The following is a 57399-nucleotide window of genomic DNA, read 5'->3' on the forward strand; positions in this document are numbered from 1 at the left end:
TGACTTGGTAATGACTCTATTAGGGCTTTGTCATACCAGCGACCACACCATTCTGGAGGGAGAACTCTTCCGTCGATGGTGATTAACATAGTTTGAATACCACGCTCTATGATTTCCATCGCTAGTTTTTCGCTGCTCTCCCCTAATAGAGGAAAGACGCATTCCCAGCCAACAGGTTCAATATAGCTGCGTCGGTAATCGGCAATGCCATTACAAAACATATCACCAAATGCGACAGCTTCTATATTCAGACCACTACTTTGTAATGCATTAACGATGGTCGATTGATAAATGTCGTTACTTGGAAAGACTTCAGGTAGCTCGATAGTAATGAGCGGAAGCGCAAGTAAGTCTGCTTGCATTTGTACGACTTCAAGCGGAGTTGCTTGGAAAGGGACTTCTTTCCCTACGTAAGTCGTGTACAAACCGACAACTTGATAATTTGGATTCTCGTTAAGGCGCTCAAGCGTTAATGTCGAATCTTTACCGCTGGACCAACTGATCACCACTCGCTTGGGTTTCTTCATTCGATTTTCCACCACAAAATATTAAAAACCGCCCGAAGGCGGTTTGTGCTCATTCACGATTAGAATTCGTAGCCAACGTTGAGATAGTACGCTCGCTCCGCAGCAGGGTAACCTTTTGCCATCTCATACTCTTCATCAAGTAGATTATCGATACGAGCGCTAATAGAGGTCGACTCATTCGGATAGTAAGTCACCGCCGTATCAACCAACGAGTAAGAAGAAAGCGTGATATCTTGTGAAGGCCAAGTGCTGTAATCCACATCTGGACGCTTACCGACGTACTGATAGCTAACCGACCAATCCACTTTATCGAAGCTCACTAAAGTATTCCACTTATACATTTCTTTAGCGCGGCGCTGCAACTGATGCCCTTTATCGTCTTCTGCATCTTTATAATCTGCACTCAACTGGTGCTGCACAATCCCTGTGTCAAACTCAGCAACAAGCTCCACACCTTGGATATGTGTTTCACCATCGACATTCAAATATTTGTATGTGGTTGGATGGTAATCGATAAGATTCGTGATTTTATAGTCATAACCCGTTACGGACCAAAAAACGCCTTGGACATCACCGCTGAATGCTAGCTCCCAAGCATCTGACTCTTCCGGCTTAAGATCTTTCTCACCGTATGTTGGATCATACTGTTGATATAGGTTTGGAGCCTTAAACGCAGTACCAAAAGAAGCTTTAACCCCAAACTCTGGCACAAACTGGTAACCAGCCGCTAAGCTGTAAGTGAACTCACTACCGTATTCTTCGTTATCATCAAGGCGAGCACTGCCCTCAAGCATTGCTTTATCAATACTGGTGGTTGCCATACCGAACAGAGCGCCATTGGTACGATCAAACGTTTTATTCGCACTCTTGTCTTTATAAGACTCATTACGCCAGTCAATACCACCAGCAAACGTCGTATTGTTGTTTAGCAAGTAACTGTTGGTCCACTGGACATTTTGCTGCTCAAGTTCATCTTCAGTACCTGAGTGTTTGCCTTTTGCTTGCTCATAGTTCCAAGACTTCTGTTTCTGTGCTGTTACTTGTAGTTCTGACATCACATTATCAGACTGATACTTACCGCCCAGAGTGACAGAAAGATCGTCTTTTTCTGCTTCGTAGTAACCGCGACTGCCGTAGCTGCTGTCATATTGATAAACATTTTCGTAAGCACGCAGGTTACCAAATGCAGACCACTGGTCATTGAAGTTATGCACGTAACCTAGCAGACCATTCTTTGTATCAAAGCCATGGCGATCACCGTCATTAACTCCCGGAACAGGACGAACGTTATAACCATCATCACTTTCACTACCAAGCGCGATATTTAGCTGGCCGCTCTCTGTGACTTTAATACCAGATGCCACACTCAATTCCTGGTAATCTAAGCTGCCTAAACCCGCACTTAACTTCGTTCCTTCTTCGTCAGCACGCGCAATGGTGATGATATTGATCACGCCACCAATCGCTTCCGAGCCATAAAGTGACGCACGCGCACCACGCACGTACTCAATACGTTGAACGTAAGTAAGTGGGATTTGGTTAAAGTCCACAGCGCCCTTCGCTGCTCGTGCAAAACGTACGCCATCAACCAGTACTAAAACTTGGTCGGAACTGGTTCCACGAACAAATAAAGACGCTAGCTGACCACGACCACCATTTTGTGAAACTTGAATCCCGGTAAGGCGACGCAATACATCTGGTAGGGTTTTCGCTTGAATGCGATCGATGTCTTGTCGAGTAACTACTTCGACATCTGCCAACGTACGGCTTTCGGCTTGCTCAAAACGGTTTGCCGTAACAACGATGGTTTCGTCAGTGGAGGTTTCTTGGGCCTGTAGATAAGAGACAGGTGAAAGCAGCGATGCCAAAGTGATCGCCAGTGCGGATTTTCTCATTGTATTGTCCTAAATCGCGTAATTCCTTCCGAGCCCTGTCATCATGACAGTCCAGTGCTGTGGCTCAGTTGTTGGCAGGTATTCGGACTCAAGAGCACGGGTGTACCGCCTACTTGCTCGACTTCCCACATAAACTAATGCAGTGTCTGATGAGCGTTCGTTCTCTTTTACCGCTGCGCGTCAGTTCTGGATTCACACCAGATTCCCATTTCAGCCATCTAGATTGCTAGATAGCACCAACTTGAGGCAAATATTATTCAGCTATTGATTATTTGTCCAGCCAATATTGCCCTTAGAAGTTGTAACGTTTTGATTGATTTTGCTTTCTACTCTGCCTGTACGCACTATCTTTAAATCAATTCCAGTACAAAACTGGACATCCTATTGAGATTGAATAAAATCTGCGCTCTTAAATTGAATGCACCATAAAAGGTAAGATCATGGCTACTCTTGATGTAAACCCACAACGCTACCAAGAACAACTGGCTGAAAAAGTCGAACGTCTCACGGATATGTTCGCGCCATACAACATGCCAGAACTGGAAGTGTTTGAATCACCAGAGCAGCACTACCGCATGCGTGCTGAGTTCCGTGTTTGGCATGAAGGCGAAGATCTTTACTACATCATGTTCAACCAAGAAACTCGTGAGAAGTACCGTGTTGACCAATTCCCTGCAGCAAGCCGTCTGATCAACGACCTGATGCCGCTATTGGTTGAAGCGATGAAAGACAACGACTCACTACGTCGTAAACTGTTCCAAGTGGATTTCCTATCGACGCTAAGTGGTGAGATTCTGGTCTCACTCCTTTACCATCGCCAACTTGATGAAGAGTGGATTGAAAACGCGAAAGCCCTTAAACAGCGTTTAAATGATGAAGGCTTTAACCTAAACATCATTGGTCGCGCTCGTAAGATGAAGATTGTCCTAGACCGAGACTACGTTATCGAGAAGCTCGATGTAAATGGTCAAAGCTACATCTACCAACAAGTAGAGAACAGCTTCACTCAGCCGAACGGCAAAGTCGCAGAGAAGATGCTGGAATGGGCGGTCGACTGTACCCAAGAAAGCACTGGCGACCTACTAGAGCTTTACTGTGGTAACGGTAACTTCTCGCTGGCGTTGGCACAGAATTTCGACCGCGTACTGGCAACTGAGCTAGCGAAGCCATCTGTGGTATCTGCACAGTACAACATCGCCGCCAATAAGATTGATAACGTACAAATCTTACGTCTATCGGCAGAGGAATTTACTCAAGCGATCGAAGGTAAGCGTGAATTCCGTCGTCTACAAGATGCAGGTGTGGATCTGAAGAGCTACAACTGCAACACGATTTTTGTCGATCCACCACGTGCTGGGATGGATGTCGATACTTGTAAAATGGTGCAAGGTTACGAGCGCATCATGTACATCTCTTGTAACCCTGAGACTCTAAAAGAGAACTTGGACATTCTATGCGAAACACACAACGTGACGCGTTTTGCTCTGTTTGACCAATTCCCTTATACCCACCACATGGAAGCGGGCGTGCTGCTAGAGCGCATTAAATAAGGAATAAGATAGATTATATAATTACCAGATCTCAATCTGGGTACGGCACGAGGTACGGATTCGTTCAAAACGTATCTCTTATATCATTACTTAACTATCAGCCTTAAGCCGCAGATTCCATTTGTATTTGCAGCGACTACATTCGACATTTCAATGTATAAAGTAAGGCATTGTAATTGATAATAGTTTACGCCCCCCAAAGTTTTAATTTGATATCGGCACTTGAAGTCCAAACCTAGTCGCTGATGTCACTTTCTCATATAATCTGGTACAAATTTTATCACATCAAGTATCCGTGAAAGCTTAGTACACGAAACTACAAGCAATAGACAAGGTAGCTTAATAAATGGAACTAAAAGAAGGTTATATCCTCGATTACATCAGTGGTATCCCTGTAAAAGCAACACCAGAAGAAATTGAAGCTGTTCAAGTTTTCTCTGAGGTATTAGTTAAAGATTACGGCTACCCAAAAGAACTTATACAAACTAGACCTCAATACCGTGTAAAAGTAAGACCCTCCGACACGAAGAAAGAATATCCTATTGATATAGCAGTATTTTCTGACGCCAACCACAATGAAGACAGTATCGAGATCATCATTGAATGTAAGAAAAAAAATAGAAAAGATGGTCGAAGCCAATTGGAGGACTATCTCCGCTTTTCCAAAGCAAGAATAGGCGTCTGGTTCAATGGTGAAGAGAGAGAGTTCATATACAAAACAGAAAGAAACGGAAGAATTGACTTTTCCCCTTTACCCAACATCCCTAGATATGGAGAAAGAGTTGAAGACATAGGTAAGTTTAAGCGTGTAGACCTTAGACCTGCTACTAACTTAAAATCTGTATTTAAATCTATTCGAAACTACCTTGCAGCCAACGCAGTTGGGATAACACGCGACGAAGTTTTCGCGCAACAACTTATCAATTTAATCTTTTGTAAAATTTATGATGAACGATTTACCAGAAAGGACCAAACTGTCACATTTAGAGCCGGAACCGACGAGTCTCCAGAATTAGTTCAAAAGCGCGTTGAGACCCTATTCGAGAAAGTCAAATCTCAATATGATGATGTTATTGAAGTAGCAGATTCTATTATTTTAGATGCAAAATCATTAGCGTATGTAGTCGGTGAGCTTCAGCTTTATTCTCTCCAAGATAGTTCAAGAGATGCAGTCGGTGATGCGTTTGAAGTCTTTATTGGGCCATCTTTAAAAGGTGGGCAGGGTCAGTTTTTTACTCCTAGAAATGTCGTAAAAATGATTATAGATATGGTTGACCCGACTCAGGATATGAAGATTATTGATCCAGCCTGCGGTAGTGGTGGATTCCTTGTCGAAGGGTTACGACATGTTTGGCACAAAATTGAACAGTCAGGAAAAGAACTAGGTTGGCCTGAAAATGAGATCGAAGCTGAGAAGCAGAAAGTAGCCATTAAAAACTTTAGAGGAATCGACAAGGATTACTTTTTGAGCAAGGTAGCTAAAGCTTATATGGCAATCTTGGGAGATGGAAGAGGTGGTGTTTATTGCGAAAACAGCCTAGAAAAACCTGAAAACTGGTCAAATTCTACTAACGACGGAGTACATTTTGGATCGTTTGATCTAGTCATAACAAACCCCCCGTTCGGTAAAAAACTGGCCATCGATTCAGAAGACTTATTGAAGATTTATGATTTGGGACACAAGTGGAAATACGATAGTGAGTCAGACGAGTTTACAAAAGGCTCGGTTCAAGATAAGCAGCCCCCTCAAATTCTGTTTATTGAAAGATGTCTTGACTTACTCTCTGAAGGAGGAACTTTAGGTATCGTTCTTCTAGAAAGCATTTTTGGCATGCCTAAATACCGCTATGTAGTTGACTATATTGAGAAAAAAACCAATATCAAAGCAATTGTCACCATGCCGGAAGATTTGTTTCAACCTCACACACATGCTAAGTGCTGTGTTCTCATTTGTGAAAAAAAACCAGCTAAACATGAAACGAGCTCAATATTTATGGCTGATGTAAAGTGGTGTGGGCACGATAGTAGAGGAAATCCAACTATTCGCAAAAATGAAGACGGAGAAGATGAGCTACTTGATGATATCCCAAAAGTCGCTGAAGTATACAAACTAGGGGTTGCTAACAAATGATCAGTTATTGGCTACCAACCAAAAGCATAAAAGAGAGAGTCTATATACCAAAATATTATAACCCTCAGATACAAGCCCGTTTGGATTCTTTAAGGCCGACTCATGATATCGTTAAAATATCTAGTTTGATTGATGACGATATCCTTGAAGTAAATACAGGTCATGAAATCGGCAAACTAGCATATGGAACCGGGGACATTCCATTTGTTCGGACCTCAGATATAACAAACTGGGAAACCAAAACGGCTCCAAAGCAAGGGGTTAGTGAAGATATATATCTAGACTATAAAAACAAACAAGATGTACAACTAGGTGATATTCTACTTGTTAGAGATGGAACTTACTTAATTGGTACTAATTGCATAATTACTGAACTAGATGAGAAAATAGTCTATCAATCACATATCCTTAAGATACGTGTAAAGAACAAATCCAAGCTAAACCCTTACTTATTGTTCATTATTATAAATTCGCCTCTTTTCCAAGCACAAATTAGAAGCGTACAATTTACAGCAGATACTATTGACACTATTGGTAATCGTTTTTTTGATTTGCAATTAGCAATACCAAAAGACAAAGTCGTACAAGATTCTGTCATCCAAAAAGCTCAAGAAGCAATGAAAGCAAGGGAAGTGGGAAAAGCTTTCATTAAGCACGCTCCAACACTGATGGAAGAGAGTTTAAGTCAAAACAGCCGCGCGCCTATAGATGCTTTCCTTTCTAGCTCCTGGGAAGACATTCTGACCAATATGCACTCGGACACCGTAACATCAGAGTTTGGGAATTTTGAGACCTTCTGGTTAGATAAATCGAACATAAGAGAGAGTATCTATCTACCAAAATACTATGACCCTGATGTAACTGAGGAAATAAGTCAGCTAGCTAGAACCTGCGACTGCATATCGATAGGAAAGCTCATAGAAGATGGTATATTGGAAGTTAACACTGGAGATGAGATTGGAAAAATGGCTTATGGTACTGGTACCATTCCTTTTTTACGGACTAGTGACTTTTCAAATTGGGAAATAAAGCACGATCCCAAGCAAGGTGTTTCACAAGAAATTTACCAAGCTTATGCTAGAAAACAAGATATGAAAGCAGGAGATATTCTGTTAGTCAGAGACGGTACATACTTAGTCGGTACATCCTGCATTGTAACAAAGAATGATTCCAAAGCTCTCTATTGTGGAGGGTTATACAAAATCAGAGTTAAAGACGAGGCTATGTTTGATCAATGGCTACTGTTAGGGTTATTGAACTCTTACATTGTAAAGCGTCAAATCAGGACAAAGCAATTCACCCGGGACGTGATAGATACGATAGGCAAACGCTTGGAAGAAATTATCATTCCAATTCCTAAGTCAAACGCTGTTCGAACTCAACTAAGCGAAAAGATTAAATCAATAGTAGACGATAGAATTGAAGCAAGAAAAATGATTAGCAGTCTAGCTGAGAACATCTAATCAAACTTACACTCAATCAGACTTGAGCGTATCCGCCCCATGACTCCACGGGGCGATTTGCTAGTGTTTGAAGTTCCATGGCAGAAGCGCATCGATATCAGGCTCAGCTTTCGCCAACTCCTTCATGCACTTGACCATATAGCCGTAGAGGATGAGACCGTTGGCTTTCGCTGTCTCGACGATCCTGTAAAGCATCGCACTCGCTTCAGCCCCATTAGGATTGGTCGAGAAGAGCTTGCGCCAGCTTTGTTATGAGTTCGCTTACCTAGCTGGTTGTTTGCTTTTAATACACGATAAAATGTGGGCTCTGAGGCAATGTAAATCCCTTCATCAGCCAACATTGGAACGATGATATTCGGCGGTAAATCGGCATACTCTGGTGTATTGCTGATATCTAATATCTGCTGCCTTTCGGCTTCTGATAGCTTATTATGAGGCTGGTGCTGCCGAGGGTTCTGACGCATATCACTTGTGACTTCAGCAGAGTTCCGTGTCCAACGCTGAAACGTTCGTATTGATAACCTACGGTATAAAAAATCTCTGCTCCGCTGAATAATCAGTAGTAGTATTTTCTAAAGGCGGCTCTGTAGACAATAGGCCACTTTCAACAAGTTCATTCTCCACTTAGATGCCACGGAAGGACTCACATCTAATTCTTTAGCAATTCTTCGATGAGACTGGTAACAACCAAGTTTGACCTTTCGTTTTCACATCAATTGGAACTGGATTAGCTGGCATAGTTATCTCCTTAAAAATCTATACGACAACTATGCTGACACGGGAGGGAAACGAGCGATCGCAATCACCGAAATACACAATCTAGTAAATTACTAAAAACTGAGGGGTGACGAGATGAGTATAGCTACCTATTTCGCGATTCATTTGAGTTGTGCGCTCTTACCCCCCTTATTTTTTAAAACCTTCTAATAGTAATCTTCTTTTACAGCAGCAATGGTGCTGCGATTAAAAAGGAAATCTACTATGTCTGGATTCAAAAACGGCTATGAGCCAACACAGGATGATCTCGATAATCACTCAGATCAACTGAACCCTAACAATGATGCATATTGGCAATCACGTGGTGAAGATGAAAGGCCTGATGATTGGGAGGATCAATAATGACAGCAAAAAATAGTAACTGGCCAACTAAAAACGGCACCAGTAACCCATCGGGTAAGAACCGTGGTAATAATCCACCTAAAAAGTAAACTTAACAGCGGCCGTAACACAGGCCGCTTTCTCTTTGTCGTAATAACGAGAGTAGTTTTCTGCTGAATAAATCTCTCGTAGAAACGCTTGATCATCTTTACGTTTATATTTATCGATCATCCGGTCGATAGCCTGGCAAATAAACCCGTAGATCAATAAAGGAAACTGATCACCTACATCAAAATGAGAAAAAAACTCATCCATTACGGTAAAGCTAGGTTTAGTTTTTCCTTTTCGCCATTCTTTTAGCCGCTCTACTTTAGCTTCTGATTCTGTTCTACCACTATCAGAACTTTGATATTGTATCGGAATAAGCTGCGCTAATTTGCTATAGGTGCAACCCGTCTTTATCTTTATAAGAGCGAGTAGTTTGCCGAAGTAACACTGTCCTTCAGCTTCCAGCAACTGAGTGAAGAAACTCTCATCTTGTTTGACCACATCATCATAAACTAGCAACGCTAAATTGCGTGCAACCAAGTCAAGCGATGCAAACAAAGATAAATTAAAATCATGTGAGAAAAGAGCAAGCGCTTTAATTTCATCTTGATCGACCTTAACTTCCTCTCCCAGAGATACCTTATCTAGAACCTTCCTCACCATGACTATCTGTTTTGAATCAAGCAAAGTTTTGTCGATAACCGGCTGATAAAAATCAGTCAGATAACAGAGAGCCTCTTTTTGTTCCATACCACGGTATCGCGTAATCCACTCTCTTTGAGGTTCATATTCTGCACACCGTCTTTCGATAAAAGCGACCAAAGGTTGCAAACAGCACTTTTCTTCATCAGAGAACTTAGCTCCAAGTACAAATGTGGTAATAGAAGCTTTCCAGAAAACATGAACATCAGATGTTTTTGTTCCATCGGGAATCAAATCATCGAAATCGATATTGATCCGCTCCGAGAGCGCCTTGAAAATAGGTTCTAGTGCATCTTCCGCTTTTTTCTTGGATATTCCTCGTCTAGCAAGATTATCAAGGCTCCGATCACTAAGTGTCACCTCCTGCTTCATAGCTCTCGCAGCTAATTTTACTTTACTCCGAATTGATGTACTAAATCCAAATAGCTTAGCCACCTCATCAGGAGTTTTCAGAAATGGATTTCCTTGAAGAAGGGGCTGTATGACGATTTTTTCTTTGTTCATAGTTCAAAACTGATAAGTAAAATACCCACTTTCCACAAGCAGCTCTAAAGATTGTGACTTCCTTCGTTCATAGCTACCGGTTCAACTAACCCTCAAGCATGCCAACGGATAACGTTAACTAAAGAATGAAGAGGAACCTCATTGCGTAACCTCATTATTACCAAGAAACTCGTGTAGCTGCTTTAGCTTGAGTAAGAGCTCGTCAAAAGTAATGATTTGCACGTTCTTAGAGTTGCGACGATATATCTCAAAAGACTTTTTTTGTCTTCATCATCAGGGATTGTTCCGATGATCAAAATACAGTGGACAGCATATGACTCAATGTCATAAAGGCGATTGTTATTTTTTATCGCGGCAATGTTCTGTTGTAGCTGATAAGACTGATCCAGTACTTGTGTTACAGAGCCTGTAAGTTCTGTTGATGCGCAGTAAACACTACTCCTATAGGCGGATTTGTTTAATAAGACTGAAGAAGGCTTCTTTATTTCAATCAAAGCTAGGTTATTTGTAATACTATTTTTAATCAGGTAATCAGTAATTTTTTCGCCATCACCACTAAGACGTTTTCCGCCAACACTGGCTTGATCCGATATTTTTATTGCGGGGTAACCAAAAGCAAGGCTCAAGATAAATGGGTTTTGATTAAAGAGTTCCTGCCAAGTATCCTCTTTAGTCTTTTTGGTTAGTAAGTCTTCATATGAACTAATCAAACGCTCAAGCGAGACTAACTCAATATCACTTTTGAGTTTGGCCAAAGTAGCAGGATCTGTTTGTTTAACAGTAACTTTATCTCCAGCAATCAGATTCATGGCAACTTGCTTATCGGTGTTCGTGATTTTAATCCGAAGCATTTTACTAATAGCATCATTATCGGTTGGCAATGGTCTTTGATTATTTCCCAATTGACATGCAATATAGTTGTAAGAAGTTACTTCCTTCGTAATACGAGCAACTTTCCTTGCTCTTTCTGTAATACGGTTGCAGGAACGGCGCATTTCGTCAAAATCATTATAGTTTAGATGAAAGTAACCATAATCTGTATCGCCTGTTTTTTCATCACCAATAGCAATGCATTGGTGTTCCGTTTGTTCTTCGACCGCTGATATTATTGCTCTGTATTCTTTTTTTAGTCCCAACCCATAACGAATGTCTTTAATAAATCCAGAAGGTAAATGTAGCAAGCACTCATATACATCCTTTTTAGTATAAGGTGCAGAGTCAAGAGCGACCTCAATACTAATCTCATCTATGCCCTTGTATTTGTTTTTTAAGTAATCTGGATGAGTTGGTAAGGTAACTATTGGAAAAATAGAAATGAAATGGTCTTGACCACAAAATAGTGCAATCTTTCTTTTATGCTGGCTAGGCTCTTCCATCCCTATTCCTGCATCTTCAAGCTCCCCTCTACTAGGAACATAAAAAACTTCCGTACAGTTAGGGTATACTTCTTCAATCTCAATATTCAGATCTTCAGGGCTGAAGTCTTCAGGCAGTAGCCTAGCCATCCTATCTCCCTATAGTGCGACTTTTAATGCTGGAGCTATGTAGTTTACTCTGATATCTGCTTCTGACGACATATACCAGATGTTCCCTCAATACTCTAGTTCAACTAAAGCTTGTTCTGCTATCAACCAAGGTAAACGCCTACCATTGGCTTGCATCTGCCTATAGGCGTCTCGCGCTTGTTCGGTGTTGATTTGCTGATGAACCACCAGCTGGCTCACCAGCCAAATAGTACCTTTAACAATGGCTGCCTCTTTTTCTGCCGCGACTCTGAGTGCCATATCTCCGGTCAGTAGCGGACATTGCTCTTGCTTGGCTAACGCAAGGGCGAAACAATCATTTCTGCTAGCTTTGGTATAGGTCCCTGTTAACTGCATGGCATACATCATTGACTCTGAAGATACCTCTTTTAGCGCTAACCCTAAGCCAGGTAAGTGAGCATGTTCCTCTTCGAGCTCTTCATAAAACAGAATATCTGGCGTTGCAAAGTCGTAGGGCAGTTGAAACATTGCTTCCAACAAACCACCTTCTTCCATGTCAATAAGAATATTGGCATCGCTAATTAGAAGTTGCTGCACCTTCACCCTCCTGAGCTACTTGCTCGTTAATGGGCATTTCCAATTTACGCTCTTTATGAAAGCTGGACAGTGACATTCCTAGAAGTTCAGCTGCTTTAGATTCACCAATATACTCTTCACCCAAAGCGCGATAAACCAACTGTTTATACAAGTAAGTGGTTTCTTGCGGGTAGGCTTTGCCTGGCTCTAAAGTTCGCCAGCCATTTTTACTGAACAGCATAAACAAATTCTTCTGAGTCGCTGGCGTAATGATGCCGCATTGACCAGCTCGAAACAGTGCCGCCAGCATGCTAATACCATATTCGTGCTTTAGCATGAGCAATTCACGCGGTTCAATATGACGGCGTTTTTCACCCAGGTGATCGATAAGCGTTTGAGCAGGTAAAAGGAATGCACCCGCAAAGGTATTGCAGGCTTTCTCTTCATCAATACCTTCCGCTAAACGTCCATGCACCACCAAGTGCCCTAACTCATGCGCTAAGGTGAAACGCTGACGATCTCCACTCTGGGCAGTAGAGATAACAACTACGGGAGTGCTACCAATCTTGCCTGCCAAACCATCAAACTTCTTATCCGTTTCTACATCAGTGGTAATGATCATCACCCCTTTAGCTTCTAGGGTATCGATCATATCGTGAATAGGGTTTAGGCCAAGCTCCCATGCGTGACGCATTTGAATAGCTAACTCTTCGGCTTGCTCCAAGCTAGTGATTTGCTCTGGAAGCTCTTCTGGTAGAGCGAACTCAGGAATGGGTTTCACCGAGTCAGGGTAGAACTCTAATAGCTCTTGCCAGCGTTCAGCTTGGTCTAGAACGTCACCATTGATTCGGTCCAGCATTTTCTTTGGTGTACTCGCACGCTTGCGGTACTCAACGCCTTCTAGCTTCACATTAGTTGGGCGAAAGAAATACTCTGTACGGACATCGAGTGCTTTTGCCAGCTTCAACAGGTTTGAAGATGAGGGCATTGTCGTGCCATGTTCGTACTTTTTAATGGCGTTAGCGGACAGGCCAACTTGATTGGCTAATGCACTCATTGATAGCCCGGCAGCCTTGCGGGCTCGTTCTAGGCGTTCTGCAAACATGGTATCCTCTCAAGCAACGGCTTGGTTTATAAAAATCAAAAATCTGTAGATAATATAAACCTTATCCGCGTCATTTTCTATCTAATTTACAGTTGAGAGTTCTCCACTTTGCTCATCATCCAATCTTCAACATCACTTTCCAGCCAAGCCTTACGCTTACCTGATACAGTGAAATTTTTTGGAAACTCTCCAACTTTCATTAGCTCATAAATAGTGCTTTTGCATAGTGTTGTCTTAGTTGTCACTTGTTCTAAGTTAAGGAAATTCAACATTTTAAAACCTTGTTATGTAGTTCAACTCATAACAAAGGCCACTGCGTAATTTTTTACTTTTCCTACTCGCCTACTCTGAGGCTACAGCTAATAGTTCGTGTACAGAGCAGCACACAAAGATGAATCACTTGCTGGCAATACCAGCAAGTGATTCATTGTCTTTACAACAGACGTTTTGTTGCCAGGAGAGCGTATCTATAAGCTGCATCTTTTCCTGCTGAACAGGCAGCGACTTTTCTCACCTCAACACGCTTCTCCGCGCTACTTTCATCCACTAGCCGCCAGAGCTCTGCATTAGCTATCGATTCTTTATTTGCTTTACGCCAATCTCGCTTCTTCCAACCTTCTAGCCACTCATTAAAGCCTTTGACGCAATAATCGCTGCTTGAATAAATAATATCGCCATCTCTCGCATGCTTTAATCCAAAAGCAAGCGCTGACAGATCTAGGTAAGCCTGGTCAGTGACATAGTCAACAGGCTCCCAATCTTCATCATCAATACATCCATCAGCATCGAGTGCTATGTACGCAATACCACCAACAAGGCGACCTCTTTGCTTCTTCACCATGGCCGCTTCTACATAAATTTCTATACTCATTGTCATACTCTCCAGAGACTAAAAAGCCGATACATTCTCTGATTCGGCTTGGTTGTTAATAACTTGCTTTACAGCGATTCCTACATAACAACGGCAAGTAAGTTATTTTTTACCTGTATCTAGACACGTATGCTTTCTACCCTCCAATTCCTAACAAGCCTGATTTAAAACCCTTTCAGATATATTTCATCAGTACGCATACCCAAACAGATAGCTTAAGGAGCCCTTATGCGTACCCCAAAGACTGACCATGACTACCCCTTTGAGACTTCAGAACTCAATGAACTGCTAGAGCGTGCAGCCGAGGCGCTGGCTGTGAAATACAAACGTGAAGGCACGTTCACCAACCCCACCAATGTCAAAGAGTACTTAAAACTCAAATTAGGAGCTCATGACCGAGAAGTGTTTGCTGTGATGTTTCTTGATAATCAACATCAATTGATCAGTTTTGAAGAGCTGTTCTTTGGCACGATTGACGCCGCTTCGATTTATCCCCGTGAAGTATTGAAGACAGCACTAAACCACAACGCTGCCGCGGTGATTTTTGCCCACAACCACCCTTCCGGCATTGCTGAGCCTAGCCAAGCCGACAAACGCATTACACAGCGACTTATCGACGCTCTAAAGCTCGTGGATATCCGTGTCTTAGACCACATCGTTGTTGGTGAAGGTTGTGTTTCATTTGCTGAGAAGGGATTGATATGAGTGAGTTTATTGTTTCCGGACTTAGTGATGAGCTCGTTACTCCAATGCATTGCTTTCTTGATACCCTGCTATTGGACAGCACCATTCCTAATACAGTTGAACGATTGGCGTTAAACATTCGCTCTCAAGAGACTGACCAACGATTTCAGCCCATTGAAATTCAACTAGAACGCACATCCAGTGATTCGCCCTGGCATCTTCGCTTTATCGCAACCTTTGATGTTGTCGTCACAGGCTCGCCACAAAAAGAGTTATCGCTGTATTTCAACTTCGCAGGGTGTTGGTTCTATCACCCTGAAATTAAGCAGTGCAGCTTACAACGGCCAGAAGTACAAACCTTACTCGCCAGCTGGCTTAAAGCAGTCACTCGCTCGCTCATCGCACACTCTGCAATCTCAATCGACATTACCCCCATTCGCTAATCTCCATTTCCCTCAAAGAGGTCACTATGAATCAAGCTGCTAACCTGGCTATGTTCGCATGCAAGCGAGCCAAGCCTTCACACCAACTCAAAGACTTAATCAAACGCTCTATTCATGATGTTAATTACCGAGGACGGCTAACTATCCGATTTAAGGACACCAGTTACCACCCGAAAGATGGAGGGTTTCATCCTATCTCTATCACCGTCGATATTAAAGACAGCCATATTGCCATTAGTGAAATAACGGACCGCGTTTATGTGGGTGACGAAACACCGGAACTGGTTCCCGACCTGACTTTTGATTTTGCTAACAACGTCGCCTTCGCTCGATTTAGCGGCTGGCTGGGCATGCATCTACAAGAAACAACCGAGCTGTATGAAATGTGGGAGTGTAACTTTCTAGCTTATGTATCAATGGACGCTTACAACCAAATTCAGATTAAGTGTGGTTATTAACCAGAGCCAACCCACTTACCACCCAAGAATATTCCCCCTCCGTTACCAAACATTCAACAAAACCACCCGCATAGAGCTACGCCGATGTCTGCTTCCCATATTGTTAAAACGGGAAGCTTCAATCCCTTATTGCACAAGGGGTTCTTGATATCGTCTGCTCTGTGCTTCCCAAAACATCCTTCTACAGACAAAAAAGGAAGCAGATTATGGCTGAGGTACAAGCAATCAAAGACGATGACACCATACGTCTGGTTGGACATTTACTGAGTATTCGTTGTAATCCACAAATGGCCGATGTGTGGCATATCGGATTAAACCTGGCACTTCGGATTTCTGATTTGTTATCGATCCGCTTTGAAGACATTCATGGTGACCGACTCATTATTCGTGAAAGCAAAACCGGCAAGCTGGCAAACATTCAGCTTAATACCAAAGCACAGCAGCACATTGCTAGATTGAGAGAGCAACATCCCGACCACATCTACTTGTTTCAATCCCACCGATGTCAGCAACTGAAAAACAAACCACCGCAGCCAATCACGCGACGCGCCGTGTCCATGGCATTTCAACAAGTAGGCCAAGAGCTGAATATCGCTTTAGGTACTCATTCGATGAGAAAGACACGAGGCTACTTTCTTTACCAATCTACAAAGGATATAGGCCGTGTCATGAAAATGCTTCGTCACACATCTGAGGGCGTCACCCTTCGCTATATCGGCATTACTCAAGATGAAGTCGATAAAGACTTTGTTTCTCTTGAGCTTTAAGCCTAGTCATTTAGTGAGGGGGCGGGACCGCCAATCCCTTATAAACATTAGGCTCAGAGCCTTTTTTAGTTTCGCGATTATTACATTTGAGAGCAAAGAACATGAACCCATATAACACGATAGGAAGCTTTCTAGTTGGCAGCTTATCGAAAAGCTTAATCCAAAATTTATTCTGGAAAACCAATAGCCCAGTCAGAGGTAGCGTTGTGTATTGCGATCTCGCATTTGGTTATGCTGAGCATTCCGGTATCTACGTGGGAAATGGACGTATCATCCATCGTAATGGCAAAGGTCTTATCGAAGCCGTATCAATTCATCAATTCCTAGCAGATTCTACAGCCCTTTCCATTTACGTGAGTTGCAATGCTCAGGGCCATTCCATTGGCAGTGAGTTCACCGCTCAAATAGCAGAAGCCATGCTAGGCGTACAAACAGACTATTCCCTGCTAAATGAAAACTGTCATCAGTTCTGTAGCTACTGCTTAAGTGGTGACATTTTCTCTAACACTTTCACATTAACTCAGCTTAAAGGTGACGCTCATGCGCACATTCAAGCGAGTCAGTGGCGCGTATGGGACTTAAGGTATCGTAACAAAGGATAAGGGGGATTCTCTCCCCTTTTTTTTAACCCCTTAGTCGAGGTTACCTAGTGCTACAGCCAAAGCAACGATGCCCCTCACCATAGCGCTTAGTTCTCTTCTTAGCTAGATAGCTAATACGATAAAACAGCTCCGAATATTGCTCGGCAAAGTATTCACTATTTTTTTCGATATAGTAACTATGGTTAATCGGAAAATGGACCAAACCTAAAGCCTGTTCCTCACTACACCCTAAAGCGCTTCTCCATGCACCAATAATAAGGTTTGCCAAAGAATCCCTTTGTTTGTAGCGACCAATTGTGAAAAAGCGGTCTTTATTGAAAAGCAGAACAAGGTGATAATGCTCATGCATTGATGTGTCCTGCTCTCTAGCCCATGCGTATCTCACTTTGCACTGAGCTGCCCTCTTGCCCATTCTTTTCCTTCGTATTCCTTGAGCTTTAATCTTTTCACTTAATGAATCTTTGAACCGCGACATTAGCTTTGTACGACGAATGTTATAGCTCACAGCTTCATCGCGAGTAAGATCATCAAGAAAGCCATGAGACGGTAGTCGCAAGTCGACTCGTATCGCATAGGTTCTAGGGTACTCTTCGATAGAGTAGTTCATTGTTTCGATTAACTGCTCTAAATAACCTTCTTCATTATCTTTAAGAGTGCCTAGAATAAGTAATCCGTTGTATGTTGATTCTTTCATGAGTAAGTACCTGCTGGATGTGTTCACAGGTATCCCTACTCATATTATTTTTTACCTCATATTCCATCACCTACTTAGGGGTAGGTGTAGTACCTTTGATTAGCCCTATAAAGCGTATATTACTGTATCTGTCATTTCCTATTGACAATTACTTCTCGACTAACCTTTAGCGACAAAGCATTGCCTAACATACTAAACGTAAAACTACTCGGAACTTATCAATAACATCAAAGCGATTTATGAACGATTAATCGTACAAAAAAACGCCTTTAATTACCCAAGCATCTTCATCCGAATCAGGCTGAAAGGCAGCAGAATCACTATCAATCACGCTGAGCTCACCTGAGTATGCATTACCTATATTTGACAGCACATAACAAGAGGTTTCTGTTCTAACGAAATAGATATCAAAGGGGCCCTTTGACTTGCTTTTTGTGATCTGCTCACGAACGATACTTAAGAAAAAATCAGATAAATGATCAATATCCCTGAGCCATATCTTATGGAGATCGTTATTTACCTCCTTCAAGTTCGTCAAAGCAATAATATCCCGACTACGAGCGTGGTAGTCTGTCGTTAATTTATCTCGAATATTTTGTGATACTAGCTCGTCAAAAAAGTGGTTCAGCCTGCCTAAAAGGTTATGTCGAATTATCTCATTCGACAAAAGATTCCATCCTCCTCGGCCTTGTGCTATTCGACTCCTTATCCGCCGATTAGGCTCACACCCAAGCATCTTCTCTGCTTCAAAACCTATTAGCTCAATACTACTACCACCAAACACCGTTGGGTCTATGATGCAAATCGAATGACTCTTTTTGTATAGGTAAGGTGCATTACAACCAGCGACAAACTTCAAAATAAACCTATCAGCTACCAACTCGTTTATGTAACGGCGTAACCTTTGATTCGTCATCCCGGTCACTTTAGAAAGATGAGAAAAACTAATACTTTCAATAACCCCTAACTCATCCGTTAAAGAAACCAATACAACTTTAAGTAGTCGCTTCGCCAACGCTTCAGCACGTTCATCTGTTAGGGCTTCTCCAATACCTAGTATTGCTAGAATTGAAGCCAACTTCTCATTAGGGCACGCCTGAGAGCGATCAAAACCTGCTGGACAAACGACAGCATACGATGACTGCTCATTATTAAAAATTACCTTATCACACATGCATAAGCGTGCTACCGAACCACGAACTGTCGACTCTTTTATTTTTAATTTTTCCGCCAGAGATGCAATTGATAGGAACACATTTCTTTGTTCTCTAGTACACCAAATCCAATGTAAGTATACGACTTTGTCCTGCGGTTTCAGCCCTTTCCATGACTGGAGAATCATACTAATCATGATTGTCACATTTTATTTATAATACCCATTAAGTTTATAATACCATAATTTTTGACAGTATATTATTTACATGTAAAGCTACATGTAGCAAAACAAATTAAAGGAAAAATAGTGAGTAAGGAAATCGATGAGTTTAAGAACTGGGTTAATTTTAAGAACAAGAAAATGACTCAATGGTTAACTGAGTATTTCATCAAAAAAGGGATACCAAAAAGTCTTCCTTCTGTAGACGACATAATTACCAACCCTCTACAACAGAGCATCTTGAAGCAAGCTGAACACTACTTTTCTAGGATTCCAGAGCCAGCTTTAAGGAAAGAGAAACTCTCGAACATGAAGAAATCTTGGGCGCAATACTACAGAAGAAAAACAGGAGCCAAAAAAGTACATACTGTCTATGTTGATGACAAAACTCACACAACTCTCAAGAAAGTTAAAAAGAAATATCGATTAGATAATTTAGGTCAAGCTGTAGGATCAATTATCGATGGAACGGCACTTAAAAGAGAGATTCGAAGGCTAGAAAGAGATAATGACTTACTGAATAAAAAGCTCGAAAGTTACGATTTGCTAAAGACGAAAAGCCGTCAGAAGGAGGGTCAATTAGAAGAAATGCGTAATAAAGTAGACTCACTTGAAGAGAGAAACTTAATGTTGACGAAAGCGATCGAACAGTTAACCAACTCTCTATAATCTAAGTTACATAGGCTCATAAAACTAGAATTCATGCTGTTCCTCGAACCATTAGGAAGAGTCTGTATCTTCGTTACACATTGGACGAAAAATCAAGCCGATCTCGTCGCTGATAAAGGAACAATATTCTCAACTGTCAAAGCCTGAAGCTTATCGCCCCACGCCTGTAAAACGACTAGTTGCTCATCAAGGTAGTCATGGTGATTATAAACTCTAAGCATACCCGGTAGCTGGTGGCCGACTGTCTTTTCTATTGCCACGATATCCAGCCCCATTTCACTACAACGGCTAATAAAGGTACGACGCAAGTCATGGGGTGAAAAACGCTCTAGATCGGCTGGTAAATTACGTTTGATCAATGCCCGTACTGCCGCAGGCTCTTGGGCTTTATCTACAGTGAGTTGAGGCCAAACAAACTTCCATTTACTTGGGACACTTTCACGCTGCTCTTGCAATAACTCAACAAGATAATCACTGAGCGGTACTTTGCGACTATCCGGACTTTTAGTATGTCGCTCTGCTGAGCTGGCTGGTAGAGTCCAAACCTTGTTTTCCAGATCTAACTCACCCCAACGCATTTCTAGAACAGCACTGATACGTTGACCACATCCCAGCAAGAAACGTATTAAACGGACGTTAGAAGGGGCTGTACGCCACTCCCCTAAGCTAGTTAACAATATCTTCAACTCAGAAAAGCTAAGGTTTCGCTTTGTTACTTTAGAGCCCCCTCCAACATCCTTTGCTTTTAGTTGTGGTGCCGGATGAGAATCAAGCATATTAAGAGCTAAGGCATGGTTAATCACTTGATTGATGACTTTATGGCAAGCACCGATAGCACCAGCCATACGCTTACCCTCTTTATCAACCTTCGCATCAAAAACCTTATTAAGATCATATATGCTTAAATCCGCCAGCTTAATATTACCGATAATTGGCTTTATATCTCGACTGTAAATGGTTCTCGACTGATCGCCTCGTAATTGCTTAGAAAGACGCTTCTCATCAAAACTCTCAAACGCATCGTTAAAGGTCTTTGCCTCATCTTGGGCGCGTTTTTCTTTATCCAGTTCAACCTTTGGGTTCTTGTTGTTCTCCAGCCAACTCCGATAGCGGCCAGCTTCTACTCTTGCCTGCTCTAATGTCATACCCTGCTCAGGTTTTGACTTCACATATCGCCCCATAGAGATTTTTTCGTGTTTCTTTCCAATCTGAAAACGAAATGTCCATGTCATTGTACCGGTAGGACGAACACGTATATTCAGCCCTTCAATTTTTTTATCTGGGATTAAATACTCTTTATCTTTTGGCTTCAGAGCTTGTAGTGTGGCATTGCTGTTTATTCGTTTTGTCATTATAAGCAACTCTCTAACTAAATCCTGGGTACGGCGTGGGGTACGGCAATAACGCGGTTTCTATTGTACCCATAAAGACGTCAATGGAAAACAAATAGAGACAAATAACCATAAAACATTGATTTAAATGACATCAAAAGACATTGGCGGACACCTATGGAATTATGTAACCATTTACCCACCACATGGAAGCTGGCGTGCTATTGGAACGTAAAGCTTAGTCCACCAGCTTCAGACAAAAAAAAGCGAGCTCAATGGCTCGCTTTTTTTAATTTGATTGTGCCGTCCTAAATAAGGTTGACACTTTCTACCCCCAAAATTGGAGAGTGTTATGAAATCAACAACTAAAAGAACTCAGCGCGATTACTCCCTCGCTTTTAAACTCACTGTAGTTGATGAGGTTGAAAAAGGAAGCCTCACTTACAAACAAGCCCAAGAGAAGTATGGCATCCAAGGTTGCTCTACGGTTTTGGTTTGGCTTCGTAAGCATGGTCGACTAGATTGGTCTAAAGGGACACCTAACTTTATGTCCAAAGGAGACTCTATGGCCGAGTTCAATTTACCTCCTACACCAGAGCAACGTATTAAAGAGCTTGAGAAGCAGCTCGAAGATGCTCAACTCAAAGCCGACTTCTTTGAAGCTGTCGTGAACGTTATGGAACGTGACTATGGTGTTAGAGTGACAAAAAAGCACAAAGAAGCGTTGTCCAAGAGAAAACCATAGTAGGTTTGAGCGTTACGAAGTTTTGTCAGTTAGTACAAATCTCTCGCCAAGCTTATTATAAGCAATGCCAAACTCAATCTCGTTGTGAACATCATGAGCATGCTGTCATTGGCTTTGTCCGTGAAGTCAGGCTGAAGCAGCCACGCATTGGCACGCGTAAACTGAAGTTCTTAGCAGCAACAAAGGGCATTCAAATAGGTCGCGATAAGCTCTTTGAACTTCTCAGAAAGCATCGACTGTTAGTGAGAGCAAGACGAGCCTATCACCGAACGACTGACAGCCGTCATCGATTTTTCTGTCACCCAAACAAAGTGAAAGATGGGCTGACACCAACGAAGCCAGAACAACTGTGGGTTGCTGATATTACTTACTTGCCAACTCAAAATGGAGAGAGTTATCTCAGCTTGGTTACAGACGCTTATTCAAGGAAGATTGTTGGTTTTTATGTGGATGACAACATGAAAACTCAATCAGTTAAGCGGGCATTTATCTCAGCTCTCAGGCAACGGCAGAGTGAAGAAAAGCTAATACACCACTCAGATAGAGGCTCACAATACTGTTCGAAGGAATATCAAGATATCCATAAGAAACATAGAGTGACTTGCTCAATGACAGACGGGTATGACTGTTATCAGAATGCTTTAGCTGAGCGTGTAAATGGGATACTCAAAATGGAGCTCTTGCTGAAGAAACCGAAAGATCTGAAAGAAGCAAGGACGATGGTAGCAGAGTCCGTAGATATCTATAATCAAATGAGGCCTCATACGGCTTTAAAATACAAAACGCCCGATGAAGTACATCGAGCGTTTTAGTTAAAAAGTGTCAACCCATATCAGGACGGGTCAGATTCGTTTGCTTATTCCGCAGAAGTCTTCTTGCTGACAAAACCTAGCTTCTTACCAATCCATGCGAGTAAGATCATTGAAACCATGATCGCGAAGAAGTTTGAGCCTGCTTCTGGGTATTGCGCTTTAATAAACGCAGAGTGACCAAACGCACCTACGAAGAAACACGCCAAGCCAACTAATGGGATATCTTCTGATACCGGATTATTTAGGTACTCTTGGTAAAGAGCTTGTACAGCCAGTACGAGTGCAATCAATGGGAAGATTGAAAAAGACACTTCACTCATGGTCAACCATGACAACAAAGCATCACCACACATACCTGCAACCAGTGCCAAAATCAGCGTTTTCTTTTCAGATTTATTTCCATTCGACATTATTCTATCCCGCCTTTTAATCGGTTACGTTCACGTTCTTTGCGATACCAATAGGCCCCTTTGGCTATCATTCGCAATTGCATGATCAATCGCTCGGCGAGTTCATCGCGCTCACGTCGATCTAAATCTAAAGCTTCAGCCCCCGAACTGAAAACCAAAGTCACAGACGCTTCTGCTTGAGTATACGCCTCTTCTCTGGTCACGCCGGTGCTCATTAAATACTCGGTTAATTCTGCAGCAAAATGCTGGATTTCTCGAGCAACAGCGGTACGAAATTCAGCAGAAGTGCCGGAGCGCTCACGCAACAACAAACGAAAAACGTTCGGACTACTTTCAATGAATTCCATAAAGGTTTCGACCGAGGTACGAATTACGCTACCTTCTTTCACAATACGTTGACGCGCCTGACGCATCAGTTGGCGTAGTAGCAAACCGCCTTCATCAACCATGGTTAAGCCTAGCTCATCCATATCTTTGAAGTGACGGTAAAAAGAAGTCGGTGCAATCCCTGCCTCTCGGGCGACTTCTCGCAAGCTAAGGCTGGAAAAGCTGCGATCCGCACTTAATTGACTAAATGCCGCATCGATCAATGATCGACGTGTCTTCTCTTTTTGCTGTGCGCGGATTCCCATCGATTTCATTCTTAACTTGCTCTTTTTCTGTAGGGTACAAGAGCCTCAATATAACGCAATTTGCTCCTACGGAGAAAGATATGTTGCTTCGCTCGCTCTGAGCGCCGAGAACGTTACTATTGGCATGCATCTAATTGCAATGTTCTCGATGCAATTTATAGACATACAACATACCAAATCATCCTTTTGGTCGATTCTGCGTGATCACTTCCACTCTCTAACAGGCATGACGTGTACCAATAGAGTAAATGAGTTAAAATCGCGCTAAAGCAATGTTAAGCAAATATAACAAGGAAGGCATCATGGCGCATGTTAATCACTATGACGTGATCGTAATCGGTAGTGGCCCTGGCGGAGAAGGGGCTGCAATGGGATTAACCAAAGCGGGACTGAATGTTGCCATTGTCGAGAAAGAAAGCAGTGTCGGCGGCGGTTGTACTCACTGGGGTACTATTCCATCAAAAGCACTGCGTCATGCCGTTAGCCGCATCATCGAATTTAATAGCAACCCGCTATTTTGTCGAAACAACACCAGCGTTCATGCAACATTTTCTGACATTTTAGGTCATGCTAAATCGGTCATTGATAAGCAAACTCGACTTCGTCAGGGCTTTTATGACCGTAACTCATGCACACTTTTGTTCGGAACCGCGCGATTTATCGATAACTACTCAATTGCAGTGATGCAAAGCGACGGTACAGAAGAAATCTATTCTGCGGATAAGTTTGTCATCGCGACGGGTTCTCGCCCGTATCAGCCTAACGACGTAGATTTCTTGCATGAGCGCATCTACGACAGTGATTCCATTTTGAGCCTGAAACACGACCCTCGCCATATCATCATTTACGGTGCGGGCGTTATCGGTTGTGAGTACGCCTCTATCTTCCGCGGCCTTGGAGTGAAAACCGACCTTATCAATACCCGCGACCGCTTGTTGGAGTTTTTGGATAACGAAGTGTCAGATGCGCTGTCTTACCACTTCTGGAACAGCGGTGTGGTAATTCGTAATGATGAGACCTATGAAAAAATCGAAGGCACAGAAGATGGCGTGATTATTCACCTACAATCTGGCAAGAAGATGAAGGCAGACTGCTTGTTGTATGCGAATGGTCGAACAGGTAACACCGATAAGTTGAATTTGGGTGCAGTGGGTCTGGAAGCGGACTCTCGCGGACAACTAAAAGTAAACCGTAACTACCAAACCGATATCGAACACATTTACGCTGTAGGCGATGTCATCGGTTACCCTAGCCTTGCAAGCGCCGCTTATGACCAAGGGCGATTTGTCGCACAAGCCATTACGAAAGGTCAGGCAGAAAACTACCTGATTGATGATATTCCAACGGGTATCTACACCATCCCAGAGATTAGCTCTGTGGGTAAAACCGAGCAAGAGCTAACAGCTGCGAAAGTACCGTATGAAGTAGGACGCTCTTCGTTCAAGCATCTAGCTCGTGCACAGATCGCAGGGAAAGACATCGGTAGCTTGAAGATATTGTTCCATCGTGAAACCAAAGAAATTTTAGGGATTCACTGTTTTGGCGAACGTGCCGCGGAAATTATCCACATCGGTCAAGCCATTATGGAGCAAAAAGGCTCAGCGAATACCATCGAGTATTTCGTCAATACCACCTTCAACTATCCAACAATGGCCGAAGCGTATCGTGTCGCTGCGTTGAATGGTTTGAACCGCTTGTTCTAATCTATGCTTCTTGATAGCAGACAGAAAAACAGCAGGCTTGGACCTGCTGTTTTTATATCAACATTGTGCTAGGAAGGTATCCTTGTGCCATTGGTAGAGAAAGATAACCCCTAAACCAATACCCCGCATCAACATAAAGCTCGTCATTGCAAACCACAGCGCGTGATTTTCCCACTCGGCGAATAAGTAAAAGACAACGAAGAAACTGCTGGTCGCGACAAACATACTATTGCGCATGTCTTTGCCTTTGGTTGCACCGACAAAAATGCCATCCAATAGAAAGCACCACATCGACGCAAGTGGCATCACCACCAGCCAAGGTAGATACACCGCTGCTTGCTGTTGGACCGTCTCAATTGAAGTGATCATGGCGATCAACTCCGATCCCGCCAAACCAAAGAGCGCGGTCAGTCCTAAGCAAATAACCAAACTCCAAAAGAAAGTGCCGACAAGCGATGCACTCAATTGTTGCCTATCTTTGGCACCAATCGCCTTCCCGACCATGGCCTCCATTGCGTAAGCAAAGCCATCCATGCCATACGAGATAATCATCAGGAAGCTCATCAGAACCGCATTTGCAGCGACAACCTCATCACCAAAGCTCGCGCCTTGGAACGTCATAAAGCTAAAAGCCGCTTGCAGACACAAAGAGCGTAAGAAAATATCACGATTCAATTTCACGAAGCGCCCTAAACCGTGTTGAGTGCTGGTTAGCAACTTTTGAGGTGATGGTAATTGCCTCTCTCGCCAGGTTTTCCAGACACACATGAGACCAAAACCCATGCCAGAGTAGTCAGCAATCACCGATGCCAGCGCAGCGCCTTCTACTTTCCACCCCAAACCAATCACAAACAACAAATCGAGGGCAATATTAGTCACGTTGGTGATGATCACCATCCACATTGGTGCTTTGGAATTTTGCGTTCCGAGCAGCCACCCCAACAACACAAAGTTCATTAGCGCAGCGGGGGCACTCCACACACGGATAGAGAAATATTGCATACCGTAGTGTTTTACCTCTGCGCTGGCGTCACTCCAACCAAAGATCAAATCAGCTATCGGGGTATGGGCAATAAGGAAGACTAACGCAAACAGCAGCGCCATAAGTGAGCCTTGCATAAACACCAAGGCAAGTTGCTTTCGGTCTTCACCGCCATAGGACTGCGCCGCCAACCCAGTAGTCGACATACGCAAAAAACCAAGCAGCCAAAACGTCACGCTGATCATGGTGCTGCCCAACGCAACACCACCCAAATACCAAGCGTGGTCTAGATGACCAATCACCGCAGCATCGACCAAACCGAGCAATGGAACAGTAATATTCGACAGCACCATAGGTATCGCTAAAGCTAAGACTTGGCGATGAACTTTTGGGTTAGATAAAGGAGAGAAGATTGAATTTGTCACAGGCACCTCATCAGTAAGATCGACGAGTGTACCTGAGCGCTTAACGACTAGCCAATTACCACTTGATATGAACGAGTACTGGCGTGAGGCGATGCTTCAACATTGGAATCTTATTAAGCCAACGCTGCCAAGCTTTCCAACGAGAACAGAATCTATCGAATGGCGAGAAAGCTTTCACCCACTGTGCCCATGGTAACCATTGCAATATCTGTGCTGCAGGCGCTTCAAAGCCATGAGCATAACGATCAGAGCCAAGCTTTTGTCCCCACTTGGTTTCCGTTAAATCTCCTGCCAGCACCATACACAGTTCAGCAGAAACAAAATGTCGACCTAAGGTTTGAATAAATTTCGCGACTTGACGCTCTGTGCAATCGAGCAGTGCCATTTCACATAAAATGAGTACCGGTGCTTGCTCTGGAATGGCTAACGTCTCTAGCCACGACATTTCATCCACACTGCCACAGCGATGTTCATAACGTTCATTTTTGTGGAACAAACGCTGACGCCATACCAAATTTTCCGTCACATCCAGCTCTATCCAATGGCAGCGTCCATTATCCAAACGATAAAAGCGGGTATCCAACCCCGCTCCGACATTGATTATCCAAGCATCGGGATACTGCTGTAAGAAGTGACTAACCTGCTGGTCACAAAGCTGAGTCAGCGTCACGTGCAGCAATTGCTTCTGCGCAATATCACCACTCAAACAGTCCGGCGCCATCTTACAGCTCAAACACGCTTTAGCAGCTATCGGATCGTACACCAAGCCATTGTCGACCATGCTTTCACGGCTACGCAATAACAGTGGCTTTAATAAATGGTTAGGAACTTGATGTTTAGACTGAGACATGGGCATTTCCTGCGCCAGAGAGAAAACATAGACATTAATAAAGATGATAATGAATATCAATTACATTATCAAGCTTATAAATTGGTCAAAACAAACAAGGTCAAGATGATGAGCAAGCTTTTGGAGGAAGTAGAAAAAGAGAAAAGACAAAACAGCCCAGATGAACTGGGCTGCTTAAACACACTTACATCCAATCGGTATTGCGAATAATACCAACGGCTAAGCCTTCAATCGTAAGGTGCTGAGACGTTAAGTCCACTTGGATTGGGGCAAACTCTTCATTCTCAGCATGCAGTAATATGGTTGAACCTTTGCGCTCCAAACGCTTCACAGTCACATCATCATCAACACGCGCAACGACAACTTGACCGTCTCTCACATCTTGGGTTTTATGCACCGCGAGCAAATCGCCATCCATAATCCCGATGTCTTTCATACTCTCGCCATTTACACGAAGTAAGAAATCCGCTTGCGGTTTGAACATCGCAGGATCGACTTGGTAGTGCGCCTCTACGTGCTCTTGAGCCAGAATTGGCTCACCCGCTGCGACTTGACCAATCAAAGGCAAACCCTGCTCATCATTGGCTGCGTCTTCAAGCAGGATACGAATCCCACGAGAAGCGCCTGGAATAATTTCAATTGCTTGCTTACGAGCAAGCGCTTTTAGGTGTTCCTCTGCGGCATTCGCAGAGCGGAAGCCAAGCTCACGCGCAATCTCTGCACGAGTTGGTGGCATTCCGGTGTCGTCGATTTTACTTTTAATCAAATCGAAGACTTGTTGTTGGCGTGGCGTTAACGGCTTCATGTCTCACCTGTCTTTTTATACAGTTAACTGTGAGTATATCCAGTAAATGCTCAAATGAAAACCCAATTGGTTGTTTTTTAATTTATTTGTGGGGAGCTTTCAGCTTACCAATTAAGTTCATTCTTTATTCGTTTAAAACACCGACTTTTCAGTTAATCAAGTCAAAGCAATAACTTAGGGGTTCGACTAATTTACAGCCAATAAAATTAAAAGGTTTGACCAGTTTCTGGTATCCTTGCAGCGCTTAAATTTTATCGCCTAGGCTTATTTCTATTGCCGTACTCATCTCTTTTTATAGAGAAGACATGCAACGCGGAAACTGAAATAAGGTTAGGCCTGTTTGAATACCTATTGAGGCTGTGAACTTTATGTCTTCTGGACAATCATTTTCACGTTCATTACTAAAACTACCTTTATCGGTACTGGTAAAGGGCACCACAATCCCGTCGAACCCGATTGAAGATCTGAACATCGACCTAACTAAACCGATTGTATATGCCCTGCCTTTCCGCTCGAACGTGGATTTGCTGACACTGCAAAAACAAGCCATGAGCCTTGGTCTACCCGACCCGCTCAGCCCGCTGGAAATCAATGGCAAAACGCTGAACCGTTTCGTCTTTATCGCTGCGCGTCCAACTGTGATGAACAACGATAATGATGTCCCAACCGATTCTGTCTCTCTGTTCACTGACTTACTGGAACTGCACAAGCTGGATAGTGAGTTGGATGTTCAAATGATCCCTGCAACCGTGCTTTGGGGTCGTAAGCCAGGTAAAGAAGAGAACCAAAAGCCTTACCTTCAACCGATGAATGGTCCGCAAAAAGCCAAAGCGGTAATGGCGGCGGGACGCGACTGCTTAGTTCGCTTTAGTCCCGTGGTATCTCTGCGTTATATGGCAGACTCTCACGGAACCGACAGCGCAATTGCGCACAAACTGGCTCGCGTGGCGCGTATCCACTTCTCACGCCAGAAACTGGCTGCTTCAGGCCCAAACCTGCCACAACGACAAGTGTTGTTTGCTCGTTTACTAAAATCTCCAGCTATTGAACTGGCGATTGCTGACGAAGCCAAGAGCAAAAACATCTCGATTGATAAGGCGCGTAAAGAAGCCCACGACATCATGGATGAAATCGCCGCCGACTTCTCCTACAGTCTGGTGAAAAACGGCGACCGCATCCTGAGTTGGTTATGGACAAAACTATACCAAGGTTTGCACATCAATAACGCCTCGACTGTGCGTCGTTTAGCGCAAGACGGCCACGAAATTGTGTACGTTCCTTGTCACCGTAGTCATATGGACTACCTGCTGTTGTCTTATGTTTTATACCATGAAGGCATGGTGCCTCCGCACATTGCGGCAGGCATTAACTTGAACTTCTTCCCGGCCGGTCCCCTTTTCCGTCGTGGTGGGGCGTTCTTTATTCGTCGTAGTTTTAAAGGCAACAAACTGTACTCAACCATTTTCCGTGAGTATCTAGCTGAGCTGTTTGCCAAAGGCTATTCAGTTGAGTACTTCAGTGAGGGTGGTCGTTCACGTACAGGTCGCTTACTGCAAGCGAAAACGGGTATGCTGGCTATGACCATCCAAGCAATGCTACGTGGTCTAAACCGCCCAGTAACACTAGTGCCGGTCTACATCGGTTACGAGCACGTAATGGAAGTGGGCACTTACGCGAAAGAGCTGCGTGGCAAACGCAAAGAGAAAGAAAACGCAGGGCTTGTACTGCGTACTCTGCGTAAACTGCGTAACTTTGGTTTGGGCTATGTGAACTTCGGTGAGCCAATTCAGCTCAACCAATACTTGAACGAGCATGCTCCTGAGTGGACGAAAGACATCGACAGCATGGGTGGTAACAAACCACAATGGATGAATCCTGTGGTCAACGACCTTGCTAATAAGATGATGACGCACATCAACGATGCGGCGGCAGCAAACGCGTTGACCTTGTGTGCAACCGCACTGCTTGCTTCTCGTCAACGTGCACTTTCTCGTGACTCGCTGATCAATCAGATCGAGTGTTACTTAAAGCTACTCAAAAATAATCCGTACTCAAGCACCTCCACTATCCCTACCGAAAGTGCTGAGGAGTTGGTCGATCATGCAATTTCGCTTGATAAGTTCGTGATTGAAACCGATAGCATGGGTGACATCATTTCGCTGGACCGTAGCCAATCGATCCTGATGACCTACTATCGCAACAACATCATCCACTTGTTCGCTCTGCCGTCATTAATTGCCCAAATGCTCATTCGTCAGCGCAACCTTTCGGTAGCCAAGATTCAAGCGAATGTCGCGCAAATCTACCCATTCTTGAAGAAAGAGCTGTTCTTAAGTTACCAAGAAGACGAGTTAGATGAATTGGTCGTTAAAACACTGCATGAATTTGCCGATCAGAAAATGATTAGTCTTGATGGTGATAAGCTAGAGATCAATCAATCGAACAACCAGCCTTTGGTTCTGTTAGGTCGAACGATAACTGAAACGCTGCAACGCTACTCTATCGCGATGAACTTGCTTGTTGCTTACCCTGAGCTGGGTAAATCGGACCTCGAGCAGAAGAGCCAAGATATTGCTCAGCGCCTAGGGCGTTTGCACGGTATTAATGCGCCAGAATTCTTCGATAAAGGTGTGTTTACCGCGATGTTCAATACGCTCAAACAGCAAAAATACCTCGATAACGATGGTAACTGTGACACGAAGAAAACGCAGCAATTTGCACGGCTACTGTTCACTCTGCTTTATCCAGAAGTGAAACTGACGATCGAAGAGAGTATTCACCAACTTCGGTCGTAACCGTTTTACCTTCTTCCAATAAGAAAAAAGGCATCCAATCGGATGCCTTTTTCTATTTCTTCGCTTACCAAAATGCGACCAGTAACCCTATCGCTATCACCATGCCAACATAATTGTTGTTAAGGAAAGCCTTAAAGCACAACTCACGCTCACGGTGACGAATTAAGTGCTGCTGATAAACAAACAACGACGCTGCAATCAAAAGGGTCCAGTAGTAACTTTGTCCCAATTGGTAGAACTGCCCTAACCAAACCAACATCGCGAGTGTAATAAGTTGCAACACACCAATAATAAGCTTGTCATGACGACCAAACAGAATTGCCGTCGATTTAATGCCAATCTTTAGATCATCATCTCGGTCTACCATCGCATATTGAGTGTCGTACGCAATGGTCCACAAAGCGTTAATGAGGAACAAAAACCAAACAATCAATGGTAATTCCCCAGTTTGTGCAGCCCACGCCATTGGAATCGCCCAGCTAAAAGCCAAGCCTAAAAATAGCTGTGGAATATGAGTGTAACGCTTCATAAATGGATAGATGAACGCCAACACAATGCCAGCGAAGGATAGCTGAATCGTCAGCGGGTTCATGGTCAGCACTAACAAAAACGAGCTGATACCCAAAACCAAAAATAATCCAATCGCTTCTTTTGCTGTCACTTTCCCTGATGGCAGTGGACGTTGCTTAGTACGCTTTACATGGCCGTCGACTTTGCGATCTGCAAAATCATTAATCACGCACCCCGCACTACGCATTAGGAAAACACCCAATACAAACACGATGAATACATCCCAACTTGGCATCCCTTGGGCTGAGATAATTAGCGCCCAAATCGTTGGCCACATCAGTAACAGTGAACCAATCGGGCGATCCATGCGCATCAGTTGCCAATATGCTTTGGCTTTTTCTGCGGACATTTACACTGTCTCCTTAGCGTAAACTGGTGAATTAGATAAGAATAACTCGGCGACTAGCATCGGTTTGTGATTCATCCACAACCTTGAGCGTCGTGCTAACAAACGTCCTTCTGGTACGGCTACCCATCCCATTTGCAAAGAGTCCCGCTCAACGTTATCTGCGCTAAACACAGTTAGTCCTAATGGGATATCCCCTTGTTGAGCCAAATCATACTGCTGATCAACTAAGGTTGAACGAGGAATCAATGTCCGCCCAATAACCCAGTTATTATTGTCACCGCACAAAATTACCTCTCTCAGTAAGCAATCTTGTTCGGACAATAACTGGCTTTCGTCCTGTTTTAATGTCGCTGCAGTGACGATCTGATTTTGTAGCAATTCTACCGTTAACGCTTGGCAGTGCTGTTTTAAACGACGTGACAAAGACCCTTGCTCTTCAAGCCAGTGCTTGGCAAATTCATTTGGAAATTCGAATTCTTCGGGGTTTTGCCACTCTACTTCCAATAAAGAAGCAAGATAGAGTGATGTTGGCTGATTCATACTAGTATTCAATTGGAGGCTTTATGCGTACAATAAAGCAACAACTTACCGTCCATAGTAATGTATGTAACCGTAAGTTCCGTTATTTGTTATAGACGGCCCATTGTATCAAGACTGAAGCGATTCGAATATCGCGATCCAGAGAAAGAAAAGTTAGAAATATGTACAAACGTTATATAGCCCAAATTATTTTTGCGTTAACCATACTATTCGCCGCACCAAGTTGGGCTGAAACGGAAGAAGCTGGACCTAAGTTGGCATACTTTACCCTAGAGCCTGACCTCACTACTAACTTTTATACCAAAGGCAAAAAGTTAGGTTATGTGCAAGTGCGCATCGACATCATGGTAATGAGTCAACAAGATTTATCAGTTGTTGAGCATCACCAACCTTTGATTCGCGATGCAGTGATTGAATTACTGGGTAAGCAAACAGAAGATACGATTAAGTCCCTGTCTGGCCGAGAAGATCTGCGCAAAACCTTAGTGACGACCCTCAACGAAACGCTTTTGCCTGAAACAGGTAAAACCATCATTGCCGATTTGTTGTTTACAAAATACCTTTATCAATAAACCCAAATCCGTTTTGAACATAAAAAAAGACCGCTCTTAAGCGGTCTTTTCATTTCATCTGCTTTAGGCTTGCTGTTGGTATTTCATCTTGCCTGAATCAAACAGCGCAATCGCCATCCCCGACAGTAGCCCAACTAAGTGAGCGGTGTTTGCAATCGCCATAAATGGCTGCACAAAACCAAGAACTAACCATACCAACATAAAGACGATAATTGGCTTGGGTAGCGTAAGGCCTAAATGTGGCAAGCGGTAACCCAATATCCACAAATAACCAAGCAGTGCATAGACCACGCCAGACAAGCCGCCGAAGTTAGCCCCTTCAACATAGAACTGGCCTGCCCCTGAAAGCGCTGCCGACACCACAAAGAGTTGCAATAGCTTACCGGAACCGAGACGACGTTCGATGTCGCCACCCAACTGCCACCACCATAGTAAGTTAAACACGATGTGAGTTACTGAAAAGTGCAGTAACGCATGACTTAGCCATCGCCACACTTGCCATTGTTGCCCCTCAAAAGCCGGGAAGTGCAACAACTTAAACACGCCATTGCCAAAGCCAAACATTTGTAACAAGTAGATGATGATACAGACTGTCATGATCAGCAAAGTCATGGGGCCAGCTTTCGCTTTGACCATGCTTATGATACTCGGGCTGGAATAATGAAATGTGCTCTTACGAGTATCGGCAACGTCCCACGAGGCGGCGCTGTATTTTGAATCAGACGGGTTAGCAAGGAACTGCTTAAGTTCGGCTTCCGCTTCTATTTCATGCTGGCTATCAGTCAGCCACAGCGCAAATTGCCCATCCCCTTCTGGCATCATTTCGATGTCAATTTGGCGAGAGGCCATATAATCAATAAAGGCTTGCGCCATACGTGGATTATTTAACGTTACCAATCTCTTCATTAACTTCTCACTATCGGTAGTTCTGCTCGATGCCAGGCTTCAAAGCCACCATCTACACTGTACACCTGTTCAAAGCCTTGGTTAACCAAATATTGCGCCGCACCTTGGCTACTAATACCGTGGTAACACATCACTAGAATAGGTTGTTCGAACTCCACTTCATCCATAAACGCAACGATCGTATCGTTAGTTAAGTGATACGCGGACTCCGCATGCGCAACGGCAAACGATTGAGGGTCACGGATATCTACAAGCTTCGCATCACCCTGCTCGAGCAGCGCTTGCGCACCTTGTACATCGATATGCTTAAACTGATCCATTTACTTTCTCATTGTCTTATTAATATACCCAAGCAACCTCGAACCTAACGTACTAATCAGCACCCGTGGTACAGCATAAAATCCATATTTGAAGCTGCTTGGGTATGCTGCCGCTATTGTAACCTATCCAACGGCAAACTTAGACACATGGATAATCAGGGTTTTCAAAAGTGTACACATTCCAACCATTTGTGGATAAAGCTGTGAATTGCGTTGATAAAGTGTATTTGGATCTTTTGATCCACAATATGTAGTGATGATCCTGATCTAACTGTGTGTATATCTATAACTATCCCCAGATGGAAAAGTGCTTGAATCCCTTATTTTGTCCGGGTTTCGAACAGTTGATAAATAATTACTTCACAGAGTTATACACAGGTAGCACATAAAATCCGGATCGCAAACGCTATCGATTTTCGATCGACAATAAAAAAGCCGAGATCACATGATCTCGGCTTTCTATGAAAATCTTACTTTCAATTAGCAGTGGAAATTAAAATTCACCCACAGCCAATTTTAGTTTCTTCATTGCATTTTTTTCTAGCTGGCGAATACGCTCGGCAGAAACACCGAACTCATCAGCTAAGTCTTGCAATGTTGCTTTCTCATCATCTAACCAACGAGAACGCACGATGCGCTGACTACGCTCATCCAAACTCGCTAATGCATGACCCAAGCGATTGTTGGTATGCATTTCCCAGTTGGCGGCTTCAATGTTGTCGGCCACATCAGACGATTTGTCTTCTAGGTATAGCATCGGCGCTGTGTAAGCGTTTGAACTGTCGTCTTCATCAGTTGGCATATCAAAGGTTGAATCCACCGCCGCTAAGCGTGATTCCATCTCGCGAACTTCAGAAGGCTCAACACCTAACTCGCGCGCAACGGTTTCCACTTCACCGTTGTTAAACCAACCCAAGCGCTTTTTCGACTTACGCAGGTTGAAGAACAATTTACGTTGCGCTTTAGTGGTCGCAATTTTCACGATACGCCAGTTACGTAGCACGTATTCGTGGATCTCTGCTTTGATCCAGTGGACAGCAAAAGAAACCAAGCGAACCCCTACTTCTGGGTTAAAACGCTTAACGGCTTTCATTAGACCGATGTTACCCTCTTGCACAAGATCCGCCATCGGCAAACCGTAGCCAGAGTAACCACGAGCAACGTGAACAACGAATCGTAGGTGCGAAAGAATTAGACCTTTTGCAGCCTCAATCTCACCTTTATAGTGTAATCGTTCTGCCAGCTCACGCTCTTCGTCTGCAGTCAGCATTGGGTAGCTGTTTACTGAGCGAATATAGCTATCAAGGCTATCTTGCGTGACTAGAGCCATCGGATACGCTTCTTTTGTCATTCAATTCCTCATCAATCTCTGATCTGGAGCATTACATTGCAATTTAGCTTCGATATCTTGAACTCAAAATGAACAAGTTTCAAGAAGGGGAAGCAATTATCCATAAACATTTGGTCTAAGCAAGGGTTCAAAATTAGCTAGTGCTAATGAAATCCAAGTAATAAGACCGCCATCACTTAAACTGGTTCAATTTCTTTTAAATGTCGTTGCGCAGAAAAACGCGCCGCAATACATCCCAAAAGACTCCCAATGATGATTAATAACAAAGATTCATCCCAACTTAGACCAATCAGGCGGAACTGGCTATCGTACAACGCAGCAAGGTCTTCCACCGCACTATTCATGACAATGGTCACTAAAGCCGTTACCAACCACGCAATAGTGGCACCTAACACGCCAAACCACATGCCTGTGTACAAGTAAGGGCGCAGAATAAAACTGTCCGTCGCACCGATCAGTTTCATGGTTTGAATCTCTTCTTTATTCGCCAGCACATTAAATCGCAATGTATTGCCAACGATTAAAAATACCGCACCGAGCATCAGTACTGTCAGGGTAATGACAATAATACTCGCGAGAGTTTTGATGGCATCAAGACGCGCCAGCCAGTCTTCGTCAAGTCTCACGTCGGTCACATCTTGTTGCTCTCGAACGTCTTTGGCTAATGACTGAATATCACTTTTTAGCTCCGAATCTGGCGTAATCACCAACACACCAGGTAGCGCATAGCCACTTAAAAGACTGATAGCTTGGTCGAACCCTGCATATTGGCTTAAATCAGATAGACCTTGTTGCGGTGAAATATATTCTACCTCTTTTACCAAAGGCCAAGTTTCAATTTGATCTTTGAGAACCATCACTCGCGCATCCGGCATGCCTTCAACTAAGTAAGCACTAACTTGTGAAGGAGAAGCGACATCTTCCGCTGCCCCCGCAACGTTTTTCCCCAATAGATACAAACAAGCTGGCATGGCAAGTGCCATGGAGATGACCGCTAGGGTCAGAATGTTGCCTAGTGGTCGTTGCCATAAGGCGCTAAAAGAGGATTTAGCTTGTTTTGCGTGGACAGAGAAAAAACCATCGGTATTCGCACGCTTGGCACTACGGCCTTTCCCCTTCTTTTGGGAGTGCTTGTTACCTGCCATAGTCTTCTACCTCACTTAGGAAGCCTTGGTTCAATTCAAAATGACGATACTGTGGGCGAGTGTTTACTAACCCCACATCGTGCGTGGCAAGTAGGATAGTCACGCCCGCACGGTTAAATTCTTCGAATAGACGCAACACACGGTTGGATAATTCTGGGTCAAGGTTACCCGTAGGCTCATCAGCCACCAGCAACGTTGGTCGATTAACCACAGCACGGGCAATACCGACGCGCTGTTGCTCACCACCAGAAAGTTGACTAGGTAGACAACGAGCTTTATCGAGTAAGCCCGTTTTATCTAACGCCGCAGAAACACGGCGTTTGATTTCGTTTTCAGAAATCGATTCGATACGCATTGGCAGAGCGACATTGTCGTACACACTGCGATCCATCAATAGGCGATGATCTTGAAAAACAATCCCAATATTGCGGCGCAAAAAAGGGATGTCTTTGCTTGGAATACGCGTGATGTCGTGACCATTAAAATGGATTTTGCCATCGGTTGGTCGCTCTATCGCGCAGATCAATTTCAGCAAGGTACTTTTACCAGCCCCGGAATGTCCGCCTAAAAACGCCATTTCACCGCGCCTCAGGTGAAAATCGACTTTTTGCAGTGCTTGTCGACCACCTCGGTAAGCTTTGCTTACTTGCTGAAATTTGATCACCGTTGATTTCCTCTAACTCTTTTTATTCTTCACGACTAAACAGTGCGTCAATAAACTCTTGAGTTTCAAATGGACGCAAGTCTTCGATACCTTCACCCACACCAATGTAACGAATTGGAATACCGAACTGATCAGCGATAGCGAAAATTACGCCGCCCTTGGCTGTACCATCCAGCTTAGTCAAAGTAATCCCGGTTAGAGGGGCAACATCACTGAAAAGTTTCGCTTGGCTAATGGCATTTTGTCCTGTACCTGCATCAAGCGTTAGCATGATCTCATGTGGTGCAGAGTCATCAATTTTCTTCATCACACGTACAATCTTACGCAGCTCTTCCATTAGGTTCGCTTTGTTCTGTAGACGACCTGCTGTATCAGCAATCACCACATCCACACCACGTGCTTTTGCCGCTTCAATCGCATCATAGATAACAGAGGCACTGTCTGCGCCAGTATGTTGAGCAATCACAGGAACATTATTACGTTCACCCCACACTTGTAACTGCTCAACCGCTGCGGCACGGAAAGTATCGCCCGCTGCAAGCATCACTTTTTTGCCTTGAGTTTGGAACTGCTTCGCTAGCTTACCGATGGTCGTGGTTTTACCCACGCCATTTACACCCACCATCAAGATGACGTAAGGCGTTTTGTTGCTATCGATTTCTAGTGGCTGTTCGACTTTAGAAAGAATCTCAGCCATTTCTTCTTTCAACAAACCATAAAGGGCTTCGCCGTCTTTCAGATCGCCACGTGTGGCTTTTTCTGTCAGGTTGTTGATAATTTTTGTTGTGGTATTCATGCCCACATCAGCAATAAGCAGTTGCTCTTCTAGCTCTTCAAATAAGTCCTCATCGATTTTCTTACCGCTGAACAGACCGAAGAAGCCAGCACCAATATTTGCTTTTGTTCGGCTTAGGCTGCGTTTAAGACGAGCAAAAAAGCTTTCTGTTGGCTTTTCTTGTTCTTGAACACGAGGCGCGGCCGATACGACTTCTGGCTCTTCTGCTTCTGCTTCTGCTTCTGCTTCTGCTGGGGCAGCCTCTGATTGTTTCGCTTCTTCTTCAAGTTCTGGCGTTGCTTCCGCTTGCTCAGCAACCGCTTCGGTTTGCTGCTCTTCAGAAGGCGCTTCCACTGCTTCTTCTTTTACTGTTTCTTCAGTTTTTGGTTTTGGGCTTTGTTCTTCGTCACCAAAACCTAGCCACGAAAGTAATCCGCGCTTCTTTTTTTCCGTCATCTGGGGCTATCCTAGATTGTTCTTTTATCTATTAATGACTCTTTTTTGACAAGATTATTATCTGTCTAAAAAAGGCTAATGACAAAGTTCTGAAAACTTTCCGATTAGGTAATTCTAATCTTATTAGTGTTACACTCTGTCATCTTGAATATTCTGGGCTGTATCCAAGCTCCAAGCTCATTGCTTGGGCGATTAGATATAGTATCACTTTATTAGCGGTCAAAAAATCTATGGTAAGACGTCGCCAGCAAAACTCATCACAAAAAAAGCCAACAACGGGCTTTGTTCGCATTATTAGTGGCTTATGGAGAGGCAGAAAACTTCCTGTACACGATGCTGAAGGCTTACGCCCCACGACCGATCGCGTCAAAGAAACGCTGTTTAACTGGTTAGCTCAAGATGTACCACAGGCAAAATGTCTCGACTTGTTTGCTGGCTCTGGCGGCTTGGGATTTGAGTCAGCTTCGCGCCAAGCAGAGCAAGTGACCATGGTTGAGCTAAACCCACAAGCTTTCCAACAGTTACAAAAGAATGTTGCCTCTCTTAACGCGAACAACATCCAAGTGGTAAATACCGACGCACTGAGTTTTTTGAAGCAACCGGGTTCTGCTCACCATGTGGTGTTTATTGACCCACCGTTTCGCAAAGGTCTATTGGATGAGACCGTGGCTCTGCTAGAACAAAATGGCTGGCTCGCGGAAGATGCGATGATTTATATTGAAACAGAAAAAGAACTCAATATTGCCGACTTACCAGAAAACTGGCAATTACATCGAGAAAAAACAGCAGGCCAAGTGAGCTATCGTCTGTACGAACGTACCTCCGCATAACGCCTCGATTTAAAAGGATACTTAAATGAAAGCACTAATTATGCTGGCCAAAGCGGCTATCGCCTTTGTTTGGTTAGTATTAATCCTAAATATTTTTATGCCCTTTCCCGGCAATGCCGCGATTGCGCTATACATCATGACCGCTTTTTTGTTCATCATGCACGGTTTACAAATGGCCATCTTCATTGGTGCATTTGGCGACAAAATAAAAATGAGCAGTTGGGAAAAATATTCAATCCTGATTTTTGGTATTTTTGCCCTACTCGATATTCGTCGTAAACACATGATGTAATCGCTCAGATACGAAAAAGCCGCTCTTGTGAGCGGCTTTTTTTCTGCGTTTCGTTCGTCACCCAATGTAACTTTTTACACCATCCAAGAACATTTGAGTGGAGATCATCACCAGTAACAAGCCCATTAAGCGTTCTACCGCCTTCAAGCCACGTTCACCCAACAAGCGATTAAAGAAGCCATAAAACATCAGTATAAAAAATGTTGCGCCCCACGCAATTACGACTGATGCTGACATTTCCAACATTTTCTCTGGATGTTGCGAAGACAGTAAAAGCAAGGCTGCAATCACTGAAGGGCCTGCGATCATAGGAATGGCCATCGGAACAATAAAGGGCTCCTCGCCTGCTGCCAGTCCAGTGATGCTGCCAGCACTCGGGAAAATCATCTTAATCGCAATAATGAAGAGAATAATGCCACCAGAAATGCTGAGCGTTTCTGGCTGGACATGCAAAAAACTTAAGATGCTTTGTCCTGCAAACAGAAATAGCATCAAGATCAGTAAGGCAAACAGTAGTTCACGAATCAATACCTTACGACGACGCTTGGGATCGATATGTTTGAGAATAGACAACACAATCGGCAAGTTACCGAGAGGGTCCATGATTAGAAACAGCATGGTCGCTGCAGAAAGAATGTCCATATTCTGGCCTCACCTAAAAAATGGCGGCCAGTGTATAGCAAACTGACAACATGAGTATATGACTGAGGGCGAAAACACCATATTCACCCTCGATCTTAGCCGCCGTTTAGTGATTGCAAACTCGCGCCATATTGACCACAAACTTACCTTCAAGCTCACGAATTTTGTCGCGCTTGAGCAAAAATGCTAGTAATGCATCTAAGTCTAGATCATTCAGTTTACAGGTGTGAAAGCGAACGCTAGCGCCAAAGTGCTGTGTGAGGGCTTCGCGATCCATTGGCGTTTCTCTAAGTAGGTTTAGCAGCTCGTGAGCATGGATTTCACTCATTATTGACTCCAGTTATTAAGAACAATGCGTTCAGTTTACTGAAATCCTCAAGAGCTGCTTTGACTTAAATTAGTAAATGATTGAGGCAACAATGAGGGCATGAGCAAAAAAGTAACTGCCACTCACCCACAAATAGGCGTGTTTCATCGGTTTTCGATAACCGTGTATCGCGTATGCCAGCGCCGAATAGATCAGAACTAAGGTTCCGCTAAAGCCGATAGCATTGGCGTAACTCGGCACTTGTAACCAAACTTCACCGGCAGCCCAAGCAAGTTGAACCAGCATCATCCCCATGATCACAACGGGGAATACCAGAGAGTCGAGTTGAGGTAGCAACAAAAAGAACGCTACGATACTCGCTGCAAGCAGCAGGGCCAACAGCCACCAGACAATCTCACCATTAAGCTGCACCCAAAATGACTTGCTGTAGCATACCTGGGCAACCAGATAAGCCGTAAAATAGATTAGCTTACGAGTTTTAAACGAGTGCAGCGTATCTGCCACCATAGACACAATAAGCCCACCCGCAATCCAGTAGGTATATGTTGCGGATGCACCTTGAGTTAACACCAACACAAGAAGAAGTAGCAGAGTAAAGATTTTAAACACGAGGGATTGTGTCGGGTTAGCTTGCTTTGCTCCCAACACGGAATACACACCTGATAGCCCTATCGCCAGCCAACTCCACATGCAGTATACACCTTTTACTTAAACTCGCCGCTAGTCTAGGTAGACCAGTTTTGATGTAAAGACGCAATCTACGAAAGTTGGATCTCGCTAGCGATTCGAAACATTTTGTAACCCTCAGCCTACGTAATAATAAAGCCGATGAGCCTGAATGATGCCACTAAACATTGGGGCCAAGCTTTGCTCATCAGCCGAACCCATCAAATCACACGACACAATAACCAACGCTTTCTAAAACTATTTAACTGAAAAACAGATAAGTGCTCCAGGTAAGCCGCCACTTCACAAACTGACGATTAAACCACCAGGATGTATGTAATGCAGGCAACAAGAATAAATAACAGACACAAAATAGAAAATAGTCTTAGTAGCGCCCTAAGAGAGGAAAAACTACTGATGACTAGAGGTAAAAACTAAGAAAACCGACCTTAATTCAGTAAAAAAAACATCAGACAAGAAAAGTAAGTCAATGATAAATAAAACCATAATTTCAATAACAGATAAAAGTGCGGACTTCATAAACCATAAAATCACTAAACACTTTTGAAGCCCATATTTTCTCATAAGGTAAGAAAATCTCACTCCATGCTTTCGATTTGACGATGCAACCTCATAGCACATTTTTTAATTTTCTCAATTTTTGAGAAATACAGACAAAATAAACACCCAACATACCATTCGAAACAAAAAACAATTACAAAGCCAACATCACAAACCATTTAACATTATAAAATCATACACTTAAAACAAAAAAGGATAGAAATAAAACAATGTGAACACTTTAAATACAGCACAAAAAACATAGTTTCATTAGTCAGAATCACGTAAAACCAGACAAGTTAAGTGTGGTTTTTGAAAAGATTAACGAGCATATGTTGATCAAACCCCAAAAACAGTGCTATATTAAATTCATCGAGTTCATCAAAGATTAAGGGGTAGTGTTATGATTTCATCTTCTCAAAAACAAGGGCTGGTTATGATTGCAGTGGTTGTGGGTTTAATGACACTGCCAATGATGTACTAACCAAATGATTTAAAATAAAAAAGGACGCAAATGCGTCCTTTTTTATTTATCTGTATTGTGCCGTCCTAAATAAGGTTGACACTTTCTACCCCCAAAATTGGAGAGTGTTATGAAATCAACAACTAAAAGAACTCAGCGCGATTACTCCCTCGCTTTTAAACTCACTGTAGTTGATGAGGTTGAAAAAGGAAGCCTCACTTACAAACAAGCCCAAGAGAAGTATGGCATCCAAGGTTGCTCTACGGTTTTGGTTTGGCTTCGTAAGCATGGTCGACTAGATTGGTCTAAAGGGACACCTAACTTTATGTCCAAAGGAGACTCTATGGCCGAGTTCAATTTACCTCCTACACCAGAGCAACGTATTAAAGAGCTTGAGAAGCAGCTCGAAGATGCTCAACTCAAAGCCGACTTCTTTGAAGCTGTCGTGAACGTTATGGAACGTGACTATGGTGTTAGAGTGACAAAAAAGCACAAAGAAGCGTTGTCCAAGAGAAAACCATAGTAGGTTTGAGCGTTACGAAGTTTTGTCAGTTAGTACAAATCTCTCGCCAAGCTTATTATAAGCAATGCCAAACTCAATCTCGTTGTGAACATCATGAGCATGCTGTCATTGGCTTTGTCCGTGAAGTCAGGCTGAAGCAGCCACGCATTGGCACGCGTAAACTGAAGTTCTTAGCAGCAACAAAGGGCATTCAAATAGGTCGCGATAAGCTCTTTGAACTTCTCAGAAAGCATCGGCTGTTAGTGAGAGCAAGACGAGCCTATCACCGAACGACTGACAGCCGTCATCGATTTTTCTGTCACCCAAACAAAGTGAAAGATGGGCTGACACCAACGAAGCCAGAACAACTGTGGGTTGCTGATATTACTTACTTGCCAACTCAAAATGGAGAGAGTTATCTCAGCTTGGTTACAGACGCTTATTCAAGGAAGATTGTTGGTTTTTATGTGGATGACAACATGAAAACTCAATCAGTTAAGCGGGCATTTATCTCAGCTCTCAGGCAACGGCAGAGTGAAGAAAAGCTAATACACCACTCAGATAGAGGCTCACAATACTGTTCGAAGGAATATCAAGATATCCATAAGAAACATAGAGTGACTTGCTCAATGACAGACGGGTATGACTGTTATCAGAATGCTTTAGCTGAGCGTGTAAATGGGATACTCAAAATGGAGCTCTTGCTGAAGAAACCGAAAGATCTGAAAGAAGCAAGGACGATGGTAGCAGAGTCCGTAGATATCTATAATCAAATGAGGCCTCATACGGCTTTAAAATACAAAACGCCCGATGAAGTACATCGAGCGTTTTAGTTAAAAAGTGTCAACCCATATCAGGACGGGTCATATAGCTCTACTGAATGTGCTTAGACAAAATATCCCAGTGCATATAGTAGAAACCAAGAGCGGCCAACGTAATCAACGTCATTAGCAAAATTGCTGTACGCCAAATAAAGCGAGAGCTTCTTGGTGTCAGCTCTTTTTCACAAGCATCACATGCCGCCATAAAGCCTTTACGATCATCCAGCTTGTAATCGTCTTCGTGCACCACTTTGTTACGCACGGTTGCGATGAATCGAAGCTTTGCTATCACGTCATGCGGTAAACGTTCTTCACAACTATTAATAAGTTGGTGCAACCCTTTCCCTTCTGCATGGTACTGAGTACGCAAAAGTTTTTCGATCGTTCGGGTACGCATGACTACTTTTTCAATATCTGACATCGTAACCCTCCTTACCAGACCCTTCCTATGTTCATTATTTTTATTCTTCTATAAATTTAGAGCTTTTTCGAGCCGTTAAGTGCAATTTTACTTTCAATTTGTGCCCTTGAGCGCATATAGCCAGACAAGTGAAAGCTGCTTAGTTCAGCTTTAGTGACGTAGCTTGCAGATGAAGCAACGATTTCATCGCGTCCCCATTGAGATAAACCGTGAAGTGCGCCGAATAAAATTCATGTCCCTTTCATTAGATTATGAATAAGTTACCTCAACTCATCGTTTCGTCAGCGAGTTCTGTAGAATGGGACCCGATACAACATTGGAGGTTAATATGCCAATCTCACTTATTGTCGCCCTATTCGCCCTTATTGCCTTGGGCGCGTGGGTGTTTTTCCGTTTTTATAGTAAGCACTATGTGGGCGAAGACGCTCCAGAGCAAAGCGCGCAGGTAACGGTTTTAGATAAACAAGCGATAGACATACCAAACGCACCACCAGGTCAAGACGATCAAGAGTATTGGATTTACGTTCAACGTGGTTCTATCGGTCCAAAGCGTGAATTCCAAATTGGAGTGCATTACTACCATGCACTCAACCCTGGAGATAAGGGAACACTGACCTATCGCGGCAACAAGTTCCTTCACTTCGCTATCAAACGTTAAGGCAGTAACCAACGAGTCTTGGCAGAACGAGAAAAGAGATAGCTCATCGCCAAGGCTCCAGCTCCACTTAGAACGATCCAGACTGGAATCACCCACGCAGGATGTCCTGTGTACCAACCGAACTCTTTCATCGGCCATAAGAAAATAGGGTGAAGTAAGTAAATCCCCAAGCTGTGCTGACTGATCACACTGACCACTTTTTGTACTTTTGGTGATAAGCCTTCACCAAAGTAACGCCCGATCATAAAAATCATCGAAGCCGCTAGAATCACATTCAGTGTTTTATAAGAGAGCCAGCGCCCAACCGTATACTTCTCCGCCTCTAAGCTATTTGTCACAACCATCGTAAAGGTCACTGCCAACGCCACGAGTCCTAGCCCAACAAATAAGGTCACCATAGAGCGATTCAAAGGTACCTTTTGAAATAAAACATACCCCAGTGGAAGGTAACCCATATAAAGCCACATCTGATTACTCCAAGGGCCATCAATCTTGAACAAGAACAGTGTGCTGGTGAAAAGCCAAAATGCGAGATAGGTATACAAGACGTTGTCATCCACGTTGCGTACCATCCATTGAAACAGCGGAATCACAAAATACAGTGGTATAAAGTAATAGAAAAAGCCGAGATGGTAATACGTTGCGTGGAATGGGCTATTGCTTAATACCTCTTTTACGGTTTCAAAATCAAAGCCTTGAGAAGTCCAACCTGAAAGGTATGCATAAAACATCGACCAAATAAGAAATGGAACTAAAACTTTGCCCAAACGCCTTTTGATATAATACTTACCGTCAAATGGTCGAGTGTCACTGAGCATTAGCGCTCCGGTGATCAAAATAAAAACTGGCACTGCCCAGCGGGTTACGCTATTCACGCCTACCGCTGTCAGCCATTGGTCAAATGGAATCACTCCTAACTCATTTCGATACGGTGCCAAGACGTGAATGGCGATCACTGCTACCGCTGCGAAGCAGCGCAATAAATCAAAAAACAGAACCCTTTCTCTCATACCTTTCCCTACTTTGAGTCGCTTATCGTTTATAGCATAGGGTAAATCTCAACCAGTGAAATGGTTAACAATCTGTTTTTGCTTATTTTTAACTCAACAATGACCTACAACGGGGATTTCATCACCACTCTAATCACTTAACGAGAACCAAACACCAAGCATCAGTATTCACTCTCGATGCCAAACCGACACAATCTGATTACAGCAAACGGCGCATAAGAAACAAAAATGGCTCCGATTTGGAGCCATTTATACCATCTACAGATAGCGATACTGGGGATAGTTACGCAGTAGCAACATCAGCTTTTGGCAACTTAATTGAAATCAGCGTCGTCAGTGCCAAGAAAGCAAAAGAAACCCATAAGCACGCTGCAAGACCAGCCTCTTGGTAGATCCAACCCGATAATACCGTGCCAATCAAGCGTCCCATCGCATTGGCCATGTAGTAAAAACCAACATCCAACGAGACGCCATCGCCTTTAGCGTAGCTCACTATCAAGTACGAGTGCAGCGAAGAGTTAATGGCAAACACAGCGCCAAAAATCATCAAACCTACCACAATCACCAATTCAGGCTGCCAACCGATTTGCACACCATAAGCAATACCAGCCGTAATTAACGCTAGGACTCCTGCCCACACCAATGCTGCACTACCATCAGGCACACGACCTTGCGCTTTGCCAGTAATACGCGGCGCAAAGCCTTGCACAAACCCATAAGCAATGACCCACGTAGCGAGAAAGCTACCAACCCACAAGTGATCCCAGCCAAACACGCTACCAAGATAAATAGGCAGAGCAACGACAAACCACACATCACGAGCACCAAACAAGAACATGCGTGCTGCGGATAAAATGTTTATCGATTCAGACTTGGAGAATATTTGGCGAAACTTAGGTTTACTCTTAGCTTTACCCATGTCCGCTTCTAGCCAGATCATGCTGCAAACAAACACTAATGTAAGTACACCCGCCATAATAAACATCGAGTTTTGAAAACCCACCCAAGATAGCAGCAAGCCACCAACAAAAAAGCCCGCTCCTTTGAGTGCATTCTTCGAGCCAGTTAAAATCGCTACCCATTTGTAGAGCGCCCCTTGCTGCTCGTCTGGTACTAGCGTTTTAATCGCGCTCTTAGCACTCATTTTGTTCAGATCTTTGGCAATCCCCGACAGAGCTTGCGCTGCCATCACCCAAGGAATGGTCAGCCATGCATTTGGTACTGCGAGCATCAACAACGCAAACACTTGCATCGCTAAACCAATGTTCATGGTTTTATTAAGGCCTAACCTTGCGCCCAGCCAACCACCAACCAGGTTTGTCACCACACCAAAAAATTCATAGAAAAGGAACAGTGAGGCAATAGCTAACGTGGAATAACCTAAGTCATGAAAATAGAGCACCACTAGCATACGCAGTGCGCCATCGGTCACCGTAAAGTTCCAATAGTTAAACGTCACTAACATGTACTGACGAATACTTTTGCTTAATTGAGAAATCATATTGACCTCATATGTACAGCGATAGAAGCATTTAGATCATCATGTTCTAAATGCTTCCTAACCTGTACAGCAACATTGACCAATACAATGTTACTGTGATTTTCAAAAAATGCCCCAACATCAATAAAAAGCAAAATACATTTTAAAAACAATTGATTAGTTAATGTTAATGGCATTTTTTGTAAACAGTCGTATCCTGAAGAAGCTCGAATTTAGCTTTTGGATCATAATGAACCAAAAGCTATTTAAGCTGATCAAGTGTCTTGAGCCACGCGTTCGATGTACTCAACTTGCACAGGTTTTGTAAATGCACCAGGGCGCAATGCCTGCACTTCTCGCACGATATCTTCTAACTGCCATTCCTTTTCTAGGAGTAGGTGAGCAGCGAACAAACCTGTGCGCCCCGAACCACCCATGCAATGCATCGCAACTTTGCCACCTTGAGCAAGAATCGCGTGCAGCTCCGGACTGGCTTGTTGCCACTTCGTCGCAAATTCTTCATCTGGTGCGCAGTCGTCTTCAATCTCGATCTGGAACCATTTCATACCCAGTTGCTGAGTGGCTTCACCCAATGCAGAGACATTCTTCGCAGCTAATTCACTATCATCTAATGCAGTAACGACCGCTTGAACACCCTGCTCTTTCAACTGTTCTAACGACGCATGCAAATCGACACCTTTCGTTCCTGGGCACGGTGTTAAGATTAAAGCACCGGAGTCCAAATCTAATTGCCATGTAGGATGAGACATTGTGACCCCCTTTTTAAGCCAAACCAACGTTACGAACCAGCTCTGCTGTGCGCGTTGCATAACCCATTTCGTTATCGTACCAAGCGTAAATCTTAACCATACGAGAACCCACAACCATGGTTGATTGCGCATCAACGATGGTTGAACGTTGGTCGCCTTTATAATCGATAGAAACTAAAGGACGCTCTTCGAAGCCAAGGATGCCTTTCAAATCACCTTCAGATGCTTCTTTTAACAGTGCATTCACTTCTTCTGCTGTGGTATCACGCTTCACATCAAAAATGATGTCTGTTAACGATGCGTTTGCTAGAGGTACGCGAACCGCATGACCATTAATTTTGTCTTTTAATTCTGGGAAAATTTCGACAATCGCCTTCGCGCTACCCGTCGTGGTCGGGATAAGGCTCATGCCGCATGCTCTTGCACGGCGTAGATCTTTGTGTGGCGCATCTAAAATAGTTTGCGTATTCGTCAGGTCGTGAATGGTCGTAAAAGAAGATTGTTCGATACCCAATTTCTCATGAATGACTTTAACCACAGGTGCGATACAGTTAGTCGTACACGAAGCTGCTGTCACGATACGATGTTTTTCAGGGTCGAAAATATGGTCGTTCACGCCCACCACAATGTTCGCGATACCTTCTTCTTTCACAGGTGCGCTTACCACGACACGTTTCACGCCTTGCTCTAGGTATTTGTTTAGGAATGATGTTTTGCGATGTACGCCTGTCGCTTCAATCACAACATCACAATCAGACCAGTTCACCGCATCGATATCGCGTTGTTGAGTCGTGGCGACACGCTTGCCGTTGATGACGAGCTCACTGCCTTCGACCTGAACTCCATGATGCCAACGACCTTGCACTGAATCGAATTCTAATAAGTGACCAAGCGTAGCTGCGTCACCTGCGACATCGTTGATTAACACAAACTCCAATTCTGGCCAATCAAATGCCGCTCGCAGCGCTAAGCGACCAATTCGGCCAAAGCCATTAATTCCTACTTTAATTGTCATAGTTTTACCCTCTAATCTTCTACCTTGAATCTCTATTCGCTGTTAACAGCAAGCCTCACGACTTTTATCGTGTAAGCGAGTGATGTCGTCTTGGTATTCCTGCTTCAAACAGTTTGATGCCACTAAGTCTTCAATTAACTTTCGCATCCAACCTGGTAATTGCTGTGATAACTCGTAATACACCCATTGCCCTTGGCGTTTATCCACCAAGATGCCACTGGATCGTAACTGAGCAAGATGACGAGAAACTTTCGGCTGGCTCTCTTGTAGAGCAAACGCCAAATCGCCAACGCAAGTTTCACCTTCACGGGCCACGAGCATTAAACAACGTACGCGTGTTTCATCGGATAACAGCTTAAAAAACTGATGTGGAAGCATAATGAACATACCTATATATGGATATGCGTATATGTTTATTTAATTAAGATATATCGTCAAGAGGAAACCGTCCATCGTCATAAAAGTTTCACATCTAACGAACAGCTTGATTGTAAAGAGAGAGATTCAAAGAGATAAAAGATAAGACAAGAAATTATGCAGTCGCGATGCTTTGACTCCAGCGAGCCGCTTCACCTAAGGAGAGCTTCACTTCCTCTAAAGGCAACCCCAATTGCATCGTGATTTTTTCAACCCCTGACCAATCGGCACGCTCGTAGCACTCTTCGAGGGAAATAAGTGCACCATAAACCCCTTTGCGATGTAATAGCGCTTGTTGTACTGAATGACTAAGCGGTAACTGCCTAACTAAAGATTCCACCGAAAGATCCAGCAGCGCATCTAGAATCGACAGCAAACCAACCATGAAACCTTGCTCGTTGAGGTGAGAGAATGGCTGATAGCGCGACATCAATTGGCAAAATTGAGCTCGTTGCAATGAAAGGTGATACAGCTCTCGAGGCTTGTTACTGGAGATATACGATGCCACAACCAAAGAGACAAACTGCTTAAGGTTATCCTGGCCAAGATAAATCAATGCCTGACGAAAAGAGCTGATTTCGACAGCCAAATTCGGCGCTTGCGTATTTACAAAACGCAATAATTTATACGAAAGCGCGACATCTTGCGTAATGATGGACTCGATACGAGTAAAGTCAGGCTCAGGAGCACAAACTTCACGAAACAGTTGCAATGCCAACACTTGCTCAGGACTGACGTATTTAGTCTGCGAGACGAGTGGCTTGCTAAAAAAATAACCTTGGAAAAATTTAAAGCCAGCCGCTTTCGCTTGCTCAAACTCTTCTGCGGTTTCAACACGTTCTGCTAAAAAGTGGTATTTGACGCGTTTGGCAAGGTGTGTTTTGACCAGTTCACAGGCCTTTTCAAGCCCCATCGCCATAATGTCGAGCTTCACAATATGCACATATGGCAAAAAACGACGCCATTCTGGTGTTAGGGTGAAGTCATCCAAAGCGATCAAGTAACCTTCTCGATAAAACTCACGAATCGCATCAAGAAGCTCATCCGTAGGTTGGCACGTTTCCAACACTTCGATGACAATTTTGTTTTTCGGCAAACTGCGCGGCAAACGTCGCACCAAGCTTTGATGAGGAAAGTTAATAAAGCATCTTGAAGAGGCAATCACTGGGTTAGTACCCAATGATAGGAAGTTTTCGACGATCAGTCGGTATGTCGCTCGATTTGAATCAATATGTGAAGGGTATGCGTTACTCTCCCCGTCTCGAAACAACAATTCATAACCCAGCGTCTGTCTTTTTCGGTTAAAGATCGGCTGGCGAGCGACATACGTTGTATTCATGCTAAAGAAGGACCTATAAATGGCTTATGACTTTGCAGCTGCTAATAATGCACCACAACCCATGAACATTGAACCGAATACTTTGTTTATTTTTCCCATGATTTTATCGGAGCGAATAAAGCGTCCCATTTGTGCTGCCAAGCTCGTGTAACCCAACATTACACACGCATCAATCACGACCGTAGTGACGCCAAGCACCAACAGTTGCGTGATTTGGTCTTTTGCCGGGTCAATAAACTGCGGGAACAACGCCACCAGAAAAACAATCGATTTAGGGTTGGTGAGGTTAATCAACACTGCCTTGTACAACAGCGCCGTGCCTGACATCTCGTTGTGGTTTTCAGCTGCGACTAAGCTTGATGTATCGCGCCATTTCTGAATCCCCAACCAAACCAGATAAGCGGCACCAACCCATTTAATGACAGAAAATGCGGTTGCTGACTGCGCGACAAGCGCACCAATACCCGCCCCCACCAGCGCGATGTGGATAACTAAACCAATTTGTAAGCCAATAATGGCACCCAGTGATTTACGGGTACCGTAACTCAAACCATTACTGATTGAGTTCACCGTGCCAGAGCCCGGAGCCAAACTAAAAACGATTGCTGTTACTACATAAGCTAACCAGACATGGGTATCCATTGCATTTCCTCACTAATTCTTCGATGATACATCGCGTAAACAACGTATCTTCAGGTAATCAACTAATGGCGACTAACCATTCACCTTTGACTTATACTCAAGAGACATTATTTGAGCAAGCAATTGGTGGTCCGATCGCAGCACTTTGGCAAACTCGCCAAGAGGGCTTTGTTAAAGGGACTGAGAAAAAGAACATTTACTGGTGCAAGCTAACCAACCCAGAGCATAAAAAAGCCGTGCTCATCGTAAATGGACGCATTGAGTCTTCCTGGAAATACCAAGAGCTGTTTTACGATCTCTACCGCCAAGGTTTCGATGTCTATTCCTTTGACCACCGCGGTCAAGGTTTATCAGATCGTTTATTATCTGACTCAGATATGGGTCACGTCTATGACTTTACTGATTATATTGATGATATGGACATCGTCGTAAAAAAACACGACCTTAGCGAATATCAACAATGCTTCATCATCGCGCACTCTATGGGCGGCGCGATCGCCACACGTTACCTGCAAACTCACCCAGAACACCCTTTTACTGGTTTGATTCTAAGTGCGCCCATGTTTGGCATTAACCTGCCATGGTACCTATCACCAATAGCGATTCCGGTCACACAAATTATGTCAGCGGTATCGACTTTGCCACGCTATGCACCAGGACATCAGGCCTACTTCCCTAAGCCCTTTGAAGATAACCCACTTAGCCAAAGTTACGGCCGCTACCAATGGTTCCGAAACCTATATACGGAAAAACCGGAACTGCAAGTCGGTGGGCCAAGCACTCGCTGGGTTTGGCAAGGGCTCATGGCCGCTAAGCAGTGCTTTTTATTAACTCGCCAAGTCAAAATACCAGTCATCCTAATCCAAGCCGGAAACGATCGGATTGTTAGCAATCTCGCGCAAAAGCGTTTTATTGATAAATTGCGGAAAACCAACCCGCACGCGGAGCTGCTTTCTATCGAAGGCGCACAGCATGAAATCTTGTTCGAGACCGACAAGTATCGTAATCAAGCTCTCGATGCGATTTTCCGCTTTATGAATGACCCTAAATCGCCATCAAACGAACAAGCACAATAAGAACTCTAGGCGACCATTTCACGACTAAGATTAAAGAGGAAATGTCTACACATCGATTTACCCTCTTTTTCATCCTCATTTTGGCGTACACTGCTTGAACTTGGCTACTTTGACACAGTGTTTAACCGCATAGTGCTACGGGCCCAAGTTCCCCCGCATTCGGAGCAGTACGATCTAGTCAGTCTGCTGTACTCCGTTTGCAATTCACCTGTTCCACACTATCCAAACCGTTTACGAGGACTTCATGAGCACATCGCTACCTTGCAAAGAGATCACCAAAATCGTTGCCTCTGATCTGGATGGCACGTTACTCGCACCTAACCATCAGCTCAGTGCTTACTCAAAAGAGACGCTAAAAGCGCTGCATGAAAAGGGTTATACCTTTGTCTTTGCAACCGGCCGTCACCACGTAGACGTTGCGAGCATCCGTCGCCAAGTTGGCATTCCAGCTTATATGATCACGTCGAATGGTGCCCGAGTGCATGACCAGGAAGATCAGCTAATGTACAGCGAGAATGTCCCTGCGGAACTGGTACAAGGCGTGATCGACACGATCAAACATGATCAAGAAATACTTATTCACATGTATCAAAATGATAGCTGGTTGATGAACAAGGATGATGAAACGTTACGTGACTTCCACGATGAATTCACTTACGTCTTATTTGATGAAGACCACGCCCCAACTGACGGTATTGCGAAAGTTTTCTTCACGCATCCAGGAGAAGACCACGAACGTTTGGTCGTATTTGAAAACAAACTACGTGAGCAGTTTGGTGATAAGCTGAACATCGCATTTTCAACGCCTTGGTGTTTGGAAGTAATGAGCGCTGGCGTGTCTAAAGGTCATGCTCTTGAAGCGGTAGCGAAAAAACTCGACCTCACGTTAGAAAACTGCGTAGCATTTGGTGATGGCATGAATGACGTAGAAATGCTGTCGATGGCAGGTAAAGGGCTAGTTATGGGTACATCACACGAAAAAGTGATGAAAGCTCTACCAAATAATGAAGTAATTGGCAGCAATGCAGAAGATGCGGTTGCACACTACCTACAAGAACACTTGCTGTAAGCTTCAATACTCCAAATAATGAAGGGCTGCACATTCGCAGCCCTTCTCTTTTATCGCTGACTTGGCAGCTTCTCTTTGCCAAGAATCGCGTCCCATTCTTCTTCTGTCACGGGCATAATCGACAAGCGATTTCCACGTTTCACCAACGGCATGTTCTCAAGTTCTGGCATCGCTTTCATCACCGACAACGGAATCACTCGCGCCGTTTTACGTACAAACTCGACATCCACCATAATCCAACGCGGGTTGTCTGGGTCTGACTTTGGATCGTAATAATCGCTTTCGGGATCGAATTGGAAATGATCGGGATAGGCTTCTCTCACAACTTTAGCAATACCTGCCACGCCAACATGTTTACAAGAAGAGTGGTAAATCAGGACTAAATCGCCCACCTTCACTTGGTCACGCATCATATTGCGCGCCTGATAATTACGAACTCCCTCCCAACATGAAACCTTTTGGGTTCGAAGCGTGTCAATAGAAAAGGTATCTGGTTCAGTTTTAAATAACCAATATGCCATAATGCCATCCGATGCCGATTGAGTAACAATAATGAGGAAGATATAACATGAAGGCTTTGAAAAACCCAGTGGCGCTTGCCACCCTGCTGGTTCTGCAAGCATGTAGTTCACAGCCGCCACAATCTGGTGCTGCTGACCCAACCTCTCCACCAGCAACCTTAGATAAGCCTGAAACCATTCAACCTCAAACTTTTATGCTGCGCGGAAAAGTGATCGTCGGTCACGAGAGCCAATACATCATGCCTTGTGGCAGCGACAAGCAATATTGGTTGCAACTATCACCACAGCAAATGCAACGAGCAATTCAGTTAAATAACGAGCCTTACCAGACTATGTATGGCGAGGTTATCGGCCACCTCAACCCACCGGGCATCGATGGGTTTTCTGCTGATTTCGATGCTAACTTTGTCGTGGAACAAGTGAACTTCCTCACAACGGAAAACCCAAACCGTTGTCAGCAACCAAACAAACCAACTCGCGTGTTTGGTAATGAGCCTTCTTGGTCGGCAAGCTTTGAGGCTAATGGACTAACATTCCAGCAAATCGGCAAACAAACCACAAAATTAGCGATTAACAGCAGTCAGCTTCAACCTCGCCAGCGCACTTATCAACTGCAAGGTGGTGAGCTTCGCTTAACAGAAAACCTCTGCTCAGACACAATGAGCGATTCTTTGTATGGCTGGAAAGCAACACTAAAACATGATGGCGAGACGTATCAAGGTTGTGGTATGACTGCAAACGTCGATGCAACGCTTGGCTGGGCTAATACCTATGTCGCGACCTCAACCCAATCACAAGGCTTTGAAGTACAAATGACCTTAAACCCAGACCACAGCGCCACAACAAAATACCGTTACGCCAATGGACAAGCACCATTAATCGAGCGTGGTTACTGGCAACAGTTAAGTCCGTCTCAGGTTCAAGTTGTCATGACGCATCATCAACAGCAAAGGCTAATGTCAGAGCGACTGTTTACTCGAGAAGGCAATCAGCTCAAAGCGACCAAAGAAAAAGTCGGTAACTTGGTATACCCAATCGCCGATGGTGGTTTAGTCCTTTATCCTGCCACCGTTCGTGATGAAGGCATCATGCAACCAGCCGAAAAACGCACCAACAACCCCATCGGTAGTGCTGACGTCCCTTCTAGTGCAGAGTTTGATTCAAAAGTAGATGCCGCGGTGCGCAACTACTTCTTTATCCATCAAACCACCCCCAACAATAACCAATACCGTTGGCTAACTTACGACCTCAACAGCGATGGTAACGAAGAGCTATTGGTACAGTTGGATTGGTGTGGTTCCGGTGGCTGTACATTGCTGATATTTGAACATCACGAAAAGGAATGGCGATTTAATAGCCGCATTACACTAGTGCAAAGCCCGATTATGCTCGGCCAACAAACCTCTCATGGTTGGCGAGATCTGATTTTTAATGTCAGCGGTGGCGGAGCTAAAGCGGCTCAACACGTGATGCAATACACTGGGGTTAGCTACCCACTCAACCCAAGCATGGCGCCAACGGCAACGCCGAACCAAGTCAGTGGTGTGCGTCTGTTCTCTGATGGGATAAGCCCGGTGCGCGAAGGAGTTCGTCTGTAATGTCACAACCGTGTCCAACCTGCGGTTTTCAATTCAATTGTATGTGCTCGCTAATGCCGAAACTTAACAGTGAGCACAACATCCTGCTGTTAATGCATCCGAATGAACTGAAGCGTGATACTAATACCGGCCAGCTACTAGAGCAGTGCCAACTCAACATTGAGCGAGTAATCTGGGATCGCAAACAGCCACCAGCAGAATTGCTCACTCTATTAGCTGATCCGTCGCGGTATCCGGTGTTGCTCTTCCCCTGTGAAGAAAGTATCACACTCGAACATGTGGTACTCCAAAGCCAGCAACAAACCAAAACTCCGCTGTTTATTATTTTAGATGCCACCTGGCAAGAGGCGCGCAAGATGATCAATAAGAGCCGTTGGTTAGAAGGTATCCCTACTATGGGATTGTCTGCGTCGGCGGACTCACAATATCAGCTGCGACGCAACCAACAACAAGGTAATTTGTGTACGTTTGAAGTCGCTGCACATTTGCTCGGGCAACTTGGAGAACAAAACAACCAACAACAAATGCAGCGTTTTTTTGCCCATTACCTCGCTCTGTTCCAAGCTGAAAAGAGTGGACACGCTCTTAAGCGTTAACCATTAAGCTCAGTAGAAGAACCAAACAAAAAACGCAGCCTACGCTGCGTTTTTTACGACAAGAAGTTTCACGTGAAACATCATTAAAACAGTCGAGTCGGCTCGCCAAGATAGTAACCCTGCAAATAATCCACCCCCATGTCTTGTGCAATGGTACACACCTCCTGATTGTGGACGAACTCCGCCACCGTCTCCGCGTTAAACACCTGGCACAAACGCACCAACTGGGAAGCGATCTTGCGCTGTTTTAAGTCTTTATCAATATCACGAATCAAGCTGCCATCGAGCTTTATGACTTCTGGCTCCAACTTTAGGATTTCATCGATATTCGAATAACCGGACCCAAAGTCATCAACAATGATACGCGCCCCTAAGCTTCTAAAATGACTGCACACTTCTATCATTCGGCCGTAGTCTTTGATCTGCTCAGATTCCAGCACTTCTAAACCAATTCGCCTTGGGTCATTTAGCTGGCTAATTTCATGCTCTAAAAGCATTAAAGTTTTATCACTGAGCAAATCTTGCGGCGATAAGTTTATAGAAAAGTCACCTTGCTTATCTCGCATATAATGCAACGTAGAATGAATCATGTGCCGACTTAGTCGAGTGTAAAGATGTGTATCAGAGATAATTGGCAGAAAACGCCCTGGCGCAATCACCGTTCCATCGGCTTCCAGAATACGAACCAAACATTCTTGGCTTGCCAATTTGTGGCTACCCGCATGCACAATAGGTTGGCTATAAGTGATGATATTCTGTTTGAGAATGGCTCTACTGACGCAACTTAGCCATCCAAGTTGCTCTTTACGCACATCCTCACTGACTTCAATATCTTTCGCATTACAGATATGGGTATTACTGCGTACACCGGAGCGCCTCGCTTCGATGCCTTTGAGTA

At 43.9% G+C, this 57399-nt stretch carries 59 protein-coding genes, 1 pseudogene and 1 riboswitch (2 of these 61 only partly in view); of the genes and pseudogenes, 22 read left to right on the forward strand and 38 right to left on the reverse strand.

The features are described 5' to 3' along the window. Together H9L11_RS05960 and btuB are read right to left on the reverse strand one after the other, a co-directional pair. Nucleotides 1–527: the 5' portion of an ATPase gene (locus H9L11_RS05960; protein ID WP_017821272.1), read on the reverse strand. The gene continues 166 nt to the left of window position 1, outside the view; the window shows 527 of its 693 coding nt (coding positions 1–527); the start codon lies at nucleotides 525–527; the stop codon falls past the left edge of the window. A gap of 59 nt (nucleotides 528–586) precedes the next feature. After that, entirely contained in the window at nucleotides 587–2422 is a 1836-nt protein-coding gene (gene btuB / locus H9L11_RS05965) for a TonB-dependent vitamin B12 receptor (RefSeq protein WP_205391034.1), read from the reverse strand. Between the two features lie 55 nt (nucleotides 2423–2477). Further along, nucleotides 2478–2678, reverse strand: a riboswitch (cobalamin riboswitch). 184 nt (nucleotides 2679–2862) lie between these two features. Between btuB and trmA the strand changes: the two genes are divergently transcribed. From trmA to H9L11_RS05980, 3 genes are all read left to right on the forward strand, one after another. Next, the gene (gene trmA / locus H9L11_RS05970) at nucleotides 2863–3972 is read left to right on the forward strand and encodes a tRNA (uridine(54)-C5)-methyltransferase TrmA (RefSeq protein ID WP_205391035.1); all 1110 of its coding nucleotides are present in this window, start codon (nucleotides 2863–2865) and stop codon (nucleotides 3970–3972) included. A 346-nt stretch (nucleotides 3973–4318) separates the two neighbouring features. Next, a complete protein-coding gene (locus H9L11_RS05975; RefSeq protein ID WP_205391036.1) occupies nucleotides 4319–6103 on the forward strand; it encodes an N-6 DNA methylase in 1785 nt (594 codons plus the stop codon). Next, entirely contained in the window at nucleotides 6100–7566 is a 1467-nt protein-coding gene (locus H9L11_RS05980; RefSeq protein WP_205391037.1) for a restriction endonuclease subunit S, read from the forward strand. The genes H9L11_RS05975 and H9L11_RS05980 overlap by 4 nt, the downstream gene beginning before the upstream one ends. A gap of 60 nt (nucleotides 7567–7626) precedes the next feature. Here H9L11_RS05980 and H9L11_RS05985 read toward each other — a convergent pair. Then, a pseudogene (locus tag H9L11_RS05985) lies at nucleotides 7627–7806 on the reverse strand (transposase domain-containing protein); the annotation flags it as partial. A gap of 741 nt (nucleotides 7807–8547) precedes the next feature. Here H9L11_RS05985 and H9L11_RS05990 point away from each other — a divergent pair. Next, nucleotides 8548–8685 (forward strand): hypothetical protein, encoded by a 138-nt coding sequence (locus H9L11_RS05990; protein ID WP_205391038.1) that lies wholly within the window; start codon nucleotides 8548–8550, stop codon nucleotides 8683–8685. A gap of 78 nt (nucleotides 8686–8763) precedes the next feature. On the opposite strand, the gene H9L11_RS05995 is transcribed toward H9L11_RS05990, so the two are convergent. The 6 genes from H9L11_RS05995 to H9L11_RS06020 all read right to left on the reverse strand — a co-directional run bounded on the left by H9L11_RS05995 (nucleotide 8764) and on the right by H9L11_RS06020 (nucleotide 13954). Continuing rightward, the gene (locus H9L11_RS05995; RefSeq protein WP_205391039.1) at nucleotides 8764–9918 is read right to left on the reverse strand and encodes a hypothetical protein; all 1155 of its coding nucleotides are present in this window, start codon (nucleotides 9916–9918) and stop codon (nucleotides 8764–8766) included. A gap of 182 nt (nucleotides 9919–10100) precedes the next feature. Next, the gene (locus H9L11_RS06000; protein ID WP_205391040.1) at nucleotides 10101–11423 is read right to left on the reverse strand and encodes a Shedu immune nuclease family protein; all 1323 of its coding nucleotides are present in this window, start codon (nucleotides 11421–11423) and stop codon (nucleotides 10101–10103) included. A gap of 87 nt (nucleotides 11424–11510) precedes the next feature. Further along, nucleotides 11511–11999 carry a PIN domain-containing protein gene (locus H9L11_RS06005; protein WP_205391041.1) on the reverse strand — a complete coding sequence of 163 codons (489 nt, stop codon included), beginning with the start codon at nucleotides 11997–11999 and terminating at the stop codon, nucleotides 11511–11513. Then, nucleotides 11980–13083, reverse strand: coding sequence for an XRE family transcriptional regulator (locus tag H9L11_RS06010; protein ID WP_205391042.1), 1104 nt, complete (start codon nucleotides 13081–13083; stop codon nucleotides 11980–11982). Before H9L11_RS06010 ends, H9L11_RS06005 begins: the two co-directional genes overlap by 20 nt. 86 nt (nucleotides 13084–13169) lie before the next feature. Continuing rightward, entirely contained in the window at nucleotides 13170–13355 is a 186-nt protein-coding gene (locus H9L11_RS06015) for an AlpA family phage regulatory protein (protein ID WP_205391043.1), read from the reverse strand. 161 nt (nucleotides 13356–13516) lie between these two features. Continuing rightward, nucleotides 13517–13954 carry an RNase H family protein gene (locus H9L11_RS06020; RefSeq protein WP_205391044.1) on the reverse strand — a complete coding sequence of 146 codons (438 nt, stop codon included), beginning with the start codon at nucleotides 13952–13954 and terminating at the stop codon, nucleotides 13517–13519. A 228-nt stretch (nucleotides 13955–14182) separates the two neighbouring features. On the opposite strand from H9L11_RS06020, the gene radC reads away from it, so the two are divergent. From radC to H9L11_RS06045, 5 genes are all read left to right on the forward strand, one after another. Then, nucleotides 14183–14659, forward strand: coding sequence for a DNA repair protein RadC (radC, locus tag H9L11_RS06025; RefSeq protein WP_031851696.1), 477 nt, complete (start codon nucleotides 14183–14185; stop codon nucleotides 14657–14659). Further along, nucleotides 14656–15081 (forward strand): DUF2787 family protein, encoded by a 426-nt coding sequence (locus H9L11_RS06030; RefSeq protein WP_205391045.1) that lies wholly within the window; start codon nucleotides 14656–14658, stop codon nucleotides 15079–15081. Before radC ends, H9L11_RS06030 begins: the two co-directional genes overlap by 4 nt. Before the next feature lie 26 nt (nucleotides 15082–15107). Continuing rightward, nucleotides 15108–15539, forward strand: a complete 432-nt coding sequence (locus tag H9L11_RS06035) for a DUF2787 family protein (protein WP_205391046.1) — start codon at nucleotides 15108–15110, stop codon at nucleotides 15537–15539. A 206-nt stretch (nucleotides 15540–15745) separates the two neighbouring features. Further along, a complete protein-coding gene (locus H9L11_RS06040) occupies nucleotides 15746–16306 on the forward strand; it encodes a tyrosine-type recombinase/integrase (RefSeq protein WP_029834113.1) in 561 nt (186 codons plus the stop codon). A 101-nt stretch (nucleotides 16307–16407) separates the two neighbouring features. After that, nucleotides 16408–16908 (forward strand): lecithin retinol acyltransferase family protein, encoded by a 501-nt coding sequence (locus H9L11_RS06045; protein ID WP_205391047.1) that lies wholly within the window; start codon nucleotides 16408–16410, stop codon nucleotides 16906–16908. A 40-nt stretch (nucleotides 16909–16948) separates the two neighbouring features. Here H9L11_RS06045 and H9L11_RS06050 read toward each other — a convergent pair whose 3' ends face one another. Both H9L11_RS06050 and H9L11_RS06055 read right to left on the reverse strand, forming a co-directional pair. Further along, nucleotides 16949–17602, reverse strand: a complete 654-nt coding sequence (locus tag H9L11_RS06050) for an inovirus Gp2 family protein (protein WP_033905931.1) — start codon at nucleotides 17600–17602, stop codon at nucleotides 16949–16951. Between the two features lie 247 nt (nucleotides 17603–17849). Then, nucleotides 17850–18953 (reverse strand): hypothetical protein, encoded by a 1104-nt coding sequence (locus H9L11_RS06055; RefSeq protein ID WP_205391048.1) that lies wholly within the window; start codon nucleotides 18951–18953, stop codon nucleotides 17850–17852. Between the two features lie 111 nt (nucleotides 18954–19064). On the opposite strand from H9L11_RS06055, the gene H9L11_RS06060 reads away from it, so the two are divergent. Next, complete coding sequence (locus tag H9L11_RS06060; RefSeq protein WP_205391049.1) at nucleotides 19065–19646, forward strand: hypothetical protein; 582 nt, start codon at nucleotides 19065–19067, stop codon at nucleotides 19644–19646. A gap of 92 nt (nucleotides 19647–19738) precedes the next feature. Here H9L11_RS06060 and H9L11_RS06065 read toward each other — a convergent pair whose 3' ends face one another. After that, on the reverse strand, nucleotides 19739–20998 hold the full coding sequence (locus tag H9L11_RS06065) for a site-specific integrase (protein ID WP_205391092.1): 1260 nt from the start codon (nucleotides 20996–20998) through the stop codon (nucleotides 19739–19741). A 331-nt stretch (nucleotides 20999–21329) separates the two neighbouring features. On the opposite strand from H9L11_RS06065, the gene H9L11_RS06070 reads away from it, so the two are divergent. Beyond that, nucleotides 21330–22534, forward strand: a protein-coding gene (locus H9L11_RS06070; RefSeq protein WP_104975737.1) for an IS3 family transposase whose coding sequence is annotated in 2 segments (ribosomal slippage) — nucleotides 21330–21681 and nucleotides 21681–22534 — 1206 coding nt in all. Because the reading frame shifts where the segments join, the coding sequence is not laid out codon by codon here. A gap of 44 nt (nucleotides 22535–22578) precedes the next feature. Here the strand turns inward: H9L11_RS06070 and H9L11_RS06075 are convergent. Next, entirely contained in the window at nucleotides 22579–22944 is a 366-nt protein-coding gene (locus tag H9L11_RS06075; protein WP_005378634.1) for a YijD family membrane protein, read from the reverse strand. Then, nucleotides 22944–23585, reverse strand: coding sequence for an HTH-type transcriptional repressor FabR (gene fabR, locus H9L11_RS06080; protein ID WP_005378632.1), 642 nt, complete (start codon nucleotides 23583–23585; stop codon nucleotides 22944–22946). The genes H9L11_RS06075 and fabR overlap by 1 nt, the downstream gene beginning before the upstream one ends. Before the next feature lie 293 nt (nucleotides 23586–23878). Here fabR and sthA point away from each other — a divergent pair, with 293 nt between their 5' ends. Further along, nucleotides 23879–25279 carry a Si-specific NAD(P)(+) transhydrogenase gene (gene sthA / locus H9L11_RS06085; protein ID WP_005393772.1) on the forward strand — a complete coding sequence of 467 codons (1401 nt, stop codon included), beginning with the start codon at nucleotides 23879–23881 and terminating at the stop codon, nucleotides 25277–25279. Nucleotides 25280–25336: 57 nt separating this feature from the next. Here sthA and dinF read toward each other — a convergent pair whose 3' ends face one another. From dinF to lexA, 3 genes are all read right to left on the reverse strand, one after another. Next, nucleotides 25337–26686 (reverse strand): MATE family efflux transporter DinF, encoded by a 1350-nt coding sequence (gene dinF / locus H9L11_RS06090; RefSeq protein WP_205391050.1) that lies wholly within the window; start codon nucleotides 26684–26686, stop codon nucleotides 25337–25339. A 55-nt stretch (nucleotides 26687–26741) separates the two neighbouring features. Then, on the reverse strand, nucleotides 26742–27536 hold the full coding sequence (locus H9L11_RS06095) for a class I SAM-dependent methyltransferase (RefSeq protein WP_005378679.1): 795 nt from the start codon (nucleotides 27534–27536) through the stop codon (nucleotides 26742–26744). A 184-nt stretch (nucleotides 27537–27720) separates the two neighbouring features. Continuing rightward, nucleotides 27721–28341 (reverse strand): transcriptional repressor LexA, encoded by a 621-nt coding sequence (gene lexA, locus H9L11_RS06100; RefSeq protein ID WP_005378682.1) that lies wholly within the window; start codon nucleotides 28339–28341, stop codon nucleotides 27721–27723. Nucleotides 28342–28709: 368 nt separating this feature from the next. Between lexA and plsB the strand changes: the two genes are divergently transcribed. Then, nucleotides 28710–31136, forward strand: coding sequence for a glycerol-3-phosphate 1-O-acyltransferase PlsB (gene plsB, locus H9L11_RS06105; RefSeq protein WP_053307422.1), 2427 nt, complete (start codon nucleotides 28710–28712; stop codon nucleotides 31134–31136). A 64-nt stretch (nucleotides 31137–31200) separates the two neighbouring features. Here plsB and ubiA read toward each other — a convergent pair whose 3' ends face one another. Further along, nucleotides 31201–32055, reverse strand: coding sequence for a 4-hydroxybenzoate octaprenyltransferase (gene ubiA, locus H9L11_RS06110; protein WP_005378684.1), 855 nt, complete (start codon nucleotides 32053–32055; stop codon nucleotides 31201–31203). Next, nucleotides 32056–32595, reverse strand: a complete 540-nt coding sequence (locus H9L11_RS06115) for a chorismate lyase (RefSeq protein WP_005378686.1) — start codon at nucleotides 32593–32595, stop codon at nucleotides 32056–32058. Nucleotides 32596–32756: 161 nt separating this feature from the next. Between H9L11_RS06115 and H9L11_RS06120 the strand changes: the two genes are divergently transcribed. Continuing rightward, nucleotides 32757–33167, forward strand: a complete 411-nt coding sequence (locus H9L11_RS06120; RefSeq protein ID WP_005378687.1) for a flagellar basal body-associated protein FliL — start codon at nucleotides 32757–32759, stop codon at nucleotides 33165–33167. 63 nt (nucleotides 33168–33230) lie between these two features. Here the strand turns inward: H9L11_RS06120 and glpG are convergent, their stop codons facing one another. The 6 genes from glpG to ftsY form a co-directional block, all read right to left on the reverse strand. Continuing rightward, entirely contained in the window at nucleotides 33231–34073 is an 843-nt protein-coding gene (gene glpG, locus H9L11_RS06125) for a rhomboid family intramembrane serine protease GlpG (protein ID WP_017821294.1), read from the reverse strand. Next, nucleotides 34073–34393: a thiosulfate sulfurtransferase GlpE gene (gene glpE, locus H9L11_RS06130; RefSeq protein ID WP_005378691.1), complete on the reverse strand. Its 321-nt coding sequence runs from the start codon at nucleotides 34391–34393 to the stop codon at nucleotides 34073–34075. The genes glpG and glpE overlap by 1 nt, the downstream gene beginning before the upstream one ends. A gap of 493 nt (nucleotides 34394–34886) precedes the next feature. Further along, a complete protein-coding gene (rpoH, locus tag H9L11_RS06135; RefSeq protein WP_005378693.1) occupies nucleotides 34887–35744 on the reverse strand; it encodes an RNA polymerase sigma factor RpoH in 858 nt (285 codons plus the stop codon). 176 nt (nucleotides 35745–35920) lie between these two features. Continuing rightward, on the reverse strand, nucleotides 35921–36889 hold the full coding sequence (gene ftsX, locus H9L11_RS06140) for a permease-like cell division protein FtsX (protein WP_005378695.1): 969 nt from the start codon (nucleotides 36887–36889) through the stop codon (nucleotides 35921–35923). Continuing rightward, nucleotides 36879–37553, reverse strand: coding sequence for a cell division ATP-binding protein FtsE (gene ftsE / locus H9L11_RS06145; RefSeq protein ID WP_005393800.1), 675 nt, complete (start codon nucleotides 37551–37553; stop codon nucleotides 36879–36881). Before ftsE ends, ftsX begins: the two co-directional genes overlap by 11 nt. A 22-nt stretch (nucleotides 37554–37575) precedes the next feature. Beyond that, nucleotides 37576–38784: a signal recognition particle-docking protein FtsY gene (ftsY, locus tag H9L11_RS06150; RefSeq protein WP_053350808.1), complete on the reverse strand. Its 1209-nt coding sequence runs from the start codon at nucleotides 38782–38784 to the stop codon at nucleotides 37576–37578. Between the two features lie 230 nt (nucleotides 38785–39014). Here ftsY and rsmD point away from each other — a divergent pair, with 230 nt between their 5' ends. Together rsmD and H9L11_RS06160 are read left to right on the forward strand one after the other, a co-directional pair. Then, nucleotides 39015–39614, forward strand: a complete 600-nt coding sequence (rsmD, locus tag H9L11_RS06155) for a 16S rRNA (guanine(966)-N(2))-methyltransferase RsmD (RefSeq protein ID WP_005378702.1) — start codon at nucleotides 39015–39017, stop codon at nucleotides 39612–39614. 25 nt (nucleotides 39615–39639) lie between these two features. Continuing rightward, a complete protein-coding gene (locus H9L11_RS06160; protein WP_005378704.1) occupies nucleotides 39640–39906 on the forward strand; it encodes a DUF1145 domain-containing protein in 267 nt (88 codons plus the stop codon). A 57-nt stretch (nucleotides 39907–39963) separates the two neighbouring features. On the opposite strand, the gene H9L11_RS06165 is transcribed toward H9L11_RS06160, so the two are convergent. The 3 genes from H9L11_RS06165 to H9L11_RS06175 all read right to left on the reverse strand — a co-directional run bounded on the left by H9L11_RS06165 (nucleotide 39964) and on the right by H9L11_RS06175 (nucleotide 41566). Next, nucleotides 39964–40548, reverse strand: coding sequence for a YhgN family NAAT transporter (locus tag H9L11_RS06165; RefSeq protein WP_005389671.1), 585 nt, complete (start codon nucleotides 40546–40548; stop codon nucleotides 39964–39966). A 106-nt stretch (nucleotides 40549–40654) separates the two neighbouring features. Beyond that, nucleotides 40655–40876 carry a YecH family metal-binding protein gene (locus tag H9L11_RS06170; protein ID WP_005378711.1) on the reverse strand — a complete coding sequence of 74 codons (222 nt, stop codon included), beginning with the start codon at nucleotides 40874–40876 and terminating at the stop codon, nucleotides 40655–40657. A gap of 69 nt (nucleotides 40877–40945) precedes the next feature. Further along, on the reverse strand, nucleotides 40946–41566 hold the full coding sequence (locus H9L11_RS06175) for a lysoplasmalogenase (protein ID WP_005389670.1): 621 nt from the start codon (nucleotides 41564–41566) through the stop codon (nucleotides 40946–40948). Between the two features lie 1130 nt (nucleotides 41567–42696). Here H9L11_RS06175 and H9L11_RS06180 point away from each other — a divergent pair. Next, nucleotides 42697–43901 (forward strand): IS3 family transposase gene (locus H9L11_RS06180; RefSeq protein ID WP_104975737.1). Its coding sequence is split into 2 segments (ribosomal slippage): nucleotides 42697–43048 and nucleotides 43048–43901, totalling 1206 coding nucleotides; the frame shifts between segments, so codons are not numbered across the junction. 40 nt (nucleotides 43902–43941) lie between these two features. On the opposite strand, the gene H9L11_RS06185 is transcribed toward H9L11_RS06180, so the two are convergent. Then, nucleotides 43942–44310, reverse strand: coding sequence for a hypothetical protein (locus H9L11_RS06185; protein WP_005378717.1), 369 nt, complete (start codon nucleotides 44308–44310; stop codon nucleotides 43942–43944). Nucleotides 44311–44638: 328 nt separating this feature from the next. Here H9L11_RS06185 and H9L11_RS06190 point away from each other — a divergent pair, with 328 nt between their 5' ends. Beyond that, a complete protein-coding gene (locus H9L11_RS06190) occupies nucleotides 44639–44968 on the forward strand; it encodes a DUF2500 domain-containing protein (RefSeq protein ID WP_005389668.1) in 330 nt (109 codons plus the stop codon). Here H9L11_RS06190 and H9L11_RS06195 read toward each other — a convergent pair. From H9L11_RS06195 to rhtB, 7 genes are all read right to left on the reverse strand, one after another. Continuing rightward, entirely contained in the window at nucleotides 44965–45978 is a 1014-nt protein-coding gene (locus H9L11_RS06195) for an acyltransferase family protein (RefSeq protein WP_017636080.1), read from the reverse strand. The genes H9L11_RS06190 and H9L11_RS06195 overlap by 4 nt on opposite strands. A 283-nt stretch (nucleotides 45979–46261) precedes the next feature. After that, nucleotides 46262–47479 carry an organoarsenical effux MFS transporter ArsJ gene (gene arsJ / locus H9L11_RS06200; RefSeq protein ID WP_017636081.1) on the reverse strand — a complete coding sequence of 406 codons (1218 nt, stop codon included), beginning with the start codon at nucleotides 47477–47479 and terminating at the stop codon, nucleotides 46262–46264. Between the two features lie 254 nt (nucleotides 47480–47733). Then, nucleotides 47734–48228, reverse strand: a complete 495-nt coding sequence (locus H9L11_RS06205) for a cyclin-dependent kinase inhibitor 3 family protein (RefSeq protein WP_047103991.1) — start codon at nucleotides 48226–48228, stop codon at nucleotides 47734–47736. 13 nt (nucleotides 48229–48241) lie between these two features. Further along, on the reverse strand, nucleotides 48242–49243 hold the full coding sequence (locus H9L11_RS06210) for an ArsJ-associated glyceraldehyde-3-phosphate dehydrogenase (RefSeq protein WP_005383630.1): 1002 nt from the start codon (nucleotides 49241–49243) through the stop codon (nucleotides 48242–48244). Between the two features lie 42 nt (nucleotides 49244–49285). Next, nucleotides 49286–49621: a metalloregulator ArsR/SmtB family transcription factor gene (locus H9L11_RS06215; protein ID WP_005378730.1), complete on the reverse strand. Its 336-nt coding sequence runs from the start codon at nucleotides 49619–49621 to the stop codon at nucleotides 49286–49288. A gap of 154 nt (nucleotides 49622–49775) precedes the next feature. Continuing rightward, nucleotides 49776–50999, reverse strand: a complete 1224-nt coding sequence (locus H9L11_RS06220; RefSeq protein WP_005378731.1) for an EAL and HDOD domain-containing protein — start codon at nucleotides 50997–50999, stop codon at nucleotides 49776–49778. 24 nt (nucleotides 51000–51023) lie between these two features. Then, a complete protein-coding gene (gene rhtB / locus H9L11_RS06225; RefSeq protein ID WP_005378732.1) occupies nucleotides 51024–51641 on the reverse strand; it encodes a homoserine/homoserine lactone efflux protein in 618 nt (205 codons plus the stop codon). A 65-nt stretch (nucleotides 51642–51706) separates the two neighbouring features. On the opposite strand from rhtB, the gene H9L11_RS06230 reads away from it, so the two are divergent. Then, nucleotides 51707–52717, forward strand: coding sequence for an alpha/beta fold hydrolase (locus H9L11_RS06230; protein ID WP_005378733.1), 1011 nt, complete (start codon nucleotides 51707–51709; stop codon nucleotides 52715–52717). Between the two features lie 244 nt (nucleotides 52718–52961). Continuing rightward, nucleotides 52962–53786 (forward strand): Cof-type HAD-IIB family hydrolase, encoded by an 825-nt coding sequence (locus tag H9L11_RS06235; RefSeq protein WP_017636084.1) that lies wholly within the window; start codon nucleotides 52962–52964, stop codon nucleotides 53784–53786. Nucleotides 53787–53836: 50 nt separating this feature from the next. Here H9L11_RS06235 and H9L11_RS06240 read toward each other — a convergent pair whose 3' ends face one another. Continuing rightward, the gene (locus H9L11_RS06240; protein ID WP_005378735.1) at nucleotides 53837–54307 is read right to left on the reverse strand and encodes an EVE domain-containing protein; all 471 of its coding nucleotides are present in this window, start codon (nucleotides 54305–54307) and stop codon (nucleotides 53837–53839) included. Between the two features lie 47 nt (nucleotides 54308–54354). Between H9L11_RS06240 and H9L11_RS06245 the strand changes: the two genes are divergently transcribed. Next, nucleotides 54355–55905, forward strand: a complete 1551-nt coding sequence (locus H9L11_RS06245; protein WP_033907271.1) for a membrane protein — start codon at nucleotides 54355–54357, stop codon at nucleotides 55903–55905. Continuing rightward, entirely contained in the window at nucleotides 55905–56501 is a 597-nt protein-coding gene (locus H9L11_RS06250) for a tRNA-uridine aminocarboxypropyltransferase (protein ID WP_033907272.1), read from the forward strand. Before H9L11_RS06245 ends, H9L11_RS06250 begins: the two co-directional genes overlap by 1 nt. A gap of 83 nt (nucleotides 56502–56584) precedes the next feature. Here the strand turns inward: H9L11_RS06250 and H9L11_RS06255 are convergent, their stop codons facing one another. Beyond that, on the reverse strand, nucleotides 56585–57399 hold the end of the coding sequence (locus H9L11_RS06255) for an EAL domain-containing protein (protein ID WP_033907274.1). Its footprint extends 1672 nt past the window's final position; 815 of the gene's 2487 nt are visible here — the last part of the coding sequence; the start codon falls outside the window, past its right edge; it ends in the stop codon at nucleotides 56585–56587.

Source organism: Vibrio sp. sp1 (genome assembly GCF_016920955.1).
Taxonomy (GTDB): Bacteria; Pseudomonadota; Gammaproteobacteria; order Enterobacterales; family Vibrionaceae; genus Vibrio; species Vibrio alginolyticus.

Bases quoted from the DNA above. Each gene is read 5' to 3' on its own strand.
- fabR (WP_005378632.1), bottom strand. From the start codon at position 23,585: ATGAAATCGATGGGAATCCGCGCACAGCAAAAAGAGAAGACACGTCGA.
- arsJ (WP_017636081.1), bottom strand. From the start codon at position 47,479: ATGATTTCTCAATTAAGCAAAAGTATTCGTCAGTACATGTTAGTGACG.
- H9L11_RS06250 (WP_033907272.1), top strand. From the start codon at position 55,905: ATGTCACAACCGTGTCCAACCTGCGGTTTTCAATTCAATTGTATGTGC.
- H9L11_RS06195 (WP_017636080.1), bottom strand. From the start codon at position 45,978: ATGAGAGAAAGGGTTCTGTTTTTTGATTTATTGCGCTGCTTCGCAGCG.
- rhtB (WP_005378732.1), bottom strand. From the start codon at position 51,641: ATGGATACCCATGTCTGGTTAGCTTATGTAGTAACAGCAATCGTTTTT.
- H9L11_RS06000 (WP_205391040.1), bottom strand. From the start codon at position 11,423: ATGGCTAGGCTACTGCCTGAAGACTTCAGCCCTGAAGATCTGAATATT.
- H9L11_RS06205 (WP_047103991.1), bottom strand. From the start codon at position 48,228: ATGTCTCATCCTACATGGCAATTAGATTTGGACTCCGGTGCTTTAATC.
- H9L11_RS06240 (WP_005378735.1), bottom strand. From the start codon at position 54,307: ATGGCATATTGGTTATTTAAAACTGAACCAGATACCTTTTCTATTGAC.
- sthA (WP_005393772.1), top strand. From the start codon at position 23,879: ATGGCGCATGTTAATCACTATGACGTGATCGTAATCGGTAGTGGCCCT.
- H9L11_RS06040 (WP_029834113.1), top strand. From the start codon at position 15,746: ATGGCTGAGGTACAAGCAATCAAAGACGATGACACCATACGTCTGGTT.
- rsmD (WP_005378702.1), top strand. From the start codon at position 39,015: ATGGTAAGACGTCGCCAGCAAAACTCATCACAAAAAAAGCCAACAACG.
- H9L11_RS06055 (WP_205391048.1), bottom strand. From the start codon at position 18,953: ATGATTAGTATGATTCTCCAGTCATGGAAAGGGCTGAAACCGCAGGAC.
- H9L11_RS06065 (WP_205391092.1), bottom strand. From the start codon at position 20,998: ATGACAAAACGAATAAACAGCAATGCCACACTACAAGCTCTGAAGCCA.
- glpE (WP_005378691.1), bottom strand. From the start codon at position 34,393: ATGGATCAGTTTAAGCATATCGATGTACAAGGTGCGCAAGCGCTGCTC.
- H9L11_RS06235 (WP_017636084.1), top strand. From the start codon at position 52,962: ATGAGCACATCGCTACCTTGCAAAGAGATCACCAAAATCGTTGCCTCT.
- H9L11_RS06190 (WP_005389668.1), top strand. From the start codon at position 44,639: ATGCCAATCTCACTTATTGTCGCCCTATTCGCCCTTATTGCCTTGGGC.
- H9L11_RS06115 (WP_005378686.1), bottom strand. From the start codon at position 32,595: ATGAATCAGCCAACATCACTCTATCTTGCTTCTTTATTGGAAGTAGAG.
- H9L11_RS05995 (WP_205391039.1), bottom strand. From the start codon at position 9,918: ATGAACAAAGAAAAAATCGTCATACAGCCCCTTCTTCAAGGAAATCCA.
- H9L11_RS06230 (WP_005378733.1), top strand. From the start codon at position 51,707: ATGGCGACTAACCATTCACCTTTGACTTATACTCAAGAGACATTATTT.
- H9L11_RS06015 (WP_205391043.1), bottom strand. From the start codon at position 13,355: ATGTTGAATTTCCTTAACTTAGAACAAGTGACAACTAAGACAACACTA.
- plsB (WP_053307422.1), top strand. From the start codon at position 28,710: ATGTCTTCTGGACAATCATTTTCACGTTCATTACTAAAACTACCTTTA.
- trmA (WP_205391035.1), top strand. From the start codon at position 2,863: ATGGCTACTCTTGATGTAAACCCACAACGCTACCAAGAACAACTGGCT.
- H9L11_RS06020 (WP_205391044.1), bottom strand. From the start codon at position 13,954: ATGAGTATAGAAATTTATGTAGAAGCGGCCATGGTGAAGAAGCAAAGA.
- H9L11_RS06185 (WP_005378717.1), bottom strand. From the start codon at position 44,310: ATGTCAGATATTGAAAAAGTAGTCATGCGTACCCGAACGATCGAAAAA.
- H9L11_RS06120 (WP_005378687.1), top strand. From the start codon at position 32,757: ATGTACAAACGTTATATAGCCCAAATTATTTTTGCGTTAACCATACTA.
- H9L11_RS05975 (WP_205391036.1), top strand. From the start codon at position 4,319: ATGGAACTAAAAGAAGGTTATATCCTCGATTACATCAGTGGTATCCCT.
- H9L11_RS06160 (WP_005378704.1), top strand. From the start codon at position 39,640: ATGAAAGCACTAATTATGCTGGCCAAAGCGGCTATCGCCTTTGTTTGG.
- ftsY (WP_053350808.1), bottom strand. From the start codon at position 38,784: ATGACGGAAAAAAAGAAGCGCGGATTACTTTCGTGGCTAGGTTTTGGT.
- rpoH (WP_005378693.1), bottom strand. From the start codon at position 35,744: ATGACAAAAGAAGCGTATCCGATGGCTCTAGTCACGCAAGATAGCCTT.
- H9L11_RS06075 (WP_005378634.1), bottom strand. From the start codon at position 22,944: ATGTCGAATGGAAATAAATCTGAAAAGAAAACGCTGATTTTGGCACTG.
- H9L11_RS06030 (WP_205391045.1), top strand. From the start codon at position 14,656: ATGAGTGAGTTTATTGTTTCCGGACTTAGTGATGAGCTCGTTACTCCA.
- H9L11_RS06010 (WP_205391042.1), bottom strand. From the start codon at position 13,083: ATGTTTGCAGAACGCCTAGAACGAGCCCGCAAGGCTGCCGGGCTATCA.
- H9L11_RS06220 (WP_005378731.1), bottom strand. From the start codon at position 50,999: ATGAATACAACGTATGTCGCTCGCCAGCCGATCTTTAACCGAAAAAGA.
- lexA (WP_005378682.1), bottom strand. From the start codon at position 28,341: ATGAAGCCGTTAACGCCACGCCAACAACAAGTCTTCGATTTGATTAAA.
- btuB (WP_205391034.1), bottom strand. From the start codon at position 2,422: ATGAGAAAATCCGCACTGGCGATCACTTTGGCATCGCTGCTTTCACCT.
- ftsX (WP_005378695.1), bottom strand. From the start codon at position 36,889: ATGGCAGGTAACAAGCACTCCCAAAAGAAGGGGAAAGGCCGTAGTGCC.
- H9L11_RS06210 (WP_005383630.1), bottom strand. From the start codon at position 49,243: ATGACAATTAAAGTAGGAATTAATGGCTTTGGCCGAATTGGTCGCTTA.
- H9L11_RS06175 (WP_005389670.1), bottom strand. From the start codon at position 41,566: ATGTGGAGTTGGCTGGCGATAGGGCTATCAGGTGTGTATTCCGTGTTG.
- H9L11_RS06095 (WP_005378679.1), bottom strand. From the start codon at position 27,536: ATGTCTCAGTCTAAACATCAAGTTCCTAACCATTTATTAAAGCCACTG.
- H9L11_RS06045 (WP_205391047.1), top strand. From the start codon at position 16,408: ATGAACCCATATAACACGATAGGAAGCTTTCTAGTTGGCAGCTTATCG.
- H9L11_RS06215 (WP_005378730.1), bottom strand. From the start codon at position 49,621: ATGCTTCCACATCAGTTTTTTAAGCTGTTATCCGATGAAACACGCGTA.
- H9L11_RS06050 (WP_033905931.1), bottom strand. From the start codon at position 17,602: ATGAAAGAATCAACATACAACGGATTACTTATTCTAGGCACTCTTAAA.
- H9L11_RS06035 (WP_205391046.1), top strand. From the start codon at position 15,108: ATGAATCAAGCTGCTAACCTGGCTATGTTCGCATGCAAGCGAGCCAAG.
- H9L11_RS06245 (WP_033907271.1), top strand. From the start codon at position 54,355: ATGAAGGCTTTGAAAAACCCAGTGGCGCTTGCCACCCTGCTGGTTCTG.
- H9L11_RS05980 (WP_205391037.1), top strand. From the start codon at position 6,100: ATGATCAGTTATTGGCTACCAACCAAAAGCATAAAAGAGAGAGTCTAT.
- ubiA (WP_005378684.1), bottom strand. From the start codon at position 32,055: ATGTCCGCAGAAAAAGCCAAAGCATATTGGCAACTGATGCGCATGGAT.
- H9L11_RS06165 (WP_005389671.1), bottom strand. From the start codon at position 40,548: ATGGACATTCTTTCTGCAGCGACCATGCTGTTTCTAATCATGGACCCT.
- H9L11_RS05990 (WP_205391038.1), top strand. From the start codon at position 8,548: ATGTCTGGATTCAAAAACGGCTATGAGCCAACACAGGATGATCTCGAT.
- glpG (WP_017821294.1), bottom strand. From the start codon at position 34,073: ATGAAGAGATTGGTAACGTTAAATAATCCACGTATGGCGCAAGCCTTT.
- H9L11_RS06170 (WP_005378711.1), bottom strand. From the start codon at position 40,876: ATGAGTGAAATCCATGCTCACGAGCTGCTAAACCTACTTAGAGAAACG.
- radC (WP_031851696.1), top strand. From the start codon at position 14,183: ATGCGTACCCCAAAGACTGACCATGACTACCCCTTTGAGACTTCAGAA.